Source organism: Vibrio sp. QJM3NY_39 (assembly GCF_057785895.1).
In genome coordinates this window covers 3,457,564-3,515,234 of record NZ_CM173505.1, presented here as the reverse complement: position 1 = coordinate 3,515,234, position 57,671 = coordinate 3,457,564, and the positions used below count along the sequence as shown (strand labels likewise).

55 protein-coding genes (2 of these 55 only partly in view) are annotated in these 57,671 nt (G+C 45.3%); 37 read left to right on the top strand and 18 right to left on the bottom strand.

Annotated features, from left to right (window positions below; genetic code table 11):
• Both AC3CHU_RS15645 and AC3CHU_RS15640 read left to right on the top strand, forming a co-directional pair.
• On the top strand, positions 1-469 hold the 3' portion of the coding sequence (locus AC3CHU_RS15645) for a class I SAM-dependent methyltransferase (protein ID WP_017081709.1). The gene continues 311 nt to the left of window position 1, outside the view; 469 of the gene's 780 nt are visible here — the last part of the coding sequence; its start codon lies beyond the left edge, outside the window; it ends in the stop codon at positions 467-469.
• Between the two features lie 141 nt (positions 470-610).
• Complete coding sequence (locus tag AC3CHU_RS15640; protein ID WP_065207375.1) at positions 611-1,186, top strand: hypothetical protein; 576 nt, start codon at positions 611-613, stop codon at positions 1,184-1,186.
• Between the two features lie 103 nt (positions 1,187-1,289).
• Here the strand turns inward: AC3CHU_RS15640 and AC3CHU_RS15635 are convergent, their stop codons facing one another.
• The gene (locus tag AC3CHU_RS15635; protein ID WP_171328714.1) at positions 1,290-2,168 is read right to left on the bottom strand and encodes a carboxylate/amino acid/amine transporter; all 879 of its coding nucleotides are present in this window, start codon (positions 2,166-2,168) and stop codon (positions 1,290-1,292) included.
• A gap of 52 nt (positions 2,169-2,220) precedes the next feature.
• Positions 2,221-2,655 (bottom strand): universal stress protein UspA, encoded by a 435-nt coding sequence (gene uspA / locus AC3CHU_RS15630; protein ID WP_004735555.1) that lies wholly within the window; start codon positions 2,653-2,655, stop codon positions 2,221-2,223.
• A 189-nt stretch (positions 2,656-2,844) separates the two neighbouring features.
• On the opposite strand from uspA, the gene ftnA reads away from it, so the two are divergent.
• The 3 genes from ftnA (at position 2,845) to AC3CHU_RS15615 (ending at position 5,208) form a co-directional block, all read left to right on the top strand.
• Positions 2,845-3,372 (top strand): non-heme ferritin, encoded by a 528-nt coding sequence (gene ftnA, locus AC3CHU_RS15625; RefSeq protein WP_004735556.1) that lies wholly within the window; start codon positions 2,845-2,847, stop codon positions 3,370-3,372.
• 68 nt (positions 3,373-3,440) lie between these two features.
• Positions 3,441-3,764 carry a universal stress protein UspB gene (gene uspB / locus AC3CHU_RS15620; protein ID WP_004735557.1) on the top strand — a complete coding sequence of 108 codons (324 nt, stop codon included), beginning with the start codon at positions 3,441-3,443 and terminating at the stop codon, positions 3,762-3,764.
• Positions 3,765-4,014: 250 nt separating this feature from the next.
• A complete protein-coding gene (locus AC3CHU_RS15615) occupies positions 4,015-5,208 on the top strand; it encodes a BaiN/RdsA family NAD(P)/FAD-dependent oxidoreductase (protein WP_054548006.1) in 1,194 nt (397 codons plus the stop codon).
• A gap of 176 nt (positions 5,209-5,384) precedes the next feature.
• Here the strand turns inward: AC3CHU_RS15615 and AC3CHU_RS15610 are convergent, their stop codons facing one another.
• Positions 5,385-6,278, bottom strand: a complete 894-nt coding sequence (locus AC3CHU_RS15610) for a DMT family transporter (protein ID WP_488524887.1) — start codon at positions 6,276-6,278, stop codon at positions 5,385-5,387.
• 138 nt (positions 6,279-6,416) lie between these two features.
• Between AC3CHU_RS15610 and rmuC the strand changes: the two genes are divergently transcribed.
• From rmuC to tatC, 7 genes are all read left to right on the top strand, one after another.
• Positions 6,417-7,949, top strand: a complete 1,533-nt coding sequence (rmuC, locus tag AC3CHU_RS15605; RefSeq protein WP_488524886.1) for a DNA recombination protein RmuC — start codon at positions 6,417-6,419, stop codon at positions 7,947-7,949.
• Between the two features lie 65 nt (positions 7,950-8,014).
• Complete coding sequence (ubiE, locus tag AC3CHU_RS15600) at positions 8,015-8,794, top strand: bifunctional demethylmenaquinone methyltransferase/2-methoxy-6-polyprenyl-1,4-benzoquinol methylase UbiE (protein WP_029222994.1); 780 nt, start codon at positions 8,015-8,017, stop codon at positions 8,792-8,794.
• Positions 8,795-8,892: 98 nt separating this feature from the next.
• Positions 8,893-9,498 carry a ubiquinone biosynthesis accessory factor UbiJ gene (locus AC3CHU_RS15595; protein ID WP_065207371.1) on the top strand — a complete coding sequence of 202 codons (606 nt, stop codon included), beginning with the start codon at positions 8,893-8,895 and terminating at the stop codon, positions 9,496-9,498.
• A complete protein-coding gene (ubiB, locus tag AC3CHU_RS15590) occupies positions 9,495-11,129 on the top strand; it encodes a ubiquinone biosynthesis regulatory protein kinase UbiB (protein ID WP_171328720.1) in 1,635 nt (544 codons plus the stop codon). The genes AC3CHU_RS15595 and ubiB overlap by 4 nt, the downstream gene beginning before the upstream one ends.
• Positions 11,130-11,183: 54 nt before the next feature.
• Positions 11,184-11,438 (top strand): Sec-independent protein translocase subunit TatA, encoded by a 255-nt coding sequence (tatA, locus tag AC3CHU_RS15585; RefSeq protein ID WP_004735565.1) that lies wholly within the window; start codon positions 11,184-11,186, stop codon positions 11,436-11,438.
• A gap of 3 nt (positions 11,439-11,441) precedes the next feature.
• Positions 11,442-11,849 (top strand): Sec-independent protein translocase protein TatB, encoded by a 408-nt coding sequence (gene tatB, locus AC3CHU_RS15580; RefSeq protein WP_004735566.1) that lies wholly within the window; start codon positions 11,442-11,444, stop codon positions 11,847-11,849.
• 132 nt (positions 11,850-11,981) lie between these two features.
• Positions 11,982-12,737: a twin-arginine translocase subunit TatC gene (gene tatC / locus AC3CHU_RS15575; protein WP_004735567.1), complete on the top strand. Its 756-nt coding sequence runs from the start codon at positions 11,982-11,984 to the stop codon at positions 12,735-12,737.
• Positions 12,738-13,098: 361 nt separating this feature from the next.
• On the opposite strand, the gene AC3CHU_RS15570 is transcribed toward tatC, so the two are convergent.
• Positions 13,099-13,860 carry a TatD family hydrolase gene (locus tag AC3CHU_RS15570; RefSeq protein ID WP_488524885.1) on the bottom strand — a complete coding sequence of 254 codons (762 nt, stop codon included), beginning with the start codon at positions 13,858-13,860 and terminating at the stop codon, positions 13,099-13,101.
• Between the two features lie 208 nt (positions 13,861-14,068).
• Here AC3CHU_RS15570 and hemB point away from each other — a divergent pair, with 208 nt between their 5' ends.
• The 4 genes from hemB to spfP all read left to right on the top strand — a co-directional run bounded on the left by hemB (position 14,069) and on the right by spfP (position 19,343).
• Positions 14,069-15,112, top strand: coding sequence for a porphobilinogen synthase (gene hemB / locus AC3CHU_RS15565; protein ID WP_004735569.1), 1,044 nt, complete (start codon positions 14,069-14,071; stop codon positions 15,110-15,112).
• A 78-nt stretch (positions 15,113-15,190) separates the two neighbouring features.
• The gene (locus tag AC3CHU_RS15560) at positions 15,191-15,625 is read left to right on the top strand and encodes a GNAT family N-acetyltransferase (RefSeq protein ID WP_488524884.1); all 435 of its coding nucleotides are present in this window, start codon (positions 15,191-15,193) and stop codon (positions 15,623-15,625) included.
• Positions 15,626-16,303: 678 nt separating this feature from the next.
• On the top strand, positions 16,304-19,102 hold the full coding sequence (gene polA / locus AC3CHU_RS15555; protein WP_237290911.1) for a DNA polymerase I: 2,799 nt from the start codon (positions 16,304-16,306) through the stop codon (positions 19,100-19,102).
• Positions 19,103-19,295: 193 nt separating this feature from the next.
• A complete protein-coding gene (spfP, locus tag AC3CHU_RS15550; RefSeq protein WP_438356636.1) occupies positions 19,296-19,343 on the top strand; it encodes a small protein SpfP in 48 nt (15 codons plus the stop codon).
• Positions 19,344-19,609: 266 nt separating this feature from the next.
• Here the strand turns inward: spfP and AC3CHU_RS15545 are convergent, their stop codons facing one another.
• Together AC3CHU_RS15545 and yihA are read right to left on the bottom strand one after the other, a co-directional pair.
• Positions 19,610-20,215: a GTP-binding protein gene (locus tag AC3CHU_RS15545; RefSeq protein WP_171312272.1), complete on the bottom strand. Its 606-nt coding sequence runs from the start codon at positions 20,213-20,215 to the stop codon at positions 19,610-19,612.
• Positions 20,216-20,445: 230 nt separating this feature from the next.
• Positions 20,446-21,105 carry a ribosome biogenesis GTP-binding protein YihA/YsxC gene (yihA, locus tag AC3CHU_RS15540; protein ID WP_488524883.1) on the bottom strand — a complete coding sequence of 220 codons (660 nt, stop codon included), beginning with the start codon at positions 21,103-21,105 and terminating at the stop codon, positions 20,446-20,448.
• A gap of 148 nt (positions 21,106-21,253) precedes the next feature.
• On the opposite strand from yihA, the gene AC3CHU_RS15535 reads away from it, so the two are divergent.
• From AC3CHU_RS15535 to hemN, 5 genes are all read left to right on the top strand, one after another.
• Entirely contained in the window at positions 21,254-21,871 is a 618-nt protein-coding gene (locus AC3CHU_RS15535) for a c-type cytochrome (RefSeq protein WP_488524882.1), read from the top strand.
• Positions 21,872-22,428: 557 nt separating this feature from the next.
• Positions 22,429-23,067, top strand: a complete 639-nt coding sequence (locus AC3CHU_RS15530; RefSeq protein WP_004735576.1) for a class I SAM-dependent methyltransferase — start codon at positions 22,429-22,431, stop codon at positions 23,065-23,067.
• Complete coding sequence (yihI, locus tag AC3CHU_RS15525; RefSeq protein ID WP_004735577.1) at positions 23,067-23,624, top strand: Der GTPase-activating protein YihI; 558 nt, start codon at positions 23,067-23,069, stop codon at positions 23,622-23,624. The genes AC3CHU_RS15530 and yihI overlap by 1 nt, the downstream gene beginning before the upstream one ends.
• Positions 23,625-23,630: 6 nt before the next feature.
• On the top strand, positions 23,631-24,119 hold the full coding sequence (locus AC3CHU_RS15520) for a DUF2489 domain-containing protein (RefSeq protein WP_017079341.1): 489 nt from the start codon (positions 23,631-23,633) through the stop codon (positions 24,117-24,119).
• 345 nt (positions 24,120-24,464) lie between these two features.
• Entirely contained in the window at positions 24,465-25,856 is a 1,392-nt protein-coding gene (gene hemN, locus AC3CHU_RS15515; protein ID WP_488524881.1) for an oxygen-independent coproporphyrinogen III oxidase, read from the top strand.
• A gap of 86 nt (positions 25,857-25,942) precedes the next feature.
• Here the strand turns inward: hemN and gepA are convergent, their stop codons facing one another.
• From gepA to glnA, 5 genes are all read right to left on the bottom strand, one after another.
• The gene (gene gepA / locus AC3CHU_RS15510) at positions 25,943-28,507 is read right to left on the bottom strand and encodes a phosphodiesterase GepA (RefSeq protein WP_171328730.1); all 2,565 of its coding nucleotides are present in this window, start codon (positions 28,505-28,507) and stop codon (positions 25,943-25,945) included.
• A gap of 107 nt (positions 28,508-28,614) precedes the next feature.
• Entirely contained in the window at positions 28,615-30,018 is a 1,404-nt protein-coding gene (gene glnG, locus AC3CHU_RS15505; protein WP_017081697.1) for a nitrogen regulation protein NR(I), read from the bottom strand.
• 122 nt (positions 30,019-30,140) lie between these two features.
• Positions 30,141-31,217: a nitrogen regulation protein NR(II) gene (gene glnL, locus AC3CHU_RS15500; protein ID WP_017079339.1), complete on the bottom strand. Its 1,077-nt coding sequence runs from the start codon at positions 31,215-31,217 to the stop codon at positions 30,141-30,143.
• A gap of 168 nt (positions 31,218-31,385) precedes the next feature.
• A complete protein-coding gene (locus AC3CHU_RS15495; protein WP_428783974.1) occupies positions 31,386-31,955 on the bottom strand; it encodes a DUF4124 domain-containing protein in 570 nt (189 codons plus the stop codon).
• Positions 31,956-32,181: 226 nt separating this feature from the next.
• A complete protein-coding gene (gene glnA / locus AC3CHU_RS15490) occupies positions 32,182-33,591 on the bottom strand; it encodes a glutamate--ammonia ligase (RefSeq protein ID WP_004735585.1) in 1,410 nt (469 codons plus the stop codon).
• 564 nt (positions 33,592-34,155) lie between these two features.
• On the opposite strand from glnA, the gene typA reads away from it, so the two are divergent.
• Positions 34,156-35,988, top strand: a complete 1,833-nt coding sequence (typA, locus tag AC3CHU_RS15485) for a translational GTPase TypA (RefSeq protein WP_004735586.1) — start codon at positions 34,156-34,158, stop codon at positions 35,986-35,988.
• A 356-nt stretch (positions 35,989-36,344) separates the two neighbouring features.
• Here the strand turns inward: typA and AC3CHU_RS15480 are convergent, their stop codons facing one another.
• Positions 36,345-36,875, bottom strand: coding sequence for an AAA family ATPase (locus AC3CHU_RS15480; RefSeq protein WP_488524880.1), 531 nt, complete (start codon positions 36,873-36,875; stop codon positions 36,345-36,347).
• A 20-nt stretch (positions 36,876-36,895) separates the two neighbouring features.
• Complete coding sequence (locus tag AC3CHU_RS15475) at positions 36,896-37,537, bottom strand: DUF2959 domain-containing protein (protein WP_017079335.1); 642 nt, start codon at positions 37,535-37,537, stop codon at positions 36,896-36,898.
• A 205-nt stretch (positions 37,538-37,742) separates the two neighbouring features.
• On the opposite strand from AC3CHU_RS15475, the gene AC3CHU_RS15470 reads away from it, so the two are divergent.
• From AC3CHU_RS15470 to AC3CHU_RS15460, 3 genes are read left to right on the top strand one after another with little or no spacing between them, the layout of a single operon-like run.
• Positions 37,743-38,684 (top strand): virulence factor BrkB family protein, encoded by a 942-nt coding sequence (locus AC3CHU_RS15470; protein ID WP_054542072.1) that lies wholly within the window; start codon positions 37,743-37,745, stop codon positions 38,682-38,684.
• Positions 38,656-39,090, top strand: a complete 435-nt coding sequence (gene dtd / locus AC3CHU_RS15465) for a D-aminoacyl-tRNA deacylase (protein WP_004735590.1) — start codon at positions 38,656-38,658, stop codon at positions 39,088-39,090. The genes AC3CHU_RS15470 and dtd overlap by 29 nt, the downstream gene beginning before the upstream one ends.
• A 16-nt stretch (positions 39,091-39,106) precedes the next feature.
• Entirely contained in the window at positions 39,107-40,042 is a 936-nt protein-coding gene (locus AC3CHU_RS15460; RefSeq protein WP_004735591.1) for a bifunctional GNAT family N-acetyltransferase/hotdog fold thioesterase, read from the top strand.
• A gap of 63 nt (positions 40,043-40,105) precedes the next feature.
• On the opposite strand, the gene AC3CHU_RS15455 is transcribed toward AC3CHU_RS15460, so the two are convergent.
• The 4 genes from AC3CHU_RS15455 to hslR form a co-directional block, all read right to left on the bottom strand.
• Positions 40,106-42,076 carry an AsmA family protein gene (locus tag AC3CHU_RS15455; protein ID WP_488524879.1) on the bottom strand — a complete coding sequence of 657 codons (1,971 nt, stop codon included), beginning with the start codon at positions 42,074-42,076 and terminating at the stop codon, positions 40,106-40,108.
• A 153-nt stretch (positions 42,077-42,229) separates the two neighbouring features.
• Positions 42,230-43,855, bottom strand: coding sequence for a phosphoenolpyruvate carboxykinase (ATP) (pckA, locus tag AC3CHU_RS15450; RefSeq protein ID WP_017091441.1), 1,626 nt, complete (start codon positions 43,853-43,855; stop codon positions 42,230-42,232).
• Positions 43,856-44,192: 337 nt separating this feature from the next.
• Entirely contained in the window at positions 44,193-45,086 is an 894-nt protein-coding gene (gene hslO, locus AC3CHU_RS15445; RefSeq protein ID WP_054547993.1) for an Hsp33 family molecular chaperone HslO, read from the bottom strand.
• Positions 45,087-45,104: 18 nt separating this feature from the next.
• A complete protein-coding gene (gene hslR / locus AC3CHU_RS15440) occupies positions 45,105-45,491 on the bottom strand; it encodes a ribosome-associated heat shock protein Hsp15 (protein ID WP_004735595.1) in 387 nt (128 codons plus the stop codon).
• Positions 45,492-45,808: 317 nt separating this feature from the next.
• On the opposite strand from hslR, the gene gspC reads away from it, so the two are divergent.
• The 12 genes from gspC (at position 45,809) to AC3CHU_RS15380 (ending at position 57,351) form a co-directional block, all read left to right on the top strand.
• Positions 45,809-46,705 carry a type II secretion system protein GspC gene (gene gspC, locus AC3CHU_RS15435; protein ID WP_249632697.1) on the top strand — a complete coding sequence of 299 codons (897 nt, stop codon included), beginning with the start codon at positions 45,809-45,811 and terminating at the stop codon, positions 46,703-46,705.
• A 41-nt stretch (positions 46,706-46,746) separates the two neighbouring features.
• Positions 46,747-48,771: a type II secretion system secretin GspD gene (gene gspD, locus AC3CHU_RS15430; protein ID WP_372192949.1), complete on the top strand. Its 2,025-nt coding sequence runs from the start codon at positions 46,747-46,749 to the stop codon at positions 48,769-48,771.
• Positions 48,771-50,273 (top strand): type II secretion system ATPase GspE, encoded by a 1,503-nt coding sequence (gspE, locus tag AC3CHU_RS15425; RefSeq protein WP_428785073.1) that lies wholly within the window; start codon positions 48,771-48,773, stop codon positions 50,271-50,273. The genes gspD and gspE overlap by 1 nt, the downstream gene beginning before the upstream one ends.
• A 1-nt stretch (position 50,274) precedes the next feature.
• On the top strand, positions 50,275-51,495 hold the full coding sequence (gspF, locus tag AC3CHU_RS15420) for a type II secretion system inner membrane protein GspF (protein ID WP_065207358.1): 1,221 nt from the start codon (positions 50,275-50,277) through the stop codon (positions 51,493-51,495).
• Positions 51,496-51,583: 88 nt separating this feature from the next.
• On the top strand, positions 51,584-52,027 hold the full coding sequence (gene gspG, locus AC3CHU_RS15415) for a type II secretion system major pseudopilin GspG (protein ID WP_009848023.1): 444 nt from the start codon (positions 51,584-51,586) through the stop codon (positions 52,025-52,027).
• A 112-nt stretch (positions 52,028-52,139) separates the two neighbouring features.
• The gene (gene gspH / locus AC3CHU_RS15410) at positions 52,140-52,733 is read left to right on the top strand and encodes a type II secretion system minor pseudopilin GspH (protein ID WP_488524878.1); all 594 of its coding nucleotides are present in this window, start codon (positions 52,140-52,142) and stop codon (positions 52,731-52,733) included.
• Positions 52,720-53,094, top strand: coding sequence for a type II secretion system minor pseudopilin GspI (gspI, locus tag AC3CHU_RS15405; RefSeq protein ID WP_488524877.1), 375 nt, complete (start codon positions 52,720-52,722; stop codon positions 53,092-53,094). The genes gspH and gspI overlap by 14 nt, the downstream gene beginning before the upstream one ends.
• Positions 53,081-53,812 carry a type II secretion system minor pseudopilin GspJ gene (gene gspJ, locus AC3CHU_RS15400; protein ID WP_488524876.1) on the top strand — a complete coding sequence of 244 codons (732 nt, stop codon included), beginning with the start codon at positions 53,081-53,083 and terminating at the stop codon, positions 53,810-53,812. The genes gspI and gspJ overlap by 14 nt, the downstream gene beginning before the upstream one ends.
• Positions 53,796-54,845 (top strand): type II secretion system minor pseudopilin GspK, encoded by a 1,050-nt coding sequence (gene gspK / locus AC3CHU_RS15395; protein ID WP_488524875.1) that lies wholly within the window; start codon positions 53,796-53,798, stop codon positions 54,843-54,845. Before gspJ ends, gspK begins: the two co-directional genes overlap by 17 nt.
• Positions 54,814-56,061, top strand: coding sequence for a type II secretion system protein GspL (gspL, locus tag AC3CHU_RS15390; protein ID WP_146454077.1), 1,248 nt, complete (start codon positions 54,814-54,816; stop codon positions 56,059-56,061). Before gspK ends, gspL begins: the two co-directional genes overlap by 32 nt.
• A 20-nt stretch (positions 56,062-56,081) precedes the next feature.
• A complete protein-coding gene (locus AC3CHU_RS15385) occupies positions 56,082-56,570 on the top strand; it encodes a type II secretion system protein M (protein ID WP_017086954.1) in 489 nt (162 codons plus the stop codon).
• A 1-nt stretch (position 56,571) separates the two neighbouring features.
• Positions 56,572-57,351 carry a type II secretion system protein N gene (locus AC3CHU_RS15380; protein ID WP_488524874.1) on the top strand — a complete coding sequence of 260 codons (780 nt, stop codon included), beginning with the start codon at positions 56,572-56,574 and terminating at the stop codon, positions 57,349-57,351.
• 149 nt (positions 57,352-57,500) lie between these two features.
• Here AC3CHU_RS15380 and cysQ read toward each other — a convergent pair whose 3' ends face one another.
• Positions 57,501-57,671, bottom strand: the final stretch of a protein-coding gene (gene cysQ / locus AC3CHU_RS15375) for a 3'(2'),5'-bisphosphate nucleotidase CysQ (protein WP_488524873.1). It continues 657 nt past the right edge of the window; 171 of the gene's 828 nt are visible here — the last part of the coding sequence; the start codon falls outside the window, past its right edge; its stop codon occupies positions 57,501-57,503.

Sequence of the window (57,671 nt, the reverse complement as noted above, 5' to 3'; positions counted from 1 at the left end):
TGTGTTGGCGTCGTTGGGCTGTAAAGTACAGATGGTCGAGCGTCACCCTGTTGTGGCAGCACTGCTCGATGATGGCTTGCAGCGAGCTCAGCAAGACCCTGACATCGGTGGTTGGGTAACTGAACGTATGAAGTTGATTCATGCTTCAAGTCACGATGCGTTAGATAAACTCAGCAACGATCCAAATTTCGAACAGCCTGATGTGGTGTACCTAGACCCAATGTACCCGCATCCTGAGAACAAGAAGAAATCGGCGTTGGTTAAGAAAGAGATGCGTGTATTCCAATCATTGGTGGGTGCCGATATGGATGCTGATGCTTTATTGCAACCAGCCCTTAAACTCGCATCTAAGCGAGTTGTGGTCAAAAGACCGGATTACGCAGCATGGTTAGATGAGCAAAAACCAAGCATGGCGATCGAAACCAAAAAGAACCGTTTTGATGTGTATGTGAAAGCATCAATGACTTAATTGAAGCATCAATAACTTAGAGACACGCTAAGAAAGTTTCCCGTCATAAATACGATAAATTGCCATTTAACACTTGCGATAGTCGCGTTACGGATGTATATCTAACTAAGAATCATTATTATTCTTAGCTGGAGTTGTAGCATGGCTAAACGCTTTTGTAAGTTAAACCGTCGAGATATCACTGAACACCTAGGCGAGATCCACAGCTTGGTTACCCAACCTAAGTTTGTGTGTCGTTCTTGTGCGCGTTCTTCGGCGGATCAAGCGAACCTGTGCAAACCAACAGCAATCCCACCGATTGATTGTCAGAATAAACCCGTTGAAGAAAAAGTCGCGTGTGGTCTACTTGCCGAAACATTGCCAACTCCAGAAGTCTCTCTTATCGAAGTCATGGACAGTGCTGAGCCAGTTGTACAAATCTTTGACCCTGCGGTTGTAGCAACAGCGGATAAAGTCGCGTTGAAGAAAGCCAAGCTGAAAAAATTGATGGCGAAGGCGAGCGGCGATGAGAAAGCTGAACTCAAACAAGCGAAGAAAGCGGCCAAGAAACAAGAGAAGTACAACAAAAAGCTAGCGAAGATGATTAAGAAACAGCAAAAGCTGTTTAAGAAAAGCCAAAAACTGGAAAGTGACCTTGAACGCATCAACCTACAACTTGATGACGTTGCCTTCACTGAAAGCAAGACTCAGGTGGTGAGCCACAATCATATCCACTGAAGTTAATTCGAAGAATTTATTGCTATACAGATGATTTAAAAAGAGCGACCTACGGTCGCTCTTTTGCTTTCTGGGTATGACTAAAACTTGTTAGCTTAACGCGCTAGGCATTGCTAGCATCTCTCGCAACACGCTTCTTCACCCACGTCTCATTGACGAACAAAGAGAACAAGATAACGGCACCACCAATAGACAATCGAACCAAATCGACATCTCTGTTCCAAATCAGGATGTTCACCACAAGGCCAGCTGGAACTAAGACATTGTTCATCACAGCCAGTGCGCCAGCATTGACCATGCACGCGCCTTTATTCCACATAAAGTAACCCAGCCCCGAAGCAATCAAGCCAAGGTAGATCAGGATTCCCCATTGAAGAGTGGTGGTTGGCAGCTTCTCTGGATTGCCCAGTAGCATGAAAGCAACGGAAGCGACGCATAACGCCCCTAAGTAGAAGTAACCAAATACGGTTCGCTGAGGTAATTCAGTCGCTTCTTTTTCCATTACCACCTTGTAGCCGACCTGACCGATAGCAAAGCACAGGTTCGCCCCTTGCACGACAAGGAAGCCGATTAAAAAGTTTTCGTTGATGCCCGCGAATTTAATAAACACCGCGCCCAATACCGCAATTGCCGCAGTTACTAAGTACCACGGAGAGAATTGCCCTTTGAGGAAATCATAAATAAGCGTGACGTAAATTGGGGTAAAAACGGTAAACAAAAGGACTTCAGGAACGGATAGCAGCAAGAAAGACTGATAGTAGAAGCAGTACATTAAGCCAAGCTGGATGCCACCAATGGCCATCAATTTGGCGATCAGCTTACGCGAGACACCACGGAACTTAAGGAAAGGAAGAAACACGATACCTGCAAGGGCAACACGCATCAGTACAGAGAACCAAGCATCAACCTGACCAGCAAGGTAAACGCCGATCAGGCTAAAGGAGAAGGCCCATAGGAGGGTAACACCAGCTAAATAGCTCATAGTAAAACTTCGTTAATAAGATATGAGCTGTATGTTACCTAACCTTAATTCATTAGTCTTCTGAATCTCTTAGAGGCACGACCAGCATATCAACCGGAGAGGCGTTGATCAGTTGTCGTGTTGAAGAAAGCAGCTTGCTCCAGAAGTCTTGATGGTGACCACAAACCACTAAATCAACATTAAACTCGTTGATGGTGTCACACAGCTCATGACTCAAATCGCCACTGCCCACTAAGGTATGGGTGATTGGGTATTGAGCATGCTCAGCAAAATTTTGCAGCTGAACTCGAGATGCTTCCATCGCGTTATGTTGGGTTTCTGCCATGTTGATATCAATCAGGCCGGTATACAGCTCTGCGTAGTTAATATCGATATGGATAAAAGAGACTTTGGCTTCCAATGGCTTAGCCAATGCTACCGCTTTATCCACAATTAATTTGCTGTCTTCTGATAAATCGACCGCGACCAAAATATGTTTGTAACTCATATCGCTACCTCCTTTATTCATTGTCTGATTTAAGATTAGCACTATGCGATGGCTTTTTTTGCTGAAGTGATCTCATATCCACTGTCTTGCGTAATGACAGCTCGAAATATTGGTTAACTAATGGCCTGCGAGATATTCATTAAATAGTGATATAGTAGAGAAAATTGAGGATGTAATTAGGAGTCTTAAATGCTGTCAAAAACTATGGTTGAGCAACTGAATGATCAAATTAACCTAGAATTTTTCTCATCCAATCTATACTTACAAATGAGTGCTTGGTGTGAAGACAAAGGATTTGAAGGTGCAGCAGAGTTTCTGCGTGTTCATGCAGTAGAAGAAATGGAACATATGCAGCGTCTTTTCACTTACGTAAGTGAAACAGGTGCAATGCCAATTCTAGGTGCGATTGAAGCGCCAAAACATGAATTTGATAGCCTTGGCGCTGTGTTCCGTGAAACTTACGAACATGAGCAAATGATTACTCAAAAGATCAACAAACTGGCTCACGTTGCTTTCAGCACACAAGATTACTCAACCTTTAACTTCCTGCAATGGTACGTTGCAGAGCAACACGAAGAAGAGAAGTTGTTTAAAGGTGTATTGGATAAGCTAGAGCTTGTTGGTGAAGACGGTAAAGCACTGTTCTTTATTGATAAAGACCTAGCGCAATTGGCAAAAGATGGTTCATCTTCAATTATGGAAGCTCCTGCCGTTTAGGTAGTACGGGAAAGACACTGATTATCTTTTTCTTTTGAGTTTTCTTATGAAGATGTAGGGAGGAAAGGATGATCAGCGGCGACACTATTCTATTTGCACTAATGGTTGTGACTTGCGTGAACTGGGCGCGATATTTTACTGCGCTAAGAACACTCATTTATATAATGCGAGAAGCACATCCTCTACTTTATCAACAAGTAGACGGAGGTGGATTCTTCACAACTCATGGCAATATGACCAAACAGGTTCGCTTGTTTAGTTACATCAAAAGCAAAGAGTATCACCATCACCACGACGAAGTGTTTATGTCGAAGTGTGATCGCGTAAGACAGTTGTTTATACTTTCTTCCGCTCTGCTGGGTGTAACGTTGCTTTCTTCTTTCATCGTCTAAGTTATTTAGTACGTGTGAAGTAGAGTTTAGGTTTTGGTGTAAAGCTTCGGTTGTTGGCTCGCTAAGCCAAGTAGTGGTTTTGCTGCTGTCTGCAAATTGTACAATTGAACATCAATTGCAAAGTTTAAAATTGCCGCTAGAATAGCGAGCAATTAGTAAGGATGTGCTGTTTATGCACATCCTTTTTTATTGATGGCATTTCGAGAACAGGGCGTACTCGAGGTGCAAAAGTGAAGAAAGCAGAACCCCAATGAGTGAAAAGTTTGATGTAATCGTAATTGGTGCGGGCGCCGCGGGCTTAATGTGTGCTGCGGAAGCGGGTAAACGTGGCCGACGAGTGCTGGTGGTTGATCATGCAAAGAAACCAGGCAGAAAAATTTTAATCTCAGGTGGCGGCCGTTGTAACTTCACTAACTATGATGTTTCAGCCAACAACTTCCTATGTAACAACCCTCACTTCGTGAAGTCAGCCTTATCTCAATACACCAACTGGGATTTTATCTCGATGGTGAGCAAGTACGGTATTGAGTTCGAAGAGCGAGACCACGGCCAATTGTTCTGTGTGAATGACCACACTGCAAAAGACATCGTGAGCATGTTGCTTGAAGAGTGTAAGCAGGCGAAAGTTGAACAGCGCTACCGTTGTGATGTTCACTCCATCGAAAAAACAGACGCTGGCTTCAAGATGCACCTTAATACCGACGAAGTTGAGTGTGACTCACTTGTCGTGGCGACGGGCGGTTTATCGATGCCGAAACTAGGCGCGACGCCATTTGGCTATAAGATTGCCGAGCAGTTTGGTTTGTCTGTGATGCCGACTACAGCAGGTTTGGTGCCATTTACTCTGCATAAAGAAGACAAAGAAGCCTTTGCTGAGCTTTCAGGAATCGCGATTCCTGCCGAGATCACCGCGCAAGACGGTACCTTATTCAAAGAAGCGTTGCTGTTTACTCACCGCGGCCTATCTGGCCCTTCGGTATTGCAAATTTCTTCGTTCTGGAAAGCGGGTCAATCGGTTTCGATTAATCTAGTACCAGAAGTGGACGTTGCTGAACTACTTGAAAACTCTCGTGAGAAACACCCAAATCAGAGCCTGAAAAACACCTTAGCGAAAGCATTACCAAAGCGTTTCGTTGAGGTGTTGATTGATCGTAAAGAGCTGGAAGACAAGCCGCTCAAACAGTTCAACGAAAAGCAGCTGAATGACATTGTAGAGCATCTAGAGAACTGGAAAATTGCGCCAAACGGCACGGAAGGTTACCGAACGGCCGAAGTGACTCTAGGCGGTGTGGACACCAATCACCTATCTTCAAAAACCATGGAATGTAAGACGGTCTCTGGCCTCTACTTCATCGGTGAAGTAATGGACGTAACAGGTTGGTTAGGTGGCTACAACTTCCAATGGTGCTGGAGCTCTGGCTTTGCAGCAGGGCAGTGGGTTTAAGCTTTGAGCTTATCCATTAGATTTTAAATGACATAAAAATGGCGAGTCATATGACTCGCCATTTTTGTATCTATAAGCGGTAATCTAGCTCTAGATTCGAATTTATCGATAGCTTTTCGTGCTCAATCGAGTCTTTTGGCTCATTTACTCATTTACTCATTTACTCATTTACTCAGTCACGCAGGTTTGTTTTTTGAAAATTTGACCTGTTGAATCACCAAGCCGGCAATGATCAGTACCAAGCCAAACAGTGTCGCTGGGTGAATCTCTTCACCAATGATGGTTGAAAGTAGCATTAGCGAAATAAACGGTGAGGCAAAAATCAGATTGCTGATACGCGCTGTGTTGTTGGTCAGCTTCAGTGCTGATAGCCATAAGACAAAAGTAATGCCCATCTCAAACAGACCAACGTAAGTCACCGCCATCCAACCTTTTGCTGTGATTTGGCTAAAGCTCTCGCCTTCGTAAAGGGTTAAACCGATCGCGAAGGGCAATGCCACTAAGAAACCAAGCAATACGCCAATCACAGGGTCAGCCTTGTTTTTGGTGTTTAGAATCCAGTATCCCGCCCAAAGCAAGGTTGAAAGTAATGCCAGAGTCACACCGAGTGGACTATCGAACTGCATTCCTAGCACATCGCCTTTGGTGGCAATGACCACCACACCCGCATAACTGAAGGTACAAGCAATCCAATCTTGCTTACGAATCTTTTGCCCCAGAAAAACCGCCGCCATCAAGGTTAGCGTAATTGCCCAACTGTAGTTGATGGCCTGAGCTTGAGATGCTGGCAATAGGTCGTATGCTTTGAATAGAATCAGGTAGTAGGCCAGTGGATTGACTAGGCCGAGCAGTAGGTAATACCAAGGGTTTGAAAGAAACGTAGTGCTCAGCTGAGAAAGCTTGCCTTGAAAGGCGCAGATGGCGATCAGTGCCATTGATGACACTATGCTGGCAATGGTCAGCATTTGAATCGGCGAAAACTCAGCAAGGGTCAGCTTAAAAGCAGTAGCAACTGTTGACCACAGTAATACCGCGGAAAGGCCAAAGCCCAAGGCACGACGTTCGTTCATAGCAACTCATTCTAATTTGATGGGACAGAATACGGAGCGCCTAGTCTATCTGTCGAAATTTAATACGGCAAACTGGACATTTATCCAGTATCAAAATACCATTTAATGAGTTACTTCCAATTAGGCTAAATCATTATCATGCAATGGATTATCGAACATCAAGCACCGCTTATTGCTGCAATTTCTGGCGCGCTCGTCAGTGGCGGTGTGGTGGGTTGGTGGATCAAACAGAAGTTCTCTTTTCAGCAGCGACTTCTTGAACAGCAACTAGAGTCCGACCGTTTGCTGCATGAGTCACAACAATCTCAGCTCAAATCCTCACTCGCAGAGGCGCAACAAGAGCTCAATGAGTTGGATGATGATCGAGATAAAGCGGCATTTGAACTTAAGCAGGCACATGGCAAGGTGATGGCTGCGATGGAGAAGCTGCGTTATTTTGAAGCCGTGAAGCAAGAGCGTCAGCAGTATGCCGATGATATTAATGTTCTTAAGGAGCATAAGTCTGAGTTAGAAGCCGAGCTGCGCGAGCAAGAAGCTAGGCACGACCAAGAAAATCTCGCCAACAGTGAGAAACTGCAGCTGTTAGAGCAGGCTGAGTCCCGATTGAAGCAGCAGTTTGAACTGTTAGCGAATCAACTGTTTGAGAGCAAAACCGCCAAGGTTGATCAGCAGAACAAACAGAGTCTCGAAGGTTTGTTGTCGCCGCTGCGAGAACAGTTAGAGGGCTTTAAGAAGCAGGTCAATGACAGCTTCAGTCAAGAAGCCAAAGAGCGTCACACCTTAGTTCATGAGCTTAAAAACCTGCAGCGTCTCAATGAGAGCATGACGCGTGAAGCGGTTAACCTGACTCAGGCGTTAAAGGGTGATAACAAACAACAAGGCAATTGGGGCGAAGTGGTGCTAGCTCGTGTATTGGCGGACTCTGGCTTACGAGAAGGCCATGAATATCAAACTCAGGTGAACCTGCAAAACGATGCCGGCAAGCGTTACCAACCGGATGTGATAGTCCATTTACCACAAGATAAGCAGGTAGTGGTCGATTCGAAAATGGCTTTGGTGGCATTTGAGCGCTATTTCAACGCTGAAACCGATCAACAACGCGACGCAGCACTGCGTGATCATTTGGCTTCACTGCGCGCGCATATTAAAGGCTTGAGTCAGAAGGATTATCATCAGCTCAAAGGTATACAGAGCCTTGATTATGTATTGATGTTTATTCCGGTAGAACCCGCGTTTCAAGTCGCGATTCAAGCTGACCCTAGCTTGGTCAAAGACGCGATGGAACAAAACATTATCTTGGTCAGCCCTACGACCTTGCTGGTGGCACTGCGTACCATTGATAACCTGTGGCGCAACGAAAGACAGAACCAGAATGCACAAATCATTGCAGAGCGCGCGAGCAAACTTTACGACAAGCTGCGCTTGTTTGTTGATGATATGGAAGGTCTTGGTAGCTCATTAGACAGAGCCAACCAAAGCTACCAAGGTGCCATGAATAAGCTGGTGACTGGGCGTGGTAACGTGATTCGTCAGGCAGAAAGCTTCAAGCAATTGGGTGTTGAGGTGAAGAAACCTATCTCGGTTGGCTTGGCGGAAATCGCTCAAAATGAGGCTTTTTCAGAAAATGCCTCCTTAGTAGAAAGACAACCCGCTGAGGATAAAGTAAACTAATCGGCCGCAGCGCCTCTAAATAGAGAGTGTACTGTCGATGAGAACTTACCATGGTAGATAACAGCATTATGGACACAAGCGTGCAGACAAATTCAGCAGTAGAGTCAGAAACCACACACTTTGGTTTCGAAACAGTCGCGAAAGACCAGAAAGTCGCGAAAGTAGCAGAGGTATTTCACTCTGTAGCCGCTAAATACGACATCATGAATGACTTAATGTCGGGTGGTGTTCACCGCTTGTGGAAGCGATTCACGATTGATTGCAGTGGCGTTCGCCCGGGTCAACGTATCCTAGATCTTGGTGGTGGTACTGGTGACCTGACTGCGAAATTCTCGCGCATCGTTGGTGAAAAAGGCCATGTGGTTCTTGCTGATATCAACAACTCAATGCTGAATGTTGGCCGCGATAAACTGCGTGATAGCGGCATTGTTGGTAACGTACACTACGTTCAAGCCAATGCTGAAGAACTGCCATTCCCAGACAACTACTTCGATTGCATTACCATCAGCTTCTGTCTGCGTAACGTGACCGATAAAGACCAAGCGCTGCGTTCAATGTACCGCGTGCTTAAGCCAGGTGGCCGTCTGTTGGTCCTTGAGTTTTCTAAGCCAGTGCTTGAGCCTCTTTCAAAGGTTTACGATGCATACTCTTTCCACCTATTGCCAAAAATGGGTGAGCTGATTGCTAACGATGCAGACAGCTATCGTTACCTTGCAGAATCAATCCGCATGCACCCTAACCAAGAAACCTTGGAAGGCATGATGCAAGAAGCGGGTTTTGAAAATACTAAATACTTCAACCTAACGGGCGGCATTGTTGCGCTGCACCGCGGTTACAAGTTCTAGTCGAACTTGGTAGCAGGCTCGTTGAGTGTGCTAAAAAATAAGAATAAAGATAGAACGGATAGGTTAACGCTTATCCGTTTTCAAAGGTAAGGACAGTCATGCCATTTGATCCATTGGTCACCGCGGTTATTGAAACCTCTTTAAATACTTTCGTGAACGATGATCCAGCCTTGGTTCGTCGTTTGTCTCGTTTAAAGGGGCAGATCATTCAAGTTAATTTGAAAGAGTTGAATAAAACACTCACTTTCGTTTTCAGCCAACAGATCGATGTGTTGTCGGAATACGAAGGGCAGCCTGATTGCTACCTATCTTTGAACCTATCGGTACTGCCTGAACTGCGTGAGCAATCGAACATCACCAAGCTGATCAAGCAAGATAAGCTGATCTTAGAGGGTGATATTCAACTGGCTCAGAAATTTGCTCAGCTGATGACAGACTGCAAGCCGGACTTAGAAGAGTGGCTATCGCGCGTAACGGGCGATGTGGTTGCGCATACCGTGGTACAAGGCGTTAAAAACGTCGGTGGTTTTGTGGCGAAGCAAGCAACTAAGCATCAAAACCATGTTGCTCAGATTCTGACAGAAGAGTGGAAGATTGCACCGGCTCCGTTAGAAGTAGTGCATTTTTGCGATCAGGTTGATGACGTAAAAAGCTCGGTAGCTCGCCTTGAAGCTAAGTTGAACGCTCTGTTGGAGAAAATATGACCCCAACAGAACTGAAACGTCTTTATCATATTATCAAGGTACAGTTAGAGTACGGCCTTGATGAATTGATGCCTGAGCACCATTTGACTAAAGCCCCATTGTTAGCGAGAAAGTCTCTGTTTTGGCTCAAGAACAAGCATCAAGATAAAGAATTGGGTCAGCGCTTGCGTCTCGCTTTGCAAGAGTTAGGGCCTGTGTGGATCAAGTTTGGTCAAATGATGTCAACGCGTCGTGACCTATTTCCTCCTCATATCGCTGATCAATTGGCTTTATTGCAAGACCAAGTGGCGCCATTTGATGGTCAACTGGCCAAGCAAGACATGGAAAAGGCACTGGGTGGCAGTCTAGATAACTGGTTTACCGACTTTGATATCGAGCCATTGGCTTCTGCTTCTATTGCTCAGGTGCATACTGCAAAGCTAAAAGAGAGCGGCCGCGAGATTGTTCTGAAGGTAATTCGACCTGATATTCGCCCGGTGATTGATGCAGATCTAAAACTGATGCACCGAATGGCGCGTATAGTCGCTAAGTCTCTTCCTGAAGCACGTCGTTTGAAACCTGTTGAAGTCGTTCATGAGTACGAAAAAACGCTAATCGATGAACTGGACCTGCGCCGTGAGGCGGCAAATGCCATTCAGCTACGACGTAATTTTGAAGGCAGCGAAGAGCTGTATGTTCCAGAGGTTATCTCTGATTTAAGCAGTGAAAGCTTGATGGTGTCAGAGCGAATCTACGGTATTCAAGTATCGGATATCGCGACATTGGAAGCTAACGGCACCAACATGAAATTGCTGGCTGAACGTGGCGTGACGGTATTCTTTACCCAAGTATTCCGAGACAGCTTTTTCCATGCGGACATGCACCCAGGCAACGTATTCGTTAACCCTGAAAATCCAGAAAACCCTCAGTGGATTGGCTTAGATTGTGGCATTGTCGGCACGCTCAACAGCGAAGATAAGCGTTATTTAGCAGAGAACCTGCTGGCCTTCTTCAATCGAGATTACCGTAAGGTCGCAGAGCTGCACGTGGATTCGGGTTGGGTGCCACACGACACCAACGTTAACGATTTCGAGTTCGCGATTCGCATGGTGTGTGAGCCAATTTTTGCAAAACCACTTGGCGAGATCTCATTTGGCCATGTGTTGCTAAACTTATTTAATACAGCAAGACGTTTCAACATGGAGGTTCAACCTCAGTTGGTGCTTCTTCAAAAGACCTTGTTGTATGTCGAAGGCCTAGGCCGTCAGTTGTATCCGCAACTTGATTTGTGGGCAACGGCGAAGCCTTTCCTTGAAACCTGGATGATGAATCAGGTGGGGCCGCAAGCTGTGATTAACGCAGTAAAAGAGCGTGCGCCATTCTGGGCAGAAAAACTGCCAGAGCTGCCAGAGCTACTTTATGACAGCTTGCGCCAAGGTAAAGCCATGAACCACAGAATGGATCAACTTTATCAAGGCTACCGAGATAGTAAGCGTCAGCAAGCAACAGGAAAGTTTTTGTTTGGCGTTGGAGCTACTTTAGTCGTATGCTCCGCAATATTAGTTTCAAGCCCTTATGAGCAGCTATCTATGGGCTGTGGCATCGCAGGTGTCACATTTTGGCTGCTAAGTTGGCGAGCTTACCGTCGTTAGACAGTAGACTCCCTTAATATTTTTTATGTGTAGACAGACCCGAGGACAATGACAATGGGTGGTATCAGTATTTGGCAACTTCTAATCATTGCTGTGATTGTAATTTTACTTTTCGGAACGAAGAAACTGCGCGGCATGGGCGGTGACTTAGGTTCAGCGGTGAAAGGCTTCAAAAAAGCAATGAGCGATGAAGACAAGCCTGCAGATAAGAAAGACGCAGACTTTGAACCAAAGAACATTGAACAGCAGAAGAAAGAAGCTAGCGCTGAAACGACTGCTGAAACAAAGAAAGACAAAGAGCAGGCGTAAATCGTGTTTGATATCGGTTTTTGGGAACTGGTATTAATATCTGTCGTTGGGTTAGTCGTTTTAGGACCTGAGCGTTTGCCTGTGGCGATTCGCAGTATTTCCAAGTTTGTTGGACAAGCGAAAAGCATGGCAAACAGTGTGAAAGATGAACTTTCTCACGAGCTTAAGGTGCAAGAGCTGCAAGAAAACCTACGCAAGGCGGAAAAAATGGGTATGGAAGATTTATCTCCAGACCTAAAAGCATCAGTTGATGAACTTAAGCAGGCCGCTGCTCAAGTTCAACGCCCGTATGCTAAGCCTGAGTCTGATAAGCCGAGTGAGACTGAACCTAGTGTCACGGAAACTGTGGAATCTGAAACCATTCAGGTTAACAGTGAAGCTTCAGCACCGTCAGATAAGAAAGCCGAATAGTCTCGCAAGGAGGAGTCGCCAGATACTTGAGTCGCTAGATGTTTAAGTCGATAGCTATTTAAGTAGATATCTATTCAAGTGGATAGATAGGTGCGAGGCTCCTTTTCGATCTTCCTGTTTAAGAGGTTTGACATGTCTTCGACTGAGCAGACACAGCCTTTAATTAGCCATCTTCTAGAACTGCGTAATCGCCTATTGCGCGCGATTGTTGCGGTTCTGGTGGTGTTTGTTGGGCTAATTTATTTCGCTAATGATATTTATGAGTTCGTCTCTGCACCTTTGGTAGATCGCTTACCTGAAGGCGCGACGATGATCGCAACAGATGTAGCGTCACCATTTTTCACACCCTTAAAACTGACCTTGATCGCGTCTATATTCCTCGCGGTTCCGTTTATTTTGTATCAGGTGTGGGCTTTTGTCGCTCCGGGCTTATACAAGCATGAGAAGCGCTTGATCATGCCGTTATTGGCTTCAAGCTCATTGCTGTTTTACTGTGGTGTGGCGTTCGCTTACTTCATTGTATTCCCGTTGGTATTTGGCTTTTTTACCGCTATATCATTAGGGGGAGTAGAGTTCGCAACCGACATATCGAGTTATCTTGATTTTGTACTCGCGCTGTTCTTTGCCTTTGGTATCGCTTTTGAAGTGCCAGTCGCCATTATCTTGCTATGTTGGACAGGTGCAACGACACCTAAAGAACTGGCAGAGAAGCGTCCTTACATTGTTGTCGGTGCGTTTATTGTCGGCATGATGCTAACGCCGCCTGATATGATTTCGCAGACACTGTTGGCGATTCCAATGTGTATTCTGTTTGAGATTGGCCTGTTCTTCGCGCGTTTCTATGTGCGTAAACCAGATGCGGATGAAGAGGAAGAAGCGGAGTCTTAATTCGCAGATGCTATGTTTGCAGATGCTATGTTCGCAGATGCTAAAGCAGTAGTCATTACGGATGAGCATGATCGTTAGAGTTCTTCAGTAAAAATCACATAATAAAAAAGCGGCCCTAGGCCGCTTTTTTATTATGTCTGTTTATCGAATCTTTAACTGATAACCACAGTTTTGGCATATATAGAGCTCTTTGATGCCCCAAATTTTATGCCATAGAGTTCGATGTTGACGTTGTAAGTGTTGTGAATGGTCACACATAATCAACTACCTCCATATGCAGGCGGTTGATAGTATACATATCACATTGTTTTCTCAAATAAATTGAGGGTAAATCCGTAATATTTACTTATTAATAGATTCATCATAGATTAAATAATGATTTAGCATTGATGGTGGTTATGTTTTCGACTTCTTCAAGGGTGATTCCGCGTAATTCAGCGACGCGTTTTGCCACCAGTTTGGTGTACGCGGGCTCGTTGCGTTTACCGCGATTCGGTGTTGGTGCCAAATACGGGCAATCTGTCTCTAGGATGACGTAATTCATATCAAGATGTGGGATTACCTTATCCATCCCCGAGTTCTTAAAGGTCGATACGCCGCCTAAACCTAAATGAAAGCCTAGCTCGTTGATCGCTTGAGCTTCCTCTAAGCTGCTGCCAAAGCAGTGGAATACGCCGCGTAAGCTTCCATCTTGTTCTTTGCGAAGTAGGGTGAGTGTTTCTTCAATGGAATCTCGCGTGTGGATCACCACAGGTAGATTGAGCTCTTTTGCCCACTGCAGCTGAGTCACAAACGCCATCTCTTGTTCTGCTTTAAAGGTTTTATCCCAGTACAGGTCGATACCTATCTCACCCACGGCGATAAAGTCATGCTTATCGAACCAAGCTCGAATGGTTTTCAGGGTCTGTTCGATATTTGCATCCACATAACAAGGATGTAAGCCCATCATTGAACGACATACCTCCGGAAACTGAGCTTCCGTCGCGAGCATTGGCTCGATAGATTCTAAATCGATGTTAGGCAGTAGAATCGTATCAATGCCTTGAGCAAGCGCGCGTTGCACGACTTGTTCGCGGTCTTCATCGAATTCGCTCGCGTAAATATGGGCATGGGTATCGATCATTGTTTTGTCCTGAAAGCGGTCTTTACTGAATTGTCATGAGTATACGGCAGTGTGAGGAGAAGGTCATTTTTTGCCATTTCTCCCTGTTTTTGAGTGGGTTTTATATTTTACTGTTAGCGTCCTGAGCCATCAGTGATATGCTTTTGCCTGTATTTTGCACTTTTCATATCTAAGCATTTCGGTGCTTAGACTAGGCAAGGAGAATCTAGTGTCTGTTTCAATTCAAGGTCAATTCCCAGGTCGCCGTATGCGCCGTATGCGTAAGCACGACTTTAGCCGTCGCCTAATGGCAGAAAATCAATTGTCTGTGGATGATCTAATCTACCCAATGTTTATTCTTATGGGTAAAGAGCGTCGTGAGCCTGTAGAGTCAATGCCAGGCGTTGAACGCCTGTCTATCGATCTTATGCTTGAGGAAGCGGATTACCTGTCAAAATTGGGTGTTCCTGCAATTGCTCTGTTTCCGGTAGTGAACCAAGATGCTAAAAGTTTATGCGCGGCTGAAGCTCATAACTCTGAAGGTTTGGTACAACGAGCAGTACGCTTACTCAAAGAGCACGTGCCAAATATGGGTGTGATTACTGACGTAGCACTGGATCCGTTCACTACTCACGGTCAAGACGGGATCATCGATGAAGATGGTTACGTGATGAATGACGAGACGACTGAAGTCTTAATCAAGCAGGCTCTGTCTCATGCTGAAGCGGGTGCTGATGTGGTTGCACCGTCGGATATGATGGATGGCCGTATTGGTAAAATCCGTGAAGCGTTAGAAGAAGCTGGCTACATTCATACCCAAATCATGGCGTACTCTGCAAAATATGCATCGTGCTATTACGGCCCATTCCGTGATGCAGTTGGCAGTGCTTCGAACCTGAAAGGCGGTAACAAGAAGAACTACCAAATGGATCCAGCCAACAGCGATGAAGCGATTCATGAAGTCGCGATGGATCTTAATGAAGGTGCGGATATGGTGATGGTGAAACCAGGCATGCCTTACCTAGACATCGTGCGCCGTGTTAAGCATGAATTGCAAGCTCCAACGTTTGCTTACCAAGTATCTGGTGAGTACGCGATGCACAAAGCGGCGATTCAAAACGGCTGGCTGAAAGAGCGTGAAACCGTCATGGAATCACTGTTGTGCTTTAAGCGTGCTGGCGCTGATGGCATCCTGACGTACTTCGCTAAAGATGTTGCAGAGTGGCTTGCTGAAGATAACGCACAAGCTGCTGAGCACCTGCAAGGTAAGTAAGTACGATCAAGCAAACTATATGATCACTAAAGGGTTGGCCGTTGTGCCAGCCCTTTTGTTTTATGAGGATGAAACAAGATGTCTGTCATTGTGCGCAAAGGCTCATTAGAAGAGGTGGTTTCTGTTGTTGAACAGATTACCGAGTTTGCCAAAAAAGAGAGTGTAGCGTCTTTATCGGAGCGATTAGCGGGTAAAACAAGCCTGATCCTCGTTGCTGAAGAAGCGGGTGTGTTACTGGGCTTTAAGATCGGTTATGAATTGGATGAAAACACGTTTTACAGCTGGTTTGGGGGCGTGTTACCGATCGCAAGGAATAAAGGTGTTGCACAGGCGCAATTAGATACTCAAGAACAGTGGGTACAACAACAGGGTTACAAGCGGTTAAAGGTTAAATCTCGTAACCAGTTTCCCGCGATGCTGCGTCTGTTATTGAGAAACGGTTACCTAATCGAAAAATTAGAAGAAAAAGAAGACATTAATGCCCATAGAATTCATTTTTTGAAGCAAATTTGAGCACTGTGGTGAACGGTTTATAAATTAAATGAGATTTATTCTCATTTAATTGTTGACTATTAAATGAGAATCATTATTATTAACTTCGTCTTAGGGAATGAGGAAATGTTCACAAGGATGTTAAGTACTCAAGTATCTACTTGGTTACCCAACAGAATTCTCGCGAACTTGTACTAAGTTCTTTTTGACACGACATTGCTCACATTGCTTCCAGTGTAATTTATAGCTTTTAGGTAAAGCTGTGGTATTCAATTTGAATGGCTTTACCGGTTTTTGCTAGGCGACATCTTCGGGTGTCGCTTTTTTTATACCTCCATTTCAACAAGATGCATATTTAGTGGCACGTTTTTTTATGAATAAAACGCCATCAGCATTCTTTTCCACAATGCAAGATCGAGAAAAGATCGTTGATCATATGTTCGATCTGTAATTTTATCGTTTATTTTCAGTGGTTTATTTGCGTTTTTTTGGTGGTTTACCTTAGTTCTCAACAGGGTGGGTAAATAATATAAACAGAGTTATCCACAGAACGCTTGTGTCTAAGAACAAAAAATAACAACAAATCGATTATTACGAACACAACCGAGTGAACGGATACAGATCGACAACGTAGAATCCAACCAACAGACGTGGCATTCTTAACAGATAATTTCTGTACTTACTGGATTCACAAACATTATGGCTCGTATTCCTGATAATCCATTGATTCTGATCGATGGCTCTTCTTACCTATATCGCGCGTTCCATGCTTACCCTGGCACCATGAGCAATGGTGATATCCCAACGAATGCTGTTTATGGTGTGGTTAACATGCTACGCAGCATGATGCGTCAATTTGCTTCTGATCGTATTGCGGTTATTTTTGATGCGAAAGGGAAAACGTTCCGTGATGATATGTACCCAGAGTACAAAGCAAACCGCCCACCGATGCCTGACGATCTTCGTTGCCAGATAGAACCATTGCACAATGTGATTCGTGCGATGGGTTTGCCACTTATCTCTATTCCTGGCGTTGAAGCGGATGATGTGATTGGTACGTTGGCTTCTCAAGCTTCTGCGATGGGTATGCCTGTGCTTATTAGTACCGGTGATAAAGATATGGCGCAGCTGGTCGATGACAACGTTACTCTGATCAACACCATGACCAACGTGGTGATGGATCGTGAAGGTGTTATTGAGAAGTTTGGTATTCCGCCTGAGCTTATTATCGATTATCTCGCGCTGATGGGCGATAAAGTGGATAACATTCCGGGCATTCCAGGTGTTGGCGATAAGACTGCGACGGCATTGCTGCAAGGTATCGGTAGTATCGAAAAGTTGTATCAAAACCTTGATGATATTGCGGCGCTTGGTTTCCGTGGTTCGAAAACCATGGCTAAGAAGCTGGCTGATAATAAAGATAATGCTGATATGTCTTACCAGCTTGCGACGATTAAGTTAGATGTTGAACTTGAAGAGACACCAGAGTCACTCGTTAAAGCTCAGCCAAATATCGACGAGCTGATCAAACTATACGGCCAACTGGTTTTCAAATCTTGGTTGAACGAGCTGCTTGAAGGTGGCAGTGGTGTGGTTGAAGCGGATGAAAGATCTGCAGCAACGGGAGCTGGTGCTTCTGCAGCAACGTCTACCGTGGAGATGAATACGTCTGCCGTGACGATTGATCGCAGCAACTACGAAACGATTCTAGATGAAGCGTCATTCAATGTTTGGCTAGAAAAGCTTAAAGCCGCTGAATTGTTTGCTTTCGATACTGAAACAGACAGCTTAGATTACATGGTCGCAAACCTCGTTGGCTTGTCATTCGCAACCGAAGAAGGCGTTGCTGCTTATGTACCGGTTGCTCATGATTACCTAGATGCACCGCAGCAGCTGGACCGTGATTGGGTACTTGAACAGCTTAAGCCGATTCTTGAAGATGATGCTCAAGCAAAAGTGGGTCAAAACCTGAAGTACGATATGAGTGTGCTAGCTCGCTACGGTATCGAGATGAAAGGCATCAAACACGACACTATGCTGGCGTCTTACGTTTTCAATAGCGTAGGTGGCAAGCACGATATGGACAGCCTAGCGCTACGCTTCCTACAGCATAGCTGCATCTCATTTGAGCAAATCGCAGGTAAAGGTAAGAAACAACTTACTTTCAACCAGATTGAGCTGGGTGAAGCGTCTCCATACGCTGCAGAAGATGCTGACGTGACACTACGTCTGCATAACCGCCTGATGGAAAACATCGAGCAAGATGAAAAGCTTAAAACCATCTATGAAGAAATCGAAGTACCACTGATTCCTGTGATGTCTCGCATTGAGCGTACTGGCGTATTCATCGATGACATGCTGTTAGGGGCTCAATCACAAGAGATTGCGGTTCGTCTGGATGAGTTAGAGCAGAAAGCTTACGAGATTGCAGAGCAAGAGTTCAACATGAACTCGCCAAAACAGCTGCAAGCGATCCTGTTTGAAAAAATGGGTCTACCGGTTATCAAGAAAACGCCATCAGGTGCGCCTTCAACTAACGAAGAAGTGTTGCAAGAGCTGGCCCTTGATTACCCGTTGCCTAAGCTGATCATTGAGTATCGTGGCCTTGCGAAACTGAAGTCTACTTACACAGATAAACTGCCGAAGATGATCAACGCTGAAACGGGTCGCGTTCATACTTCTTACCACCAAGCGGTAACGGCAACCGGTCGTTTGTCTTCGACTGATCCAAACCTACAAAATATCCCAATTCGTAATGAAGAAGGTCGTCGTATTCGCCAAGCATTCGTTGCACAACATGGTTGGAAGATCCTAGCGGTCGATTACTCTCAAATTGAATTGCGTATCATGGCGCACCTATCGGCTGATAAAGCGCTGCTGGAAGCGTTCCAACAAGGCAAAGATATTCACGCGGCAACGGCTGCTGAGATTATCGGCGTGGCTATTGATCAAGTTACCACTGAACAGCGTCGTCGTGCTAAAGCCGTTAACTTCGGCCTTATTTACGGCATGAGTGCCTTTGGCTTGGCTAAGCAACTGGGGATTCCTCGTGGTGAAGCACAGCACTACATGGACACTTACTTTGAACGCTACCCTGGTGTAATGCAGTACATGGAAGACACACGCAGCGCTGCTTCAGAGCAAGGCTTCGTTGAAACCATTTACGGTCGTCGGTTGCACCTGCCTGAAATCCAATCTCGTAATGGCATGCGTCGTAAAGCCGCTGAACGTGCGGCGATCAATGCACCGATGCAAGGTACTGCAGCAGACATCATTAAGAAAGCGATGTTGTTAGTGGATGAGTGGATTCAAGCGGAAGGCGATGGTCGTGTGAAGCTATTGATGCAAGTACACGATGAATTGGTATTTGAAGTTCAAGAGTCAGCTTTAGCCGAAATTGAAAGTAAAGTACAAGAATTGATGGAGTCAGCCGCTGATCTAGAAGTACCGTTAGTCGCGGAAGCAGGCCACGGTGACAACTGGGATCAAGCCCACTAATCAGTTTTTGACCTTATTGAGTGAATTAGTATGAGCCAGTGCACAAACACTGGCTTTTTTTTGTCTCGAATAAAGTTAAACCGTAAGAAGAATTTAGGTGTTTTAATAAAACATTCATGAAAAAAAACTACAAAAATTGTTTTCATTTCTGAGCAATTGTTGTACATTAAATCTTGTAGGGTACAGAGGTAAGATGTTCTATCTTTCAGACCTTTTGTTTCACGTTATTGGATTAGGCTGATTCAGCCGCCCCAGTCAGTATTTGACTGGGGCGTTTTTTCTTGTGCGAAAGAAAAATATTTCTAACCTACTATTACTCCCGTAAACTCGCCCTTTTTAGTGTCTTTTCTTACGCTTTCTCAAGCTCAGTGATAAACACCTGATTTGCCTTAGATCTGGAATTCGATCAGCATTTGGTAATTTAAATTCGTCTCTAATTTGATTGTTTTATCATTTAAAATAACTTTTATTTTACAAGTTGCCGATAAAGGATTGATAGCTTACGCCTTATTTATCAGTGTATTGAGTGGGTGAATGCTCAATGTAATCCATGATTTCTTGTTGTTTCTCAGTACTGTATTTCAGCGCTTCGGCGGTGATTTGGATGGATTGCGCCATAGAAGAGATATTGTGGGTCGCTTTCACCAAGGTTTGCTGCATGGGTTTTAGGATGAGTAGATAGATAGCAGTCAAAGCGATAACAATGACAGCGATAACGGCTGCTAACGCAATGATGATCTTGGTCTGAATATCATCCAACAGCATTTGACTGGTCTTTTTAAAGGCGAGTCGAGATTGGTCTAAGGCTTGTGGGAGTTGATTGAGTGATGTCTTGGTAGAGCTCGCAAGCTTGTTGATGCTTTCAACGGTTTGATTCAGGGCTTGTTGTTGGTCTTCACTAAGGTTGGGGTTGTTGACGATAGCTTGCAACGATTGCGATATCACCTCAAGAGACTCACTCGCATCTTGAGCGTATTTTTCCATACCATCCAAGTCCAAGGTCATATCAACATTGACCAGAGCGGCCTCGGTCTTGGGCTGTTCCGATTCAGATGTTACACCGGAAAATGAGATCAATATAAGCGCGATGGTCGCCAAGGGTTTTTTCCACATGAGCATTCCTTTCTCATTGTTCTGTTTATTTAGATGTGTCTTTTAGTATGGTTCACTTCTCTCGTTTCTAACTGATTAATCTTGTCTTTAATTCTCAAGATTTAGGTTTAACTCACTAATTTGTGGGCAAAAAAATACCCCACCTATATAAGGCGGGGTATTGATAAGGCTAAATCACTTGCTGTAAGTGCTTTAACCTCTAATTATAGATAAAGCTATAGATAGAAGAACTACTCTGCGTCGTTGTGCTCTTGGTCAGCCAGTTCATCAAGAATCTGGTCAGCAAAAGCTGGGGCAAACCACTCATCCATCTTGGCTCGCAGTTGATCAACGCCGATGCCCTTCATTGAAGAGAAGACATCAACCGCTACATCACCACCGAAAGATTTCGCATCATTACGGATTTTCAGTAGTTGCGCTTTACGAGCGCCACTTTTCAGTTTGTCTGCTTTTGTTAACAAAACTTGCACTGGGATGCGGCTATCGATAGCCCAGTAGATCATTTGTTGGTCAAGGTCTTTCATTGGGTGACGGATATCCATCAATACCACTAAACCTTTCAAGCTTTCGCGTCGCTGTAGGTATTCACCTAGCGATTTCTGCCATTTTTTCTTCAGCTCAAGAGGGACTTGAGCAAAGCCATATCCAGGTAAATCGACGATATGACAACCGTCCGTTACCTTAAATAGGTTAATTAGCTGAGTTCGACCGGGTGTTTTACTGGTTTTCGCCAAGCCTTTTTGGTTTGTAACGCGATTTAGCGCGCTAGATTTACCAGCATTGGAGCGTCCTGCAAACGCAATTTCGATCCCTTCGTCTTCTGGTAAATGACGAATATCAGGTGCACTGGTAATGAAATGCGTGTTTTGATAATGAATTTTTACGCTCACTGTTAACTCCATCTCGACTTTGTGTAGTCGATTGATTACTTTTTTGTGAATTTGTGTAAAATAACCGTGCTCGGCATAAGGTCGCCTATTGTACCATGAGTGGCAACATAGAGTGGTACTGGAAGCTTGATAATTATAATGGAATGTCATGAAGAAATTAGCGCTAATTTTGAGTCTTTTAGCCAGCTGCTCAGTATGGGCTCAAGGTAGTATTGAAGCTGGTAAAGCCAAATCACAAACATGTGTTGCCTGCCACGGTGCTGACGGCAACAGTCTGATCACGCAGTACCCTAAACTGGCTGGTCAACATGAGAAGTACCTAGAGAAGCAGTTAAAAGAGCTTAAGATCGGTATGACCAGTGGTGGTAAGCAAGGTCGTAATGAACCTGTAATGGGTGCAATGGCGATGTCTTTATCTGAAGAAGATATGGCTGACCTAGCGGCGTACTACGCATCGCTACCTATCTCTAGTAACTCTACTCCTGAGAATGTAGTAGATGAAGGTAAGGTTCTTTACACCGCGGGTAACGCAGAACGCGGCGTAACGGCGTGTATTGCTTGTCACGGTCCACGTGGTAACGGTACCGAACTTTCTGGTTTCCCTAAGATTTCAGGCCAGCACGCAGATTACATCAAGGCTCAACTTGAGAAATTCCGCGATGGTAGCCGTAATAACGACATGAATGCGATGATGCGTGATGTAGCTAAAAAGTTAACAGACGCAGATATTGATACCTTATCGAAGTACGTTGGTGGTTTACACTAATATGTCGGTTTCTTGCTCTTAGCCAGAGTAAAGAAATGTACGCTCGAGCGAGATTGAAGAGACGCCCCGATCAGTAATGGTCGGGGCGTTTTCTTTTGTATTGGTTTTATTAATATGTTTTGCGCTGATGTCTGATTTATCAATGTGTGATCGATTTGTGTACAAAAGTGTGAACTTGAACTCTTGTAGTCTTTTTGTAACACGGTAAAGTAACGGCCATCAGCTAGGAGCTGACTTAGATACGGATGGTCATCTAGTCTAACGGTATAGACAGAAACGGATCAGGCTAGGACAGCCCAGCAACAAGGTGTTAGAAAAGGATAGCCAAAACTCATAAGGACGATGAACAACAAACAAATTTGGCATGGAAAGCACCAATAACAAATGGAGATTTGTGTACCAAGTTGAGTATGCAAATTTTGGCCGATATAGGCAGATTTAGAGAGCGATAGGTTTTCCTATCGCTTTTTTTATTGATTTGATGAAAAAACACCCAATACCTCTCCACTATAAACTCAGTTTCTGGTATGTTTCGCATCCCTGTTTAAGGATGTGCTATGTATACTTGTCCCTTATGCCATCACCAAGGCGTGAATCACTATTTTGAAGACAAACGCAGAGCCTATCTGCAATGTCAGCAATGTGAACTGGTATTTGTTAAACCTGAACAAAGGTTAGAAGCAAAAGAAGAGAAAGCACACTATGATCTCCATGAGAACGATCCTAGTGATGCAGGCTATCGCCGTTTTCTATCTCGCATCGCGGATCCATTAACAGACAAAATTTCATCTAACTCACACGGGTTGGATTTTGGTTGTGGCCCAGGCCCTACGCTATCTATTATGTTAGAAGAAGCCGGACACACCATGGAGTTGTACGATATCTATTACCACCCAGAAGCTTCTGTGTTGGAAAAAACGTATGACTTTATGACTGCCACTGAGGTGATAGAGCATCTTTATCACCCAGACAAAGTGTGGCAGCAATGGTTGAATTTAGTTAAACCCAAGGGCTGGATTGGTCTTATGACTAAACTAGTAATAGACGTAGACGCGTTTGCTGGTTGGCACTACAAGAATGACCCGACACATGTCGTCTTCTTTAGTCGTCAAACATTCCAGTTTTTGGCAGAGCGGGATAAGCTCGAACTAGAATTTTTTGGAAATGATGTAATTTTACTGAGGAAAGTGCAGTAATGGGTCGTAGTAAGAAATCAAGAAAACCGGGAGCACTTGGCGCTCCGGAACCTATGGTTACTCGTAACCGTAGTGAATCTGATGTTGAAGGTCGTGAACGTAAGCGTGTTAAAAAGCGTAAAGGCCTTAAGTCTGGCAGCCGTCACTCAGATGGTAGCGAAGCAAAACAGCGTAAAGCTGCACTAGCTCGCGACCCTCGTTTAGGCAGCAAGAAAAAAATCCCGCTGATTGTTGAACCAGCGAAGAAGTCGACCAAACAAGAGCGCAAGCTATCTAACGAACAAGAGTTAGAGATGCTTGAGAATGATGCTCAACTGAACACATTGCTAGATCGTATCGAAAATGGTGAAAACCTAGGTGCTGGCCTGCAGAAGTTTGTTGATGAGAAACTTGATCGTATCGAACACCTAATGGGCCGCTTAGGTCTGCTAGAGCCAGAAGACGATGAAGAAGAGATCTTCGAAGAAGCACCAGTTGCATCTAAGAAGAAAGCAAGCTCTGACGAAGACTTGCTATCTCAATTCGAAGATTTCGACTTAGACAGCTTTAAAGGTTAATAGCCAATGAACGTAACCTTATTAGCAATTGCTGGTGGAATTATCATTCTCGGCTTGGGCTCTTACGCAGGTTACCTTCTACTTCAAGTGAAGAAGCAGACGGAGTTGCAAAAGCAGCATCAAGCACTTGCCATTGAAAAACGTAACGCGACGATTTACGAAAACGTAAATACTCTGTGCTTAGCGGGTATTCAAGGCCAGTGTGACTTACCTGAGATCAGTATCCGAGTGTGTATCATTATGGATAACGTTCAGGGTGATGAGCGTGTCGATTTTGATTCTGAGTATCCTGCTCTTTCTGAGCTGTACCATATCGTAAAAGATATGGCTCGCGGAGACGGAAGGCAGGAACTGACGAAGAAAGAGCGCATGCAGCAGAATCTCACACGCCATAAGGCGGAGACTCGCTTGAATGATGCGGTCATTGAAGATTTGAAAAGGTTGCAGGAGAAGGTTAAGCCTCTCAACAACCAAATCAACATTCAGATGATCTAGTCACTAAGACTTTTAAATATAGAGGCTTGTTTAACATTTAGTTTTTAGACGCGCTGCTTTTAATACCTATGCATTTAAGACTTTTTGTCCTAAAAGTATCTTGTTTTTAAGTCGCCTTGTCTTTAATAGACGATGTTAAATGAGCCTTCTTACCTTTTGTGTCTCGTTAATCCCGACGCTTTGTTAGTGATCAAGCTAGCAGTTCTGAGTTTTTGTCTGAAAAATTGATTTTGTCTTGGAACGACCTTACTGGTCGTGTGGCAAAATAACCCGTCTATATTTTAATGTATGTAAAATGATTTGAGAGACCTTAGGTTCTCGCGGATCTAAATTGGAATTACCGCTATGTCGAGCAAGCCAGTAACAACGAATCAGCAAATCGTTTGGGATCAAGAGATCTTAAACAAGTACAACTATTCGGGACCTCGTTACACTTCATATCCAACAGCGTTGGAGTTTCATGAAGCGTTTACCGTCGCTGATTACGACATGGCGTGTACTCAGTACCCTGAGCGTCCACTCTCTCTTTACGTGCATATCCCGTTCTGTCATAAGCTTTGTTACTACTGTGGTTGTAATAAAGTCATTACTCGTCACTCGCACAAAGCGGATGAGTACTTAGATGTGATTGAACATGAAATCCGCCAGCGCGGCTCTTTGTTGAATGGCCGTGAAGTGACGCAATTGCACTTCGGTGGTGGTACGCCAACGTTCTTGACCAAAACACAAATTACTCGCTTGATGATGATTCTGCGTGAGGAATTTAATTTCACTGCTGACGCTGAAATCAGTATTGAAGTTGACCCGCGTGAGATTGAGCTAGACGTACTTGACCACCTGCGTAACGAAGGCTTCAACCGCCTGAGCATTGGTGTGCAAGACTTCAATAAAGAAGTGCAGAAACTGGTTAACCGTGAGCAAGATGAAGAGTTCATCATTGCGATGGTTAAACGTGCGAAAGAGCTAGGCTTCCGTTCAACCAACCTTGATTTGATCTACGGCCTACCAAAGCAGACTCAAGCTTTGTTCGCGGAAACATTGAAGCAAGTGTTAGAAATGAAACCGGGTCGTTTATCGGTATTTAACTACGCACACATGCCGCAACTGTTTGCTGCGCAGCGTAAGATTAAAGATGAAGACTTACCTGAACCAAAAGAGAAAATGGCAATCCTCCAAGATACCATTGAGACTTTAACGGGCGCGGGCTACCAGTTCATTGGTATGGATCACTTTGCTCTGCCTGAAGACGAGCTAGCAGTAGCACAGCGTGAAGGTATTCTGCATCGTAACTTCCAAGGCTACACGACCCAAGGTGAAGCTGACCTAATTGGCTTCGGTGTTTCTGCAATCTCTATGGTCGGTGATGCTTACGCTCAAAACCAGAAAGAGCTGAAGAAGTATTACGCTCAGGTGAATGACCTTCGCCACGCGCTTTGGAAAGGTGTTGCTCTAGACAGTGACGACCTTCTACGTCGTGAAGTGATCAAACAGCTTATCTGTAACTTTAAGCTTGATAAAACCATGATCGAATCTGAGTTCTCGGTTAACTTTAATCGTTACTTCAAAGAAGATTTAGGGCTACTGCAAACCTTTATCAACGATGAGTTGGTAGAAGTTGACGATAAAGAAATCCGCGTGACTTTACGTGGCCGTTTGTTGATTCGTAATATCTGTATGTGTTTCGATAAATACCTACGTGCTAAGGCTCGCCAACAGCAGTTCTCCCGTGTGATTTAATCGCTCGATTGAGAACAGAAATATAAAAAATGCCAGCATTATGCTGGCATTTTTGTGTCTATCTGTAAGTCAATTCTCTATCTACTTTACATCATGCTTTCTTTTCTGCTTTGTTTTACGTTGCAGAGGTCGGTTGGCCATTGCTCAAAAGGAACCGGGCGACTGTATAAGAACCCCTGTGCCTGCGGGCATTTCAGCTGTTTGAGTAGATCCGCTTGTTGCTGAGTTTCTACACCTTCTGCGACTATGCTTACCTTGAAGCCCTTGGTGATATTGACGATGGCTGCAACGATAGAGCTATCTAGGTTCTCTTTTTCGAGCTTGCTGACGAAGCTGCGATCGATCTTTAAGCAATCAAATGGCAGTTTGTGTAAATAAGCCAGTGACGAATAGCCGGTACCAAAGTCATCAATTGCAATCGAGATGCCTAATGCTTTTAGCGTCAGCATGTTATCGATGATGGCAGGGTCATTGTCGACGATGCGTGACTCAGTGATCTCTAGTGTCAGGTTGCTTGCTGGTAGCTTGGTGTCACGTAGCGTGCCTTTAACTTGTTCAACAAAGCCACTTTCACTCAGTTGATCGACCGAAAGGTTAACGTGAATAGAGAAGTCCTTGCTCCATTTTCCTGACTCAATCGCGATGGCAGTATCTCGACACGACTTATGTAGAATTTGCTTGCCGATATCGTAAATCAGCCCGCTCTCTTCAGCGAGAGGAATGAATTCAAGTGGTGAGACTATTCCTTCATCGGCTATCCAGCGTGCTAAAGCTTCAGCCCCAATGGTCGATCCGGATTCTAGATCAATAATAGGTTGATAGAAGGGTTCGAACTGTTGAAGTTCAATCGCTCGGTTCATCCGCGCTAGCATCTTAGTACGATGTCTTGATGCTTTACCCATCTCAGGGCTGTAAATGCTGACACTGGCTTTGTCTTGTTTTGCGTTGCTCAAAGCAATGCTACTACTACGCAGCAATAGCGCAATGTCGTGGACGTTAGATACACCGACGACGCCCATCGATACCTTAATGGCGACACTTTCTGATTCCATTGAAAATGGGGAAGCAAAGGTTTGAAGCAAGCGATTAGTCAGTAGTTGAGCTTCCTTGCTTTGGATGACGTTCGGGGCGTAAATGGCGAATTCATCACCGCCAGTGCGAGCTAATAGGTAATCGGATGGCAATGTACCTCTTAAACGAGCGGCCGCAATGATAAGCAATTGGTCACCATTGTAATGACCAAGGCTGTCATTGATGTCTCGGAAGCGATCAATACCCACTAAATAAAGTGTGCCTTTTTCGTTTGCAGGGTTTTTCTTGGCAGCGTCGATAAAGCCTTCTCGACTATATAATTTGGTTAGTGAGTCATAGGTAAGCTGAGATTGTAATGCTTGAAAGGAAGCCTTTAAGTTGTTGGCCATTTCATTGAATGACTCCACCAACATGCTGGTTTCATAGATATGCCCTGTCTTTGGCATGCTCGTGCCCCAATCACCTTTAGCAAGACGCTTTGCCGCATCCGCTGTTGAGGTGATGGGTTGGGTAACGCGATTAAACGCAATTAACCCAGCAATGACACCAATGCAACTCAGCGCTAGCCCGAGCAACCAACTGTTTCTTTGGTTTTCAGGTAATTCACCGAGTAGGTTGCTTTCAGGGATCGACATACCAATAAACCAAGTGATGCCGTGCTCATCTTCATAAGGGGTGATCTGGTTGAAGTATCGTTCGTTGTCTAGGCGAAAACTAAAGCGCTGCACGCCCAAATTATCGATTAGGTGAAATTGGTCTACGTAGCTAGCACTTTCACGTATTACCGGGTTAGCACTCTCTGATGCCAGTAAGCGTTGGCCCTTATTGGTTTTCCCTGTTCCCCAAGAGACCACGCTACCTCCGCCCGAGTGAGCGACCAAGCGTTGCTGCTTATCAATGATATAAACAGAGGCATCCGTTTTATCTTTGAGTTCTTTGAGAAACGCATTAAAGGTATTGATCTTAATGTCGCTAACGACGACGGCTTTGAATTCGTTGTCATCATAGATAGGGGCGAGGGCAGATAAGGTGATCTCTTGTCGTTCATCTGCATTGGCATAAATTGGCGACCATACAGCCTTTTTTTGCGTAGCAACGGGTGTGTACCAAGGGCGGACTCTCGGGTCGTAACCTGAAATCACCGATCGAATGTCTTCGCTGATCTTGCTGCCACGGTAAATGACCAGCTGATCGCTAGTACGGTCGTCTTGTACCATCAAGGTATAGCCGTTGTTAGCTTCTTTACGAAAACCGACATAGTTACCATCTTCAGAACCAAAGCCGATCACATCGAGTTGAGGTATAGCTGTGAAATGGTCTGAAAACGTATAAAGAATGTAGTCTTGGACCTTGCTAAGGTTGCCCGCTTGATAAAGATGGTGGTAGCCAATGTTATGGCTGAGCGAGAGGTTCGCGTGAAATGGTTTTTCTAAAAAATTGGACAGGCTTTGATGAACATGGTCAGTAAGTGATGTTAGTTGGCGTGCACTAACATCACTCACCATCTCTTTGTAGCTTTGCTTTTGAGTGAAAACCATTACGCTCATAGTGAACAGAAAAATCATCACGAATGGCAGAACCACCGCGGTTCTCAATGTAATTTGTGTTTTCAAAGACATCTTTAGCTACAACTTTAGTGAATGGCATACCTTAATTGTACCGACACTATTCAAACCAAGCGACCCTTTTTTGGTTAAAAAGTCGCTGTATCGAAAGTCATATCTGGTCAGTACAGTTCTTTGAGTTTACGGGTTAGGGTGTTTCTTCCCCAACCTAAAACCTTGGCTGCATCCTGTTTATGACCATTGGTATGGTTGAGTGCAGCCTCTAGCAGTATACGTTCAAACTCTGGCAGAGCATAAGTTAGTAGCTCTTTTTCTCCGGAATCAAGCGCACACTTTGCCCAATTAGCGAGCAGTTGTTGCCAGTTATCTCCAGTCCCTGAGGTCGTCACCACTTTTTCTTCCAACAGTTCTGGAGGCAAGTCTGAAGGGAGTATTTCACTGCCGCTTGCCATGACTGTGAGCCAACGACAGATGTTCTCAAGCTGACGTACGTTACCCGGCCAATTTAGCTGATTGAGCTTCATGATGGTCTCTGAGTGCAGTGTCTTCACTTCTACACCAAGCTCTTCAGCGGCTGATGCTAGGAAGTGGTGAGTCAGTTTTTCAATGTCCTGTTTACGTTCGCGCAGTGCCGGAATATGGATTCGGATAACGTTCAGTCGATGGAAAAGGTCTTCACGGAAACCACCGTCATGCACCAAGCGCTCAAGATCTTGGTGGGTTGCTGCAACGATACGAACATCAACCTTAACCGCAGAATGCCCACCGACACGATAAAATTGACCATCAGAAAGCACGCGCAGTAGCCGAGTCTGAATATCGAGTGGCATATCGCCTATTTCATCAAGAAACAGAGTGCCGCCGTTGGCTTGTTCGAATCGTCCTTGGCGAACACTGTTAGCGCCAGTAAAGGCGCCTTTCTCGTGGCCAAACAGCTCTGATTCGATCAAGTCTTTAGGGATTGCCGCCATGTTTAATGCAATGAATGGCTTTTTAGCTCTTGGGCTGTGACGATGCAGAGCGTGCGCGACTAATTCTTTACCAGTACCAGATTCACCATTAATAAGAACCGAAATGGATGAACGAGACAAACGGCCAATAGCTCGGAAAACTTCCTGCATTGCCGGTGCTTCACCGATGATTTCTGGTGCGTTGGTCTCTTCGGCTACTTCGCTGGCTTGTTCTCGCTTTTGCTCTTGGCTGTGTGCGATGGCTCGCTCTACTAGAGTCAGTGTCTCATCAATATCAAACGGCTTAGGTAGATACTCAAAAGCCCCTTTTTGATAAGCATTCACCGCTGCATCGAGGTCTGAGTGCGCGGTCATAATGATCACTGGCAGGTCGGGAGAGCGCTGGTGAACTTGGTGTAACAGCTCAATCCCGTCAATGCCAGGCATGCGAATGTCGGACACCAAAACGTCTGGTGTTTCGCGTTCAAGAGCAAGCAATACGCTCTCAGCATCAGCAAATGTTTCACACTTTATATCCGCAGATGACAGCGTCTTTTCTACGACCCAGCGTATAGAACTGTCGTCATCGACGACCCAAACGTATCCCTTACTCATAATTCAATTCCTTTGCAGCCAATTCTATTGTGATAATCATTGTTGTTTTTATGATGTCTTTAATCTTTGTGTTACCGAGTTAAGCCTTTCATCTCGCTGTCCAATCGCGAGGTTCTGTTGACCTAAATGGGTAGGTAAATCGTGAATGTGGTGTTACCCGGCCAGCTCTCAACATCAATTTTTCCATTGTGCTGATCGATCAGGTTTTGAGAAATCGATAGTCCCAGCCCTGTGCCACCCTCTCGTCCGCTGACCATTGGGTAAAACAGCGTGTCTTTTAAATCATCGGGGATGCCGGGGCCGTTATCGCTGATCTCAATGCGCGCTGCGAGTTTGTGTCGCTGCCCATGAATATTGGCTTGATGCACCGTTCTGGTGCGAATGGTGATTTTCCCTGATTCTTGCGCCTTTAAAATCTGTGCCGCGTTACTCACGATATTGAGCATCGCTTGTTCAACTTGTGCTGAATCCATCAGAATGTCCGGTAAGCTCGGGTCGTAATCTCGTTCGATGGCGAGCGTTGAACCCGACTCGAGTTCTACGAGCTGCCTGACTTTCTCAAGTATCTGGTGTAGGTTCTCTTCTGACTTGGTCCCCGGCTTCTGAGGGCCAAGCAGGCGATCAACTAAAGCTCTTAGGCGGTCGGCTTGCTCAATAATGATCTGCGTATATTCATTAAGAGACTGATCAGGAAGCATTTTCCCAAGTAACTGCGCCGCACCTCTTAAGCCACCGAGTGGGTTCTTAATCTCATGTGCTAACCCGCGCACCAACAGCTTAGCTGCTTGTTGTTGTGCGTGTTGGTTGAGTTCTTGGCTGAGGCGTCTTTGCTGGTCTATCTTGCGCATCTCAACCAATAACAGCGTCTCTCGTTGCCAAGAGATTGGGCTAACCGTGACTTCAAGCATCAGTGGGCGGTTATCAACAACGAAGGTAACGTCACTGTCGGTAATGCTCTGGCCACTTTGTAGCGGTTGCGTCAGAAGCGCCAAATCCAGTGAGGCGTGTTGGATGAGTTGGCTCAATGGGTGATCGACGATGCGTCGCGCGCTTTGTGAAAAGAGTTGTTCAGCCGCCGGGTTGGCGTATCGGACATACAGTTGCTCATCGAGCATCAATGTTGAGGTCACCATGTTGTCGAGAATGGCGCTGGAAAGATGATGTGTATCTATGCTGTCGCTTTTGGCTGATCGATTCACTATTTCGTCCTTGAACTGGTGTTTTTCTCACTGCACCAAATTGGTGCGTAGCTAAGTTCAAGTATGGCGCATATCAACCAGAAGCTAAAGATAATTCATTAGAGTCGCTGAAAGCTGCTTCGATTAGGTGAAAAGTAGAGGTAATTCAGTCTCTTTTAACACATTGGCCTACTTGAGCGTCGCTCGATGTAAATACACGGTGACTGGACTAGTAGATGCAATAAGCTTGCCGCTTCTATGTGCTTGAATTGCAATGGTGTGAGTACCTCGATCGATACCTTTCAGTTCCCAATTCGGTTGGGTTTGTGGGGCGCCATAGCGACGACCATCGAGCATCAATTGCAACTGTTCTCCAATACCAAGCTTGCGGCTAAGTTCTATTTGAATAGGGATTAAGCCGCGGTTGCTACGGATGGTTTGGTCATGAACGGGAGTCAGCATGATGAGGGCTAGTTGAGCTGGTGCCTCACGTTTCGTGCTTTCTGTTTTCCCCTGAGCCTGAGCTGGCGTTGCCGTTTTAGTTGTAGATGAAGCTGCAGCATCAACGGGCGTCGAGGCTTCAAATTTAGGAGCCGGCGCTGATGCTTGCACATCCGGTAGGCGAAGAGATTTGGCATCTTGAGCGCTAGGGTTATCACTAAAGTGGAGAACACCATCCTCATCCACCCAGGTATACACCGTTTGAGCAGAGCACGAGATCGCGACTGTTAACCCGATCAGGAACAGTATATTTTTCATATCTTTAGCCTCTTTTCACCGCTAGGTGATTTCACGTTTGGCGTTGGTTTTGTTATTGATTTTATTGTTTTTATAGCAGTAGCCTCTGAGGGCTTTTGTCTAAGGTATGGTACGAGGAAGCAGGGGGAGGGAGTATATAAAAAAGGCCCGCCTGCGAGGCGAGCCTAATATTTAGTCAGCGATTCTTACAAGGTTGCAGTAAGAAATGGCTTATCTCTACAGGAGATTAAACTGAGTAGTACAGTTCAAACTCAAGTGGGTGTGTTGCCATGTTCACGCGTTGTACGTCGTCAGATTTCAGTGTGATGTAAGAATCAATGAAATCGTCAGAGAATACGCCGCCAGCTGTTAGGAACTCACGATCGTCGTCTAGCGCTTTAAGTGCTACTTCTAGAGATTCAGCAACGGTTGGGATTTCAGCCGCTTCTTCTGCTGGAAGGTCGTATAGATCTTTATCCATAGCTTCGCCTGGGTGGATCTTGTTCTTGATACCGTCAAGGCCAGCCATCAGCATTGCTGAGTAACATAGGTATGGGTTCGCTGCTGGGTCACCAAAACGTAGCTCGATACGACGTGCTTTCGGGCTTGGTACTACTGGGATACGGATAGAAGCAGAACGGTTACGTGCTGAGTAAGCAAGCATTACCGGAGCTTCAAAACCAGGTACAAGACGCTTGTACGAGTTCGTTGACGGGTTAGCAAATGCGTTGATTGCACGAGCGTGCTTGATTACACCACCGATGTAGTAAAGCGCCATTTCAGATAGGCCGCCGTACTTATCACCAGCAAACAGGTTAACGCCGTCTTTTGCTAGAGATTGGTGAACGTGCATACCAGAACCGTTGTCACCAACTAGTGGCTTAGGCATGAATGTCGCTGTTTTACCAAATGCGTGAGCAACGTTGTGCACAACGTACTTGTAGATTTGAGTCTCATCCGCTTTTGTTGTTAGCGTGTTGAAGCGAGTTGCGATTTCGTTTTGACCCGCAGTTGCTACTTCGTGGTGGTGAGCTTCAACTACTAGGCCCATCTCTTCCATTACTAGACACATTGCTGAACGGATGTCTTGAGATGAATCTACAGGAGCTACTGGGAAGTAACCGCCTTTAACGCCAGGACGGTGACCTTTGTTACCGCCTTCGATATCAGAACCTGTGTTCCAAGCTGCTTCTACATCATCAATCTTGAAGAAAGAACCAGACATGTCGTTTGAGAACTTAACGTCATCGAATAGGAAGAATTCTGGCTCTGGACCAACTAGAACTGTGTCTGCGATACCCGTAGAACGTAGGTATTCTTCAGAACGCTTAGCGATAGAGCGTGGGTCACGGTCGTAGCCTTGCATTGTTGCAGGCTCAAGGATGTCACAACGGATGTTTAACGTTGCATCTTCTGTGAATGGGTCCAGTACAGCTGAAGCTGCGTCTGGCATCATTACCATGTCAGATTCGTTAATGCCTTTCCAACCAGCTACTGAAGAGCCGTCAAACATTTTACCTTCTTCGAAGAAGTCTGCATCAACTTGGTGAGAAGGAATAGAGATGTGCTGCTCTTTACCTTTTGTATCAGTAAAACGTAAGTCGATAAATTTAACTTCGTTCTCTTGGATCAGGGATAGTACATTTTCTACTGACATCTTGGATAACCTCCAGTGTTATTAATTCGGTATTAGCTCGATTCGGTTGAAACTAGCATTGATTAATGTCTATAAGTGCATTAATCGATGCTGATTTATCTGTAGCCAAAAACGTGCCAAAAAAATTATTCCATTAATTTCAATGATTTACTTGTTTACTTGTTTCATTAATTCTGGTTTTTGCACCAAAATGATCTTCTGATGCACCTTGTTGGTGCAATTGCTTATCTGTGCACCAATATGAAACATAAGCGAGCACCATTCAGCAATGAATTGCCTAAGTTGTCAATCCACTTTTGTTATTTTGCCGGAGATTTGGCTGTCCATCTTGCGGCGGATGCTTTTTTAGAATCCTACGAATTAGACTGTTAGATACTGTATTGAATCAAAGTTAAGCGGATATGAATCGCTAATAAAGAAAAAAGCCTTGGTTGAGATCACATATTTCTGGGTTTTTGTCTAAAATCTGGTATATTATTGACCGTTTTTTAAATCAAGCTAGCGGTTATTATCCAAACTTTTGAGATAATTGACGGCTACCTTTTATGAGTGAATCGAGAATCCATGTCTACTCCACAGATTGATAAGTTAAGAAATATCGCGATCATCGCGCACGTTGACCACGGTAAAACGACTTTGGTTGATAAACTACTACAACAGTCAGGCACTCTTGAGTCTCGTGGTGAAGCTGAAGAGCGTGTCATGGATTCGAATGACATCGAAAAAGAGCGTGGCATTACAATCCTTGCTAAGAACACAGCAATTGACTGGAATGATTACCGTATCAACATCGTAGATACCCCTGGACACGCGGACTTCGGTGGTGAAGTTGAACGTATCATGTCTATGGTTGATTCAGTTCTTCTGATCGTTGATGCAGTTGATGGCCCAATGCCTCAAACTCGTTTCGTAACGCAAAAAGCTTTCGCACACGGCCTTAAGCCAATCGTTGTTATCAACAAGATTGACCGTCCTGGAGCTCGTCCTGATTGGGTTATGGACCAAGTATTTGACTTGTTCGACAACCTAGGCGCGACTGATGAGCAACTAGACTTTACTGTTGTTTACGCTTCAGCTCTAAACGGTTGGGCAACAATGGAAGAAGGCGAAGTTGGCACAGACATGGAACCATTGTTCCAAGCTGTTGTTGATACAGTAGAAGCACCTGCAGTTGACCTTGAAGGTCCACTACAAATGCAAATTTCGCAACTTGATTACAGCTCTTACGTAGGTGTTATCGGTGTTGCTCGTGTTACTCGTGGTTCTGTTAAGCCAAACCAACAAGTAACTATCGTGAATGCTGAAGGCAAAAAACGTAACGGTAAAGTAGGTACTGTACTTGGTTACCTAGGTCTTGAGCGTCACGAAGTAGAACAAGCTAATGCTGGCGACATCATTGCAATCACAGGTCTTGGTGAACTGAAAATTTCAGACACTATCTGTGACGTAAACAATGTTGAAGCAATGGAACCACTGTCTGTTGATGAACCAACAGTAACAATGACTTTCCAAGTAAACACTTCTCCGTTCGCGGGTAAAGAAGGTAAGTTTGTAACTTCACGTAACATCCTTGAGCGTCTTGAAAAAGAATTGGTTCATAACGTTGCACTACGTGTTGAAGAAACTGAAAGTCCAGACCGTTTCCGCGTATCAGGCCGTGGTGAGCTTCACCTTTCTATCCTGATCGAAAACATGCGTCGTGAAGGTTTCGAGCTAGCAGTATCTCGTCCAGAAGTAATCATCAAAGAAGAAGATGGTCAGAAAATGGAACCGTTCGAAACGGTTACTATCGATGTAGTTGAAGAGCACCAAGGTGCGATCATGGAAAGCATCGGTCTACGTAAGGGTGAGCTAACAGATATGGCACCAGATGGTAAAGGCCGTGTTCGCATGGACTTCATGATGCCTTCTCGTGGTCTTATCGGTTTCCAAACTGAATTCCTTACAATGACGTCTGGTTCTGGTCTTATCTACCACTCGTTCGATCACTACGGTCCTTACAAAGGCGGTATCATTGGTCAGCGTAACAACGGTGTTCTAATTTCGAACGCAACGGGTAAAGCACTGACTTACGCATTGTTCTTCCTTCAAGCTCGTGGTCGTCTATTCACAGAACACGCTGATGAAGTTTATGAAGGTCAAGTAATCGGTATTCACAACCGTTCAAACGACCTGACAGTAAACTGTCTGAAAGGTAAGCAACTAACGAACGTTCGTGCATCTGGTACTGATGAAGCACAAGTTCTTTCTCCACCGATTAAGCACACTCTAGAGCAAGCTCTTGAGTTTATCGATGAAGATGAACTAGTAGAAGTAACGCCACTAAACGTACGTATCCGTAAGAAACTTCTTACTGAAAACGACCGTAAGCGTGCTGCACGTCCAGCTAAGGCTTAATTGCCAGCTGACTAGCTTCTAGCTATCAAGCAATACGTTTTAGAATAAGTAAGCCCCGAGTAGCCTAGCTACTCGGGGCTTTTGTTTTATGTGATATTGAAGTAGATACGGGTAAACGAGATGCGAGATACGAAGAGCATGCTCCATACCAATTCATTGAATCGTCATTCCAGAATTGAGGGACGAGATATCTGGAATCTTTCTTTTTCGGCATACAAGAGATTCCCTATCACGCTCGTTCTTCACTGTAGGGAATGACGGTAAGTTTGTTCAGATACGGGTAAACGAGATGAGAGATACGAAGAGCGTTCAAGTCTTCGTCATCCTCAAGAGGGAGGAACGACCGAGTTGGGGATCTAGCTTTTGATACCTAGTTGGCTTTTAACAAATAGAGCCCGCTCTTCGACTGACATAAATGGCACCTCGACCACCTCATACCCAAGCTCTTGATAGACTCTGACCAACGCGTGGTGAATCTCTAATGCCTCTTCAAGCGGATAAGGCCTCACATCATCTTGTACGTAAATAGATGCCTCAGGGCGACAGAACAAGGCTTGTGAGTGATAGCCTTGGCTAGCTTCTCGGTAGGTTTTGTCAATCTCAAGGTTCGCCTGAGTTAAGTAACCGCAGATATCTGGAATGGCGCGATCGAGAAACGCAACCGGATGCTGGTTGGCCTGTTCCTTTTGCTCATTCATGACAGTGAGACACAGGCGAGCAAAGCCCGGTAGGTCTAACCAAGGTAAGATACTGTTCTCAAGTTGGCTCTGCTGTTCAATTAACTGTCGAGAAGATTCCGCGAAGGTTGGGTAACCCATGTCACCCAAGGCATTGATCAGTGTTGTCTTCCCGGCTCCGGGGCCGCCAGTAATAATGATAGGTTGCATCGTGTTCTTTATCTGTAACGCTACTTCTGGTTCAGTTGAGCTAGGAACTTATCCGATTCTGCTATTGCAGCATTCATCTGTTCTATCGCGTAGGCGATGTCTTTTTCTAAGCTCATAAATTCGCCCTGCAACGAACCGACAGCACTCGCATTGAGGTTATGCTTTAGATAAAGCGTATTGTCGCGAAGGGTGTTGAGTACCGGGTCCATTTTCTTCTCAGCGCGTTTCATTGCTGAAAGCATGGTCTTGTAAGACGATTGGGTTTCTCGCAGTTTTTGTTCACTCGAACGGCGCAGTGAAGCACTGGTGTAGAGGTCTAACTCGCTCTGCCACTCTGCAAACAGCGCATCTGACACGTCTTCAATCGCAGCAATGCGGTCACTGACATTTTGTGCGGCTTTCTCGCTGTCTTGGTATTTATCGTTGATTTGGTTGTACATGTCTTCAAGGTCGCCGCCACTGAAGTTCGTCAGGCTACTCAAGGCTTCAAGTGCGCTAGTAAACTCTTCCTGAGCATCCTGCTGCGACTCTTTAGCGTCTTCCACTCTATCGACCATAATGTCACGCTTGTGGTAACCCACTTGCTCCATGGCGGAGTAATAAGCGGACTGGCATCCAGTAAGAGTAAAAATAGAGAGGACTATAACTATTAAATAAGGCATCCTAGTTTCCTATAGTTAAATAATATCAATCGTAGTAAATAACTGCTCAACCTAGCTTGTTAAAATGCTCGATAACGGCGTTAGAATTTTTGATTGTAGAATAACTACTTATCAAAAAAAGCTGCCTTGTTCTCAAGCCTTTTTCCTACGCTATTTTTGAACATTTACTTACTGTGATTAATACAACGGAATATTAATTAGGACTATGAACGAGTTACCAGGGAGTTACAAGTTGAAGATAAAAAACGCAGTCACAGGAAGCATCCAGTTTTCCCGCTATCTTTTGGCACGAATGACGCACGATAGGGTCAATGTGAATGCGGGTTACTTGGCGTACATTACTTTGCTCTCGATCGTACCGATGTTGACGGTTTTGCTCTCTATCTTATCGTCATTTTCAGTCTTTGCTGATGTTGGCCTAGTGATTCAAAACTTCGTTATTACCAACTTTGTTCCAGCATCTGGGGATGCGGTACATGGTGCTCTACTCGAGTTCGTTGCCAATACAGGAAAAATGACGGCGGTGGGCAGTGTGTTCTTATTCATTGCAGCATTGATGCTGATCTCCAACATCGATAAGAACCTTAACTACATCTGGCGAGTAACAGAAAAGCGTCGGGCTGTGTTGTCCTTTTCAATGTATTGGATGGTGCTAACGCTTGGACCTATTTTGATTGGGGCGAGTATTGCTGCAACGTCGTATGTGACATCATTGAACTTGTTACAAAACGAAGTCGTGTCGAGTGCCTTTAATACCGTGATTCGCAAGCTCCCTTTGATTACCTCATTCTTTGCGTTTTTCGGTCTTTACCTGTTGGTTCCCAACAAAAAGATACACTTTTCTCATGCGGCAGCGGGCTCTCTGGTTGCGGCTCTGTTGTTCGAACTCAGTAAGAAAGGCTTTGCGGCTTACATTACTCAATTCCCCTCTTACCAGTTGATTTATGGCGCATTAGCGGCGATTCCCATTCTTTTTGTCTGGGTGTATTTGTGCTGGTTGATTGTGTTGGTGGGTGCCGAGGTGACGGCCGCGTTGGGCGAGCAGGAACAGTGGAGTGACTCGCAAGAAATGGTACACTCGTCGGATAAAGACAAAATCACAGAGCAAGGAAACAACAGTGATAGCACTGATCCAGAGAGTAAGTGAAGCTGCCGTCCGTGTTGATGGCGAAGTAGTGGGTGAGATTGAGCAAGGCTTATTGGTTCTGTTAGGCGTAGAAAAAGGTGATGACGAAGCCAAAGCCAAACGTTTGATGGAACGAGTGACCACTTATCGTGTCTTTGGAGATGAAGACGATAAAATGAATCTCAATGTAAAGCAGGTAGAAGGTAAGGTATTAGTGGTTTCTCAATTCACTCTGCCAGCTGATACTAAGAAAGGCACACGAGCAGGATTTTCTCGCGGTGCTCACCCAGAAGATGCAGAGCGTCTTTACAACTATTTCTCTGACCAGTGTGAATCAGTGTTACCAACGGAACGTGGCCGATTTGCAGCCGACATGAAAGTGTCTTTGGTTAATGATGGCCCAGTAACATTCTGGCTGCAGGTTTAGGCTTAAAGGAATAAGCATGTTTAAACTCATAACACCGACCACCGAAAATCAACTGAACAAGTATTACCATTTTCGCTGGCAGATGCTCCGTGAACCTTGGCGAATGCCGGTAGGTTCAGAGCGCGATGAATACGATGCCATGAGTCACCATCGCATGATTGTCGATGGTCGAGGTCGCCCGATGGCGATTGGTCGTCTCTATATCACCCCAGATCTAGAGGGGCAGATTCGCTATATGGCGGTGAAGAAATCTCGCCAGAGTAAAGGCATGGGCTCACTTATCTTGGTTGCGCTAGAGTCACTGGCACGTCAAGAAGGGGCGAAGCGTTTGGTGTGTAATGCACGCGAAGATGCGATCTCATTCTATGAGAAGAATGAGTTTGAACGTCGTGGTGAAATTAACGATCAACGCGGCCCTGTGCGTCACCAACAGATGGTGAAACCTCTTGACCCAATGGCTGATGTACTGCGCAAACCAGAATGGTGTAATGAGCTTCAGCAGCGTTGGGAAAATCAGATTCCGATCAGTGACAAAATGGGCATCAAGATTAACCAATACACGGGTTATCAGTTTGAGTGTAGCGCTCAGTTGAATCCCAACCTTAACCCTCATAACACCATGTTTGCTGGCTCAGCTTTTACCTTGGCGACTCTAACGGGTTGGGGAATGACTTGGCTACTGATGAAAGAACGTGGGCTGACCGGTGATATCGTACTGGCAGACAGTAATATTCGTTATCGTCACCCAGTCGAGCAAAACCCAGTCGCGTCTACGTCATTGGATGGGATCAGTGGCGATTTAGATCGCCTCGCGTCTGGCAGAAAAGCTCGCATCATCATTCATGTGACCATTAACAGTGGCGATGTGGAAGCGGTTGAGTTTACGGGAACCTATATGCTGATCCCTGACTACAAAAAGCGATTATCAACAGATTCCAACGTAAGCGTATAGCTGACACTGGCTAACAGATACAGATACAGATACAGATACAGATACAGATACAGATAGAAGGCGCTACTCCTGTGGAGTGGCGCTTTTTTGTTGGCAGTCGTTAATCTCGGAATACTCTGCTTGGGTGAGCTTTCCTGATATTTGGTGGCATTGATCCGATAAGGAAATAGAGAGAGTATGTTGCTCGATCTTAAGCAAATCGAGCTCTCCAGAGACCTCACCGTTGAGCGTTTGAACTCTTTGTGTACCTTGCTCTGCTGCGGACGCACCAATAATGTGCATTGGTTCAAGAGTGAAGCGACCACGGTCAAAATTCGCATTAAGCTTTGGGATTTCAAACACGTTATCAGTCGAGGCTTCAGAAAGCTTATCGTTAAAGGTCATCACACCTTGGCGAACACTGCCAGTGAGTTGCCCTGTGGTTGAATAACCGAACATCAAGGAATCGCCATACAAGCCTGCGGCTTGAAGTTCAAACTCACCATAGCCGGTTGCATCGAGCGGTAATTCGAGTTGCTGCAGCATGGGTGCTATGGGTAACCCGTCGGCAGAGATATCTAAGCTCCATGGCTTACTGATTTGGTTGAAGTCGAGTGTCGCGTTGGCTTCAATATAGCCGTGTTTTAGTGGCATAAACAGGCGTGTCAGCGTCCATTTCCCATGTTCGCTATTCATTTCAACCACGGGTTGAACACTGACAATATTTTGATAGCTTGCATCGTTGGCGCTAACCATCAACTTGCCTTGCCACAGTCCTAACTTTCTCTGTTGCAGCAGCTGAACCTGATGTCCTTCTACATGCAGCCCTGAGACCTGCCAGTAGGGTTTGGTTGCGAGTTGGATAAGTTGGCTACGTTCTATATTAAGTCTGTCAATAGAGGCTTGCTGAAGCTGTGTCAGCCAAGGCAATAGGCGAGCGGATGGTAGAACTTTATTTTTGCTTTCCGTAATCCACTTTATGCCTTGCAGGTCGAGCTGCGCTAATTGAATGCTGTTAGGGGTTACTTCGCCATTAAGTTGAATACTGCCTTGTAAGAATTGAGTATAGAAATCTTCAATCAGAATCTGGTTCGGATCTAAATTGAGCTTGATACTTGGCTCTATGAACATGTCATCATCAATGGTCACTCCCTCTGCTTGCAGAGAGAAAATGGCCTTCTGTTGCTTCCACAGCTCAAAAGGCAATTGGATATTTTCTAGTGACGCATCAAAAGCGGTTAAGTGGCCATCTTGCCATTCCACGTCGCTGCGCAGAATATCTAAGCTATTGATGTGATTGATCTGAATACCTGCGACATCCCACTCTTTGCTTAGTAGGCTTTGGGTCTGTTTCTGATTGAGTCGTAAGCCATCGACGGTCACATTCACCAACGACCAATCTTGCTGATACTGCTCTGCTTGTCCTGAAATCTTGGCACCGCGCCAGTCGAATGAAGCGCCATACAGAGTGCTATCACTGGGTTTTAGGTCTAGATCAATCAGAAGGTTATCGAATGCTTCACCTTGCCAGTAAAGTTGCGTGGCGGTGAGTTGAGTTTTTCCATAAGGCAGCAATGCGTTGTTGTCATCCCACGTTGGATCGGAGATCTGGAGGTCGATGCCTCGCGCATTAAAGTCTGGGGTCGAAAAGTCGAGATTATTGATGGCTAGCTGATGGAGCTTGATGTTTGGTTGGGTGAATAACGGCGTGAATGTCTCTAGATCGCTTATCTCCAACTGTAGGCCACTGATCAAGACGGAGTCCAAGACCAGTTTAGCCTCTGTAATCGAGCTGAGGCTGAACCAAAGATCGATCTTGTCGATATAGAGAGGTTTTTGTTTATCAGGTTGGCTTTGGGTAATGCCCATCAAGGTGATGTGATAAGGCGCCTGATACTCAACGTCTTCAATGAGTACAGGTTGTTCAAGCGTATGCTTGATAAAAAAGTTAGCAACATCCGATCGGTATTGAGTTTGTAGGCTTAATAACAACGCTGCGATAGTCGCAACGATGATGGCCACCACAATGCCAATCACCATGAATACCTTTTTCATTCCCTGAAAGCCTTAAATTTCAATAGTCTCAAAACAGAGTGGAACAAAAAGGGGCAAGCAGCAACAAAAAAGCCCCTCAAAAGAGGGGCTTGCTACAAAAATATCACTTTAAATTGGGCGTTCGCTTTTGGCTTGGCCCGAGCAGATGTTGGGTTAGTCTAGTTGAGGGCCTGCCGCAACCAGTGACTTACCTTCAGCATTGTCTGTGTACTTATCAAAGTTGTTGATGAAGCGCTCTGCTAGATCTTTCGCTTTGCTTTCCCATTGTAGTGGGTCAGTGTAAGTATCACGTGGGTCAAGAATCGCTGGGTCAACATCGTGCAACGCTAGCGGTACTTCTAGGTTAAACATAGGGATAACCTTAGTTTCAGCTTGGTCGATTGAGCCATCTAGGATAGCGTCGATGATGCCACGAGTATCTTGGATTGAGATACGTTTACCTGTGCCATTCCAACCTGTGTTCACTAGGTAAGCTTCAGCGCCAGCTGCTTCCATACGCTTCACAAGCACTTCAGCGTACTGAGTTGGGTGAAGAGTTAAGAATGCTGCACCAAATGCCGCAGAGAACGTTGGTGTTGGTTCAGTAATACCGCGCTCTGTACCTGCTAGCTTAGCTGTGAAGCCAGATAGGAAGTGGTACTTAGTTTGCTCCGGAGTCAGCTTAGATACTGGTGGTAGCACACCAAACGCATCCGCTGTTAGGAAGATAACTTTTTGAGCGTGACCTGCTTTTGATACTGGCTTAACAATGTTGTCGATATGGTGAATCGGGTAAGAAACACGAGTGTTTTCTGTTTTTGAACCGTCATCGAAATCGATAGAACCATCACCACGAACCGTTACGTTTTCTAGCAGTGCATCGCGACGGATTGCATTGTAGATTTCTGGTTCTGCTTCTTTAGATAGACGAATAGTCTTCGCGTAACAACCACCTTCGAAGTTGAAGATACCATCGTCATCCCAACCGTGCTCATCATCACCGATTAGCTCACGCTTAGGATCGGTTGATAGGGTTGTTTTACCTGTACCAGACAGGCCGAAGAAGATGGCTACATCGCCTTTCTCGCCAACGTTTGCACTACAGTGCATTGAAGCAATGCCTTGCAGAGGAAGCAGGTAGTTCATCATTGCGAACATGCCTTTCTTCATCTCACCGCCGTACCAAGTACCACCGATGATTTGAACGCGTTCTGTTAGGTTGAAAGCAACGAAGTTTTCAGAGTTTAGACCCTGCTTCTCCCAGTTAGGGTTAGTTGTTTTAGCACCGTTCATTACCACGAAATCAGGTTCGAACGTTGCTAGCTCTTCGTCAGTTGGACGAATGAACATGTTCTTAACGAAGTGCGCTTGCCACGCTACTTCAGTGATAATACGCACACTTAAACGCGTATCTGGGTTAGCACCACAATAACCGTCGATGACAAACAGGCGCTTGCCAGATAGCTGAGTTGTCACAAGCTCTTTCAGCTCACTCCAAACTTCAGTTGTAATCGGTTTGTTGTCATTTTTGCCTTGATCTGACCACCACATGGTATCGCGCGTAGTGTCATCTTTAACAATGTACTTATCTTTTGGTGAGCGGCCAGTAAAGATACCAGTGTCAACCGCAACAGAGCCTAGTTCCGTTACTACGCCTTTTTCGTAGCCTTCCAAACCTGGCAGTGTCTCTTCAACGAATAACTGCTCGTAGCTAGGATTACGAAGAACTTCAGTAACGCCAGTCAGTCCGTGCTTAGTTAGATCAATTTGTGCAGCCTTAGTATGTTCCATAACGGTCATAGGTGCTCCTTGTAGGATATTTTGTAGGGATTTTGTATTAATTTTTTATTGTTATCTGCTCACCATGCTAGCAACGAGACTCTGGGGAAACAGGGATACAGCTCAAAAAGTATCCATATTAATCTTGGGGTTTTAAGCGTCTCGTCACATATTGGCCTAACTAGTCTATCCTGTACGCAAACCTTTGCGCTAGGGGCGAGAACATTATTAATTGATTAAAATTAAGCGGTGATTTTATTACGAGATGTTACGGAGTTTGCGCTATTTTGATCACAAAAAAGGCCAGCTTAGTGCTGACCTTTTTGGGGTAAATTACGTGTTTTTGGTACGCTGTAAATTAATGAACCGTATTGTCGCCTTTATCTGCTGCTTCTGCGTACAGTGCATCAACGTCGCCCTTATCGAACGAGTAGTTTGTGCCACAGTAATCACAGTGAAGAGCAACACTACCTTCCGTACTCAGGATGTCGTAGATCTCCTCTTGAGCAACGGTAATGATAGCGGCACCACTGCGTTCACGAGAGCAACCACAGAAGAACTCGACAGGTTGAGGGGTAAATACCTGAACCTTCTCTTGGTTATATAGGCGGTATAACAAATCATTCGCTTCTAGAGAGAATAGCTCTTCGTTTTTAACCGTGTCAGTTAACTGCTCCAGGTGCTCGAAGTCATCTGGCGTGCCGGTGCCGTCTGGCATAACCTGCAGTAACATACCTGCAGCGTGTGCTTTGCCTTCATGTTCACCCGTACGTAGCCACAGACGAGTCTTAAGCTGTTCTGAGTTAGCAAAGTAACCTTCAAGAACGTCAGCAAGTGTTTCGCCTTCAAGACCAACGATACCTTGGTAACGCTCACCTTTTTTAGGATCGATAGTGATCACTAGGTGGCCTTTACCTATAAGGTCGTGCAGGCCAGCGTCGTCAGCAATATCACCGTCAAAGCGTGCAACACCACGAATCTTCTGATCGTTATCGCCATTAATAACAGCGAGAGATACTGGGCCATCACCTTGCAGTTGCATCGTGATAGAGCCTTCAAACTTTAGGGTCGCCGTTAGTAGCGTCGTTGAAACCAGTAGCTCACCCAACAGCTTTTGTACTGGCGCTGGGTATTCCTTGCTAGAAATAATCTGTTGGTACGCTTCGTTCATCTGTACCAATTCACCACGTACTGATAGGTCTTCAAATAGGTAGCGATTTAAAACATTACTTGTAGACATTGGGTCTGCCATTTGGCTATTCCTTCTAGCTTATTGAGTCTTGAACTTGATGATGTCACGACGTTGCTTTTTATCTGGACGACGTTCTGGTGCTGGGCTATGAGCATTTAGCTTGCGTTGTTGTGCAAATTCTTCTCTTTTTGCCAAGCTTTCGGTGGTTTCTTCATAGAGGGTTTGAGCGACTGGCGCCCCGCCACGGTGTGCGGATATTTTCTCTATGGTGACCGTCTTTTCTTCATTACCTTGGCGCAGAGTAATCACTGCACCAAGTTCTACGATTTTGCTGGGTTTGCTGCGCTGACCATTATAGTGGACTTTGCCACCATCGACCATGTTGCGAGCAATTGAGCGAGTCTTATAAAAGCGTGCTGCCCACAACCATTTATCGAGTCTGACAGCTTCATTAGTCGTTTTCATATAGGACAGTGCCTTTTCAGTTAGAAATGAATGTGGTTTAACTGTTATTCACAGTATGCAACTTATTTTATTTGATGACGCTTATCACATTTAGTAGAAGCTTATGTGGAGGCGACAGGCTTTTTTTTCAAGGAAGATTACAAAATAGGTCAGGTAATGCCGATTTATAGATTTGCTATGATATAGTTCAGGATCTTATGCTTTTAATAAGCTGGAACAGAATTTATGAACAAAAAAGCTGATAGTTTAGTAGGTTACAGCTTTATTCGTTATAGAAAGGGTTAGGGAACGTGAACTTTTTAGAGCTCAAACTTCGCATGGATAACTCTCCGGTGCTGAGCCGATTTTTAGAGAATGGATTTTTACTCCAGCAGAAACTGAGCCTTGTTCTTTGTTGTGTGTTAATCGCAGCTTCCGCATGGATTTTAGGACAGCTTGCATGGTTTATCGAACCTGCCGAGCAAACCGTCGTGCCTTGGAAAGCAACCGCTTCATCGTCTTCTGCTCCTCAATCGACTCTTGATATCTCTTCTTTGCAGCAGAGCAACCTTTTTGGTGCCTATAACCCAACCACGCCTGCTGTGGTTGAGCAACAAGTTATCCAAGACGCACCAAAGACACGATTGAATCTGGTTTTGGTGGGTGCGGTCGCCAGCTCTAATCCCAAATTAAGCTTAGCTGTGATTGCGAATCGCGGCACACAAGCAACCTACGGAATTAATGAAGAGATCGAAGGTACGCGAGCGAAGTTAAAAGCGGTATTAGTCGATCGCGTGATTATTGATAACTCAGGTCGAGATGAAACCTTGATGCTTGAAGGCATTGAGTACAAGCGTCTGGCTGTTTCAGAACCCGCGCCACCTCGCGCCTCTTCTTCTGTGCGTGGCAACAACCCCGCTTCTGCAGAAGAAAAGCTTGATGAAATTAAAGCGAAGATAATGAAAGATCCGCAACAAATCTTCCAATATGTTCGACTGTCTCAGGTGAAGCGCGACGATAAAGTGATTGGTTATCGTGTGAGCCCTGGCAAAGATTCAGAACTTTTTAACTCTGTTGGGCTCCAAAACGGAGATATTGCCACTCAGTTAAATGGACAAGACCTGACAGACCCTGCTGCTATGGGCAACATATTCCGTTCCATCTCAGAACTGACAGAGCTAAATCTGGTGGTCGAGAGAGATGGTCAACAACATGAAGTGTTTATTGAATTTTAAAACTTTGCGTCTAACGAAGGACGAAAGTGTAGGAGAAGTACGTGAAGCATTGGTTTAAGAAAAGTGCATGGTTATTGGCTGGAAGCTTAATCTGCACACCCGCAGCCATCGCGAGTGATTTTAGTGCCAGCTTTAAAGGCACTGATATTCAAGAGTTTATTAATATTGTTGGTCGTAACCTAGAGAAGACGATCATCGTTGACCCTTCGGTGCGCGGAAAAATCGATGTACGCAGCTACGACGTACTCAATGAAGAGCAATATTACAGCTTCTTCCTAAACGTATTGGAAGTGTATGGCTACGCGGTTGTCGAAATGGACTCGGGTGTTCTTAAGATCATCAAAGCCAAGGATTCGAAAACATCGGCAATTCCAGTCGTTGGAGACAGTGATACGATCAAAGGCGACAACGTGGTGACACGTGTTGTGACGGTTCGTAATGTCTCGGTGCGTGAACTTTCTCCTCTGCTTCGTCAACTAAACGACAATGCAGGCGCGGGTAACGTTGTGCACTACGACCCAGCCAACATCATCCTTATTACAGGCCGAGCGGCGGTAGTAAACCGTTTAGCTGAAATCATCAAGCGCGTTGACCAAGCGGGTGATAAAGAGATTGAAGTCGTTGAGCTAAAGAATGCTTCTGCGGCAGAAATGGTACGTATCGTTGATGCGTTAAGCAAAACCACAGATGCTAAAAACACACCTGCCTTCCTACAACCTAAATTAGTTGCTGATGAGCGTACCAATGCGATTCTTATCTCAGGTGACCCTAAGGTACGTAGCCGTTTAAGAAGGCTGATTGAACAGCTTGATGTTGAAATGGCAACCAAGGGCAACAACCAAGTTATTTACCTTAAGTACGCAAAAGCAGAAGACTTAGTCGATGTGTTGAAAGGCGTGTCGGACAACCTGCAATCAGAGAAGCAAACTTCAACTAAAGGTAGCTCATCTCAACGCAACCAAGTGATGATCTCGGCTCACAGTGACACCAACTCTTTGGTCATTACCGCACAGCCGGACATCATGAATGCGCTACAAGATGTGATTGCTCAACTCGATATTCGTCGTGCTCAAGTATTGATTGAAGCCCTAATTGTCGAGATGGCAGAGGGTGACGGTATTAACCTTGGTGTGCAATGGGGTTCTCTAGAGAATGGTGGAGCGATTCAGTTCTCTAATGGTGGGCCAAAAATTGGTGAAGTAATGGTGGGTCTCGAAGAAGCGAAAGATTCGACGACAACTAAAGCTGTTTATGATTCTGATGGTAATTTTTTACGCAATGAGAATACTACCGAAGAGGGTGATTATAGTACATTAGCATCTGCTTTAGGTGGCTTAAATGGGGCAGCATTGCCAATTGTTATGGGAGACTGGACAGCACTGATTAGTGCGGTTTCGACTGATTCGAATTCCAACATTTTGTCTTCTCCAAGTATTACCGTGATGGATAATGGAGAGGCTTCGTTCATTGTGGGTGAAGAAGTGCCAGTTCTAACCGGTTCTACTGCGGGTTCAAGCAACGACAATCCATTCCAAACGGTTGAACGTAAAGAAGTGGGTATCAAGCTTAAGGTCGTGCCACAAATCAATGAAGGTAACTCAGTACAACTAAATATTGAACAAGAAGTATCGAATGTGTTGGGTGCAAATGGTGCGGTTGATGTTCGTTTTGCTAAGCGTCAACTGAACACGTCCGTTATCATTGAAGATGGTCAGATGCTGGTGCTGGGTGGTTTGATTGATGAGCGCGCACTGGAAAGTGAAGCTAAGGTCCCATTCTTGGGTGATATCCCATTTCTTGGTTACCTGTTCAAATCAACCAGTACTCAGGTTGAGAAAAAGAACCTAATGGTCTTCATCAAACCAACCATTATTCGTGATGGTATGACAGCTGATGGTATCACCCAGCGTAAATACAACTTCATCCGTGCTGAGCAGTTGTACAAGGCTGAGCAAGGGCTGAAATTAATGGCAGACGATAACATCCCGGTATTGCCTAAATTTGGTGCCGACATGAATCACCCGGCTGAAATTCAAGCCTTCATTGATCAAATGGAACAAGAATAATGGCTGAATTGGTAGGGACGGCACGTACTTATCAGCGCTTGCCGTTTAGCTTTGCGAATCGCTATAAGATGGTGTTGGAGTATCAACATCCAGAGCGCGCACCGATACTTTATTATGTTGAGCCACTGAAATCGGCGGCGATCATTGAAGTGAGTCGTGTTGTGAAAAATGGTTTCACGCCACAAGCGATTACTCTCGATGAGTTTGATAAAAAACTGACCGATGCTTATCAGCGTGACTCTTCAGAAGCTCGTCAGCTCATGGAAGACATTGGTGCTGATAGTGATGATTTCTTCTCACTAGCGGAAGAACTGCCTCAAGACGAAGACTTACTTGAATCAGAAGATGATGCACCAATCATCAAGTTAATCAATGCGATGCTGGGTGAGGCGATCAAAGAGGGTGCTTCGGATATTCATATCGAAACCTTTGAGAAGTCGTTGTCGATTCGTTTCCGTGTTGATGGTGTGCTGCGTGATGTTTTAGCGCCAAGCCGTAAACTGGCTCCGTTATTGGTTTCGCGTGTCAAGGTTATGGCTAAATTGGATATTGCGGAAAAACGTGTGCCACAAGATGGTCGTATTTCTCTGCGTATTGGTGGCCGAGCGGTTGATGTTCGTGTTTCAACCATGCCTTCTTCGCACGGTGAGCGTGTGGTAATGCGTCTGTTGGACAAAAACGCCACTCGTCTAGACTTGCACAGTTTAGGTATGACAGCAGAAAACCATGAAAACTTCCGTAAGCTGATTCAGCGCCCACACGGCATTATCTTGGTGACCGGCCCGACAGGTTCAGGTAAATCGACGACCTTGTACGCTGGTCTACAAGAACTCAACAGTAATGAACGAAACATTTTAACCGTTGAAGACCCAATCGAATTCGATATCGATGGCATTGGCCAAACGCAGGTGAACCCTAAGGTTGATATGACCTTTGCGCGTGGTTTACGTGCCATTCTTCGTCAAGATCCTGATGTGGTTATGATTGGTGAGATACGTGATTTGGAGACCGCTGAGATCGCTGTTCAAGCTTCTTTAACGGGTCACTTAGTTATGTCGACCCTTCACACCAATACAGCAATCGGTGCGATCACGCGTCTACGTGATATGGGCATTGAACCTTTCTTAATCTCTTCTTCGCTGCTGGGTGTTTTGGCTCAGCGCTTGGTTCGTACTTTATGTAACGAATGTAAAGAACCTTATGAAGCCGATAAAGAGCAGAAGAAACTGTTTGGGTTGAAGAAGAAAGAAAGCCTGACGCTTTACCATGCCAAAGGTTGTGAAGAGTGTGGCCATAAGGGATACAGAGGCCGTACCGGTATTCATGAGCTGCTGATGATTGATGACTCAGTACAAGAGTTGATTCACAGTGAAGCGGGTGAACAGGCGATTGAAAAAGCAATTCGTGGCACAACACCAAGTATTCGAGATGATGGCTTGAGCAAAGTTCTGAAAGGGGTAACGTCCCTAGAAGAAGTGATGCGTGTGACCAAGGAAGTCTAGTATGGCGGCATTTGAATACAAAGCACTGGATGCCAAAGGCAAAAGTAAAAAAGGCTCAATTGAAGCAGATAATGCTCGTCAGGCTCGCCAAAGAATCAAAGAACTTGGCTTGATGCCGGTTGAGATGACCGAGGCTAAGGCAAAGACAGCAAAAGGTGCTCAGCCATCGACCAGCTTTAAACGCGGCATCAGCACGCCTGATCTTGCGCTTATTACTCGTCAAATATCAACGCTCGTTCAATCTGGTATGCCGTTGGAAGAGTGCTTGAAAGCCGTTGCCGAACAGTCTGAGAAACCTCGTATTCGCACCATGCTACTCGCGGTGAGATCTAAGGTGACTGAAGGTTATTCGTTAGCAGATAGCTTGTCTGATTATCCCCATATCTTCGATGAGCTATTCAGAGCCATGGTTGCTGCTGGTGAGAAGTCAGGGCACTTAGATGCGGTACTCGAACGACTGGCTGATTACGCTGAGAATCGTCAAAAAATGCGCTCTAAGCTGCTGCAAGCGATGATCTACCCAATCGTGCTGGTGGTGTTTGCGGTGACGATTGTGTCGTTCTTACTGGCAACGGTAGTGCCTAAAATCGTTGAGCCTATTATCCAAATGGGACAAGAACTTCCTCAGTCGACACAATTTTTATTAGCATCGAGTGAATTTATCCAGAATTGGGGCATCCAATTACTGGTGTTGACCATTGGTGTGATTGTATTGATTAAGACTGCGCTGAAAAAGCCGGGCGTTCGCATGAGCTGGGATCGCAAATTATTGAGCATCCCGTTGATCGGCAAGATAGCGAAAGGGATCAATACCTCTCGTTTTGCACGAACACTCTCTATCTGTACCTCGAGTGCGATTCCTATCCTTGAAGGGATGAAGGTCGCGGTAGATGTGATGTCGAATCATCACGTGAAACAACAAGTATTACAGGCATCAGATAGCGTTAGAGAAGGGGCAAGCCTGCGTAAAGCGCTTGATCAAACCAAACTCTTTCCCCCGATGATGCTGCATATGATCGCCAGTGGTGAGCAGAGCGGCCAGTTGGAGCAGATGCTGACAAGAGCGGCTGATAACCAAGACCAAAGTTTTGAGTCGACAGTTAACATCGCCTTAGGCATTTTTACCCCAGCCCTTATCGCTTTGATGGCAGGCTTAGTGCTGTTCATTGTGATGGCGACGCTGATGCCGATGCTTGAAATGAATAATTTGATGAGCGGTTAATCAGTCGCTCATAGGACGTTAGTTTTTGGATTATCGAGACGAAGGACATCATTACCTTCAACTCGCTGTCTGTAATTTGGAGAAAATAATGAAAAATAAAATGAAGAAACAGTCAGGCTTTACCTTATTAGAAGTCATGGTTGTTGTGGTTATCCTTGGCGTTTTGGCGAGCTTTGTTGTACCAAACCTATTGGGTAACAAAGAGAAAGCGGACCAACAAAAAGCCATCACTGATATCGTAGCGCTAGAGAACGCGTTAGATATGTACAAACTGGATAACAGCGTTTACCCAACAACGGATCAAGGCCTTGATGGATTAGTTTCTAAGCCAAGCAGCCCAGAGCCTCGTAACTACCGTGACGGTGGTTACATCAAGCGTCTGCCTAACGACCCATGGGGTAACGAGTATCAATACCTAAGCCCTGGCGACAACGGTACTATCGATATCTTCACGCTTGGTGCTGATGGCCAAGAAGGTGGTGAAGGTATTGCTGCAGATATCGGCAACTGGAACATGCAAGACTTTCAATAAGCTTCGGCTTATTGTTGTTTGATGCATTGTTGTTACTTGATACGTTATTTTCGATTGATGCCGCTTGATGTCGTTATTTGATGGTAGGACGTAAACAGATGGAGTCTACAAGGTGAAAACTAAGCAAAAACAGCCAGGTTTCACCTTGATTGAGATTCTTTTGGTGTTGGTACTACTGTCAGTAACGGCGGTTGCGGTGATCGCGACCATCCCTACCAATAGTAAAGATGTCGCTAAAAAATACGCTCAAAGTTTTTATCAACGAATTCAGCTACTCAATGAAGAAGCTATTTTGAGTGGATTGGATTTTGGTGTTCGCATTGATGAAAAGAAATCGACTTACGTTTTGATGACTTTGAAGTCTGATGGTTGGCAAGAAACTGATTTCGAAAAGATCCCCTCTTCAACAGAATTACCAGAAGAACTCGCGCTGTCATTGACGTTAGGCGGTGGAGCATGGGGAGACGACGATAGGTTGTTTAATCCAGGAAGCTTGTTTGATGAAGATATGTTTGCGGATCTTGAAGAGGAAAAGAAGCCAAAGCCACCACAGATCTACATCTTGTCGAGTGCTGAAACGACACCTTTTACGCTTTCTTTCTACCCTAATACCGGTGATACCGTGCAAGATGGCTGGCGTATTCGAGTGTTAGATAATGGTGTGATTCGACTGCTAGAGCCGGGAGAAGAAGATGAAGAGGAATAAACGTTCTCCTTATCGTTCTCGAGGAATGACTCTGCTTGAAGTATTGGTTGCTCTTGCTATTTTTGCGACGGCGGCGATCAGTGTGATTCGTGCTGTCACCCAGCACATCAATACGCTCAGTTATCTCGAAGAAAAGACCTTTGCGGCGATGGTCGTTGATAATCAAATGGCCCTAGTCATGCTACATCCTGAGAAGCTTAAAAAAGCGCAGGGCACGCAAGAGTTAGCGGGAAGAGAGTGGTTCTGGAAGATTACCCCTATCGATACCAGCGATGATTTATTAAAGGCGTTTGATGTGAGCGCGGCAACCAGCAAGAAAGCGTCTCCAGTCGTTACGGTGCGCAGTTATGTGGTCAATTAAGAGCATGTCGGCAAATAAGCGTACGCCGCGTAAACAAGGTCTATCTTCCAAAGGGAGAGGCTTTACCTTAATCGAAGTTTTGGTCTCGATCGCTATCTTTGCCACGTTAAGCATGGCGGCTTATCAGGTGGTTAATCAGGTACAGCGAAGCAACGAGATCTCTATTGAGCGCAGTGCTCGTTTGAACCAACTGCAACGCAGTTTAGTCATTTTAGATAATGATTTTCGCCAGATGGCGGTGCGAAAATTTCGTACCAACGGTGAAGAAGCATCATCTAAGCTGATCTTAATGAAAGAGTATTTATTGGACTCCGACAGTGTAGGCATCATGTTTACTCGTCTAGGTTGGCACAACCCACAACAGCAGTTTCCTCGCGGTGAAGTCACGAAGGTTGGCTACCGCATTAAAGAAGAAACACTTGAGCGTGTATGGTGGCGTTATCCCGATACACCTTCAGGCCAAGAAGGTGTGATTACCCCTCTGCTTGAGGATGTTGAAAGCTTGGAATTCGAGTTTTATGACGGAAGCCGCTGGGGGAAAGAGTGGCAAACCGATAAATCACTGCCGAAAGCGGTGAGGCTTAAGCTGACACTGAAAGACTATGGTGAGATAAAGCGTGTTTATCTCACACCAAGCGGCACTCTAGATCAGGCCGATGATTCTTCAAACAGTGACTCTTCAGGTAGTAATGAGGGGAATAATGACTCATCGAACTAACAAGCGTGCAGCGAACATACCTATTCTAGGGCGCAGGCAGCGTGGTGTCGCGCTGATCATTATTCTGATGCTATTGGCGATCATGGCAACCATTGCTGGCAGCATGTCCGAGCGTTTGTTTACGCAATTCAAGCGCGTTGGTAACCAACTGAATTACCAACAGGCTTATTGGTACAGCATTGGTGTAGAAGCGTTGGTGCAAGACGGTATTAGGCAAAGTTACAAAGACAGTGATACGGTGAACCTAAGCCAACCATGGGCGTTAGAAGAGCAGGTATACCCATTGGATTATGGCCAAGTCAAAGGTCGTATCGTGGATGCACAGGCTTGCTTTAATCTTAATGCCTTAGCCGGAGTGACGACCACTTCAAGTAACCAGGCTCCTTATTTAATCACGGTTTGGCAAACCTTACTGGAAAACCAAGACGTTGATCCTTATCAGGCTGAGGTTATCGCAAATTCAACGTGGGAGTTTGTTGATGCTGATACACGAACTACCTCTTCGTCTGGCGTAGAAGACAGCTCCTATGAAGCGATGAAGCCCTCTTATTTAGCGGCGAATGGCTTGATGGCCGATGAATCCGAGTTACGAGCGGTTTATCAGGTCACTGGTGAGGTGATGAATAAGGTTCGCCCCTTTGTTTGCGCTCTGCCAACCGATGATTTCCGTTTGAACGTGAATACACTCACGGAAAAGCAAGCGCCTTTATTGGAAGCGATGTTTGCGCCGGGCTTAAGTGAGTCGGATGCCAAACAGCTGATAGACAAACGCCCATTTGATGGCTGGGATACGGTGGATGCTTTTATGGCTGAATCTGCCATTGTTGGTGTAAGTGCCGAAGTCAGCAAGAAAGCGAAAGCATATTTAACTGTAGATAGCGCCTATTTTGAGCTAGATGCAGAGGTATTAGTTGAGCAGTCACGTGTACGTATACGGACGCTTTTCTATAGTAGTAATCGAGAAACAGTGACGGTAGTACGCCGTCGTTTTGGAGGAATCAGTGAGCGAGTTTCTGACCGTTCGACTGAGTAGCGAACCACAGAGCCCTGTGCAGTGGTTAGTTTGGTCGACAAGCCAACAAGAAGTGATAGCAAGCGGTGAACTGTCTAGCTGGGAACAGCTTGACGAGTTAACGCCTTACGCTGAGAAGCGCAGCTGTATCGCTTTATTGCCGGGAAATGAATGCTTAATTAAGCGTGTTGAGATCCCTAAAGGTGCTGCTCGCCAGTTCGACTCTATGCTGCCGTTTTTGTTAGAAGACGAAGTCGCACAAGATATCGAAGACTTACATCTGACCATTTTAGATAAAGATGCCACTCACGCTACCGTGTGTGGTGTGGATCGTGAATGGTTAAAACAAGCTTTAGACCTGTTTCGCGAAGCCAATATAATCTTCCGCAAGGTGCTACCAGATACACTAGCCGTGCCTTTTGAAGAACAAGGCATCAGTGCATTACAGATCGACCAACATTGGTTATTACGCCAAGGTCACTCTCAACGTCAAGGTAACTATCAAGCCGTATCAATCAGCGAAGCATGGTTACCGATGTTTTTGCAAAGTGATTGGGTTGTCGCTGGTGAGGAAGAGCAAGCGACGACTATCTTCAGCTATACCGCGATGCCGAGCGACGACGTTCAACAGCAAAGCGGTCTCGAGTGGCAAGCAAAGCCTGCCGAGTTGGTGATGTCTTTATTGAGTCAGCAAGCGATCACAAGCGGCGTAAATTTACTGACTGGCACCTTTAAAACCAAATCTTCATTCAGTAAATATTGGCGTGTTTGGCAGAAAGTGGCGATTGCTGCTTGTTTGCTGGTGGCCGTGATTGTAACTCAACAAGTGTTGAAGGTTCAGCAATACGAAGCGCAAGCACAAGCCTACCGCATGGAGAGTGAGCGTATCTTTAGAGCGGTGCTGCCTGGTAAACAACGCATTCCGACCGTGAGTTACCTCAAGCGTCAGATGAGCGACGAAGCCAAAAAATACGGTGGTTCAGGCGAAGGTGATTCCTTACTTGGTTGGTTAGCTTTGCTGCCAGAAACCTTAGGGCAAGTGAAGACGATCGAAGTTGAAAGCATTCGCTACGATGGCAACCGTTCTGAGGTTCGACTTCAGGCGAAAAGCTCTGACTTCCAACACTTTGAGACCGCAAGGGTGAAACTCGAAGAGAAGTTTGTCGTTGAGCAAGGGCCATTGAACCGCAATGGCGATGCCGTATTTGGCAGTTTTACTCTTAAACCCCATCAATAACCTGCGTAAGGAGATCAGTGATGAGAAATATGATTGAACCACTCCAGGCGTGGTGGACTTCAATAAGTCAAAGAGAGCAACGATTAGTTGTTGGTTGCTCAGTTTTATTGGTGTTGGGTGTCGTTTATTGGGGGTTATTACAGCCACTCAGTCAGCGAGCTGAACTTGCACAAAGTCGTATTCAAAGTGAGAAGCAACTTCTTGCTTGGGTAACGGACAAAGCGAATCAAGTCGTTGAACTACGAGGCAGCGGTGGCATCAGTGCCAGCCAGCCTTTGAACCAATCTGTGCCTGCTTCTATGCGCCGTTTTAATATCGAGCTGATACGCGTGCAACCACGTGGTGAGATGCTGCAAGTGTGGATTAAGCCTGTGCCCTTTAATAAGTTCGTTGACTGGCTGACATACCTGAAAGAAAAGCAGGGTGTTGAGGTTGAGTTTATGGATATTGATCGCTCTGATAGCCCTGGGGTTATTGAGATCAACCGACTACAGTTTAAACGAGGTTAATGTGAAACGCGGTTTATCTTTCAAATATGGCCTGTTATTCAGCGTCATTTTTATCGTTTTTTTCTCGGTAAGCTTGTTGCTGCATTTGCCTGCCGCTTTTGCTCTCAAGCATGCACCCATCGTGCGTGGTTTAAGCATTGAAGGTGTTGAGGGTACAGTTTGGCAAGGTCGCGCTAACAATATTGCGTGGCAGCGTGTCAATTATGGCTCAGTGCAGTGGGACTTCCAGTTCTCGAAACTATTCCAAGCCAAAGCAGAACTGGCGGTTCGCTTTGGCCGTAACAGCGACATGAACTTATCAGGTAAAGGACGTGTCGGGTATAGCATGAGCGGTGCTTACGCGGAAAACTTAGTGGCATCAATGCCTGCCAGCAACGTGATGAAATATGCGCCTACTATCCCAGTGCCAGTGTCTATTGCAGGGCAAGTTGAACTGACAATCAAACATGCTGTTCATGCTCAACCTTGGTGCCAATCGGGCGAAGGTACGCTTGCTTGGTCTGGTGCAGCTGTCGACTCGCCAGTGGGTTCGTTAGACCTTGGCCCTGTGATTGCGGATATTACTTGTGAAGACAGTGCTATTGCAGCCAAAGGCGCTCAGAAGAGCGTTCAAGTGGACAGTGAGTTCTCGGCGAGCGTAACGCCAAATCAACGCTACACATCAGCGGCGTGGTTTAAACCGGGTGCTGAGTTCCCGCCAGCAATGCAGAGTCAGCTTAAGTGGTTGGGCAACCCTGATAGCCAAGGTAAATACCAATTTACTTATCAAGGGCGCTTTTAGCCCGGTATCTACTTCTGAGCTAGTATCTGTTGGTTAGTACATTTGGCGATCAAATCGCAAGATATAAAAACGGGCACCTCAGTGAGGTGCCCGTTTTGTTTGTTCTGAGAATCTAGAGGATATCTGACGGTTAAAGAGAGCAAACTCGCCTAATCTTTACTCTGAAGTATCTCTGACCAAGGTAAGTCTGCATCACCAAGAACAATGAAATTCGGGTTTTCTAGCGTCTCACGTTCGTTATAAGAAAGCGGCTCGAGTTGAGTGCTTAGGATTCGTCCTCCCGCTTCTTCAACAATACATTGCGTTGCGGCGGTATCCCA

Coding starts and splice junctions, on each gene's coding strand:
- AC3CHU_RS15640 (WP_065207375.1), top strand. CDS start 611: ATGGCTAAACGCTTTTGTAAGTTAAACCGTCGAGATATCACTGAACAC.
- AC3CHU_RS15635 (WP_171328714.1), bottom strand. CDS start 2,168: ATGAGCTATTTAGCTGGTGTTACCCTCCTATGGGCCTTCTCCTTTAGC.
- uspA (WP_004735555.1), bottom strand. CDS start 2,655: ATGAGTTACAAACATATTTTGGTCGCGGTCGATTTATCAGAAGACAGC.
- ftnA (WP_004735556.1), top strand. CDS start 2,845: ATGCTGTCAAAAACTATGGTTGAGCAACTGAATGATCAAATTAACCTA.
- uspB (WP_004735557.1), top strand. CDS start 3,441: ATGATCAGCGGCGACACTATTCTATTTGCACTAATGGTTGTGACTTGC.
- AC3CHU_RS15615 (WP_054548006.1), top strand. CDS start 4,015: ATGAGTGAAAAGTTTGATGTAATCGTAATTGGTGCGGGCGCCGCGGGC.
- AC3CHU_RS15610 (WP_488524887.1), bottom strand. CDS start 6,278: ATGAACGAACGTCGTGCCTTGGGCTTTGGCCTTTCCGCGGTATTACTG.
- rmuC (WP_488524886.1), top strand. CDS start 6,417: ATGCAATGGATTATCGAACATCAAGCACCGCTTATTGCTGCAATTTCT.
- AC3CHU_RS15595 (WP_065207371.1), top strand. CDS start 8,893: ATGCCATTTGATCCATTGGTCACCGCGGTTATTGAAACCTCTTTAAAT.
- ubiB (WP_171328720.1), top strand. CDS start 9,495: ATGACCCCAACAGAACTGAAACGTCTTTATCATATTATCAAGGTACAG.
- tatA (WP_004735565.1), top strand. CDS start 11,184: ATGGGTGGTATCAGTATTTGGCAACTTCTAATCATTGCTGTGATTGTA.
- tatC (WP_004735567.1), top strand. CDS start 11,982: ATGTCTTCGACTGAGCAGACACAGCCTTTAATTAGCCATCTTCTAGAA.
- AC3CHU_RS15570 (WP_488524885.1), bottom strand. CDS start 13,860: ATGATCGATACCCATGCCCATATTTACGCGAGCGAATTCGATGAAGAC.
- AC3CHU_RS15560 (WP_488524884.1), top strand. CDS start 15,191: ATGTCTGTCATTGTGCGCAAAGGCTCATTAGAAGAGGTGGTTTCTGTT.
- polA (WP_237290911.1), top strand. CDS start 16,304: ATGGCTCGTATTCCTGATAATCCATTGATTCTGATCGATGGCTCTTCT.
- AC3CHU_RS15545 (WP_171312272.1), bottom strand. CDS start 20,215: ATGTGGAAAAAACCCTTGGCGACCATCGCGCTTATATTGATCTCATTT.
- AC3CHU_RS15535 (WP_488524882.1), top strand. CDS start 21,254: ATGAAGAAATTAGCGCTAATTTTGAGTCTTTTAGCCAGCTGCTCAGTA.
- AC3CHU_RS15530 (WP_004735576.1), top strand. CDS start 22,429: ATGTATACTTGTCCCTTATGCCATCACCAAGGCGTGAATCACTATTTT.
- yihI (WP_004735577.1), top strand. CDS start 23,067: ATGGGTCGTAGTAAGAAATCAAGAAAACCGGGAGCACTTGGCGCTCCG.
- AC3CHU_RS15520 (WP_017079341.1), top strand. CDS start 23,631: ATGAACGTAACCTTATTAGCAATTGCTGGTGGAATTATCATTCTCGGC.
- hemN (WP_488524881.1), top strand. CDS start 24,465: ATGTCGAGCAAGCCAGTAACAACGAATCAGCAAATCGTTTGGGATCAA.
- gepA (WP_171328730.1), bottom strand. CDS start 28,507: ATGTCTTTGAAAACACAAATTACATTGAGAACCGCGGTGGTTCTGCCA.
- glnG (WP_017081697.1), bottom strand. CDS start 30,018: ATGAGTAAGGGATACGTTTGGGTCGTCGATGACGACAGTTCTATACGC.
- AC3CHU_RS15495 (WP_428783974.1), bottom strand. CDS start 31,955: ATGAAAAATATACTGTTCCTGATCGGGTTAACAGTCGCGATCTCGTGC.
- glnA (WP_004735585.1), bottom strand. CDS start 33,591: ATGTCAGTAGAAAATGTACTATCCCTGATCCAAGAGAACGAAGTTAAA.
- typA (WP_004735586.1), top strand. CDS start 34,156: ATGTCTACTCCACAGATTGATAAGTTAAGAAATATCGCGATCATCGCG.
- AC3CHU_RS15480 (WP_488524880.1), bottom strand. CDS start 36,875: ATGCAACCTATCATTATTACTGGCGGCCCCGGAGCCGGGAAGACAACA.
- AC3CHU_RS15475 (WP_017079335.1), bottom strand. CDS start 37,537: ATGCCTTATTTAATAGTTATAGTCCTCTCTATTTTTACTCTTACTGGA.
- AC3CHU_RS15470 (WP_054542072.1), top strand. CDS start 37,743: ATGAACGAGTTACCAGGGAGTTACAAGTTGAAGATAAAAAACGCAGTC.
- AC3CHU_RS15460 (WP_004735591.1), top strand. CDS start 39,107: ATGTTTAAACTCATAACACCGACCACCGAAAATCAACTGAACAAGTAT.
- AC3CHU_RS15455 (WP_488524879.1), bottom strand. CDS start 42,076: ATGAAAAAGGTATTCATGGTGATTGGCATTGTGGTGGCCATCATCGTT.
- pckA (WP_017091441.1), bottom strand. CDS start 43,855: ATGACCGTTATGGAACATACTAAGGCTGCACAAATTGATCTAACTAAG.
- hslO (WP_054547993.1), bottom strand. CDS start 45,086: ATGGCAGACCCAATGTCTACAAGTAATGTTTTAAATCGCTACCTATTT.
- hslR (WP_004735595.1), bottom strand. CDS start 45,491: ATGAAAACGACTAATGAAGCTGTCAGACTCGATAAATGGTTGTGGGCA.
- gspC (WP_249632697.1), top strand. CDS start 45,809: ATGGATAACTCTCCGGTGCTGAGCCGATTTTTAGAGAATGGATTTTTA.
- gspE (WP_428785073.1), top strand. CDS start 48,771: ATGGCTGAATTGGTAGGGACGGCACGTACTTATCAGCGCTTGCCGTTT.
- gspF (WP_065207358.1), top strand. CDS start 50,275: ATGGCGGCATTTGAATACAAAGCACTGGATGCCAAAGGCAAAAGTAAA.
- gspG (WP_009848023.1), top strand. CDS start 51,584: ATGAAAAATAAAATGAAGAAACAGTCAGGCTTTACCTTATTAGAAGTC.
- gspI (WP_488524877.1), top strand. CDS start 52,720: ATGAAGAGGAATAAACGTTCTCCTTATCGTTCTCGAGGAATGACTCTG.
- gspJ (WP_488524876.1), top strand. CDS start 53,081: ATGTGGTCAATTAAGAGCATGTCGGCAAATAAGCGTACGCCGCGTAAA.
- gspK (WP_488524875.1), top strand. CDS start 53,796: ATGACTCATCGAACTAACAAGCGTGCAGCGAACATACCTATTCTAGGG.
- AC3CHU_RS15385 (WP_017086954.1), top strand. CDS start 56,082: ATGAGAAATATGATTGAACCACTCCAGGCGTGGTGGACTTCAATAAGT.